This window comes from Amycolatopsis sp. M39, from assembly GCF_001651785.1.
Lineage (GTDB): Bacteria > Actinomycetota > Actinomycetes > Mycobacteriales > Pseudonocardiaceae > Amycolatopsis > Amycolatopsis rubida.
In genome coordinates this window covers 671,390-729,060 of the sequence record NZ_LWSF01000002.1, presented here as the reverse complement: position 1 = coordinate 729,060, position 57,671 = coordinate 671,390, and the positions used below count along the sequence as shown (strand labels likewise).

At 69.7% G+C, this 57,671-nt stretch carries 46 protein-coding genes and 2 pseudogenes; 27 read left to right on the top strand and 21 right to left on the bottom strand.

Going from position 1 to position 57,671, the window contains the following annotated elements; translation table 11 throughout:
• Positions 1-886 precede the first annotated feature (886 nt).
• Positions 887-1,228 carry a hypothetical protein gene (locus tag A4R44_RS08165; RefSeq protein WP_067577813.1) on the bottom strand — a complete coding sequence of 114 codons (342 nt, stop codon included), beginning with the start codon at positions 1,226-1,228 and terminating at the stop codon, positions 887-889.
• Between the two features lie 398 nt (positions 1,229-1,626).
• Between A4R44_RS08165 and gltB the strand changes: the two genes are divergently transcribed.
• The 3 genes from gltB (at position 1,627) to A4R44_RS08150 (ending at position 8,104) form a co-directional block, all read left to right on the top strand.
• On the top strand, positions 1,627-6,168 hold the full coding sequence (gene gltB / locus A4R44_RS08160) for a glutamate synthase large subunit (protein ID WP_067577811.1): 4,542 nt from the start codon (positions 1,627-1,629) through the stop codon (positions 6,166-6,168).
• The gene (locus A4R44_RS08155) at positions 6,161-7,669 is read left to right on the top strand and encodes a glutamate synthase subunit beta (protein ID WP_067577809.1); all 1,509 of its coding nucleotides are present in this window, start codon (positions 6,161-6,163) and stop codon (positions 7,667-7,669) included. Before gltB ends, A4R44_RS08155 begins: the two co-directional genes overlap by 8 nt.
• A gap of 63 nt (positions 7,670-7,732) precedes the next feature.
• A complete protein-coding gene (locus tag A4R44_RS08150) occupies positions 7,733-8,104 on the top strand; it encodes a MerR family transcriptional regulator (RefSeq protein ID WP_067577807.1) in 372 nt (123 codons plus the stop codon).
• Here A4R44_RS08150 and A4R44_RS08145 read toward each other — a convergent pair.
• A complete protein-coding gene (locus tag A4R44_RS08145) occupies positions 8,101-8,997 on the bottom strand; it encodes an NADP-dependent oxidoreductase (RefSeq protein WP_067577805.1) in 897 nt (298 codons plus the stop codon). The genes A4R44_RS08150 and A4R44_RS08145 overlap by 4 nt on opposite strands.
• Positions 8,998-9,131: 134 nt before the next feature.
• On the opposite strand from A4R44_RS08145, the gene A4R44_RS08140 reads away from it, so the two are divergent.
• A complete protein-coding gene (locus A4R44_RS08140; protein ID WP_067577803.1) occupies positions 9,132-12,302 on the top strand; it encodes an ATP-binding protein in 3,171 nt (1,056 codons plus the stop codon).
• A 52-nt stretch (positions 12,303-12,354) separates the two neighbouring features.
• The gene (locus tag A4R44_RS08135; RefSeq protein WP_067577801.1) at positions 12,355-13,746 is read left to right on the top strand and encodes a class II 3-deoxy-7-phosphoheptulonate synthase; all 1,392 of its coding nucleotides are present in this window, start codon (positions 12,355-12,357) and stop codon (positions 13,744-13,746) included.
• Between the two features lie 45 nt (positions 13,747-13,791).
• On the opposite strand, the gene A4R44_RS08130 is transcribed toward A4R44_RS08135, so the two are convergent.
• From A4R44_RS08130 to pknB, 5 genes and pseudogenes are all read right to left on the bottom strand, one after another.
• A complete protein-coding gene (locus tag A4R44_RS08130) occupies positions 13,792-15,072 on the bottom strand; it encodes a wax ester/triacylglycerol synthase domain-containing protein (RefSeq protein ID WP_095213231.1) in 1,281 nt (426 codons plus the stop codon).
• A gap of 117 nt (positions 15,073-15,189) precedes the next feature.
• Positions 15,190-15,873, bottom strand: a complete 684-nt coding sequence (locus A4R44_RS08125; RefSeq protein WP_067577799.1) for a hypothetical protein — start codon at positions 15,871-15,873, stop codon at positions 15,190-15,192.
• Entirely contained in the window at positions 15,873-17,348 is a 1,476-nt protein-coding gene (locus A4R44_RS08120; protein ID WP_067577797.1) for a flotillin family protein, read from the bottom strand. Before A4R44_RS08120 ends, A4R44_RS08125 begins: the two co-directional genes overlap by 1 nt.
• A 47-nt stretch (positions 17,349-17,395) precedes the next feature.
• Positions 17,396-17,605 carry a hypothetical protein gene (locus tag A4R44_RS08115; protein ID WP_067577795.1) on the bottom strand — a complete coding sequence of 70 codons (210 nt, stop codon included), beginning with the start codon at positions 17,603-17,605 and terminating at the stop codon, positions 17,396-17,398.
• Positions 17,602-19,571, bottom strand: a pseudogene (pknB, locus tag A4R44_RS08110) (Stk1 family PASTA domain-containing Ser/Thr kinase). The gene A4R44_RS08115 and the pseudogene pknB overlap by 4 nt, the downstream one beginning before the upstream one ends.
• Positions 19,572-19,663: 92 nt before the next feature.
• Between pknB and A4R44_RS08105 the strand changes: the two are divergent.
• Positions 19,664-20,032: an Rv2175c family DNA-binding protein gene (locus A4R44_RS08105; protein WP_067577793.1), complete on the top strand. Its 369-nt coding sequence runs from the start codon at positions 19,664-19,666 to the stop codon at positions 20,030-20,032.
• Positions 20,033-20,098: 66 nt separating this feature from the next.
• On the opposite strand, the gene A4R44_RS08100 is transcribed toward A4R44_RS08105, so the two are convergent.
• Complete coding sequence (locus A4R44_RS08100; RefSeq protein WP_232791527.1) at positions 20,099-21,268, bottom strand: MFS transporter; 1,170 nt, start codon at positions 21,266-21,268, stop codon at positions 20,099-20,101.
• Between the two features lie 22 nt (positions 21,269-21,290).
• On the opposite strand from A4R44_RS08100, the gene A4R44_RS08095 reads away from it, so the two are divergent.
• Positions 21,291-21,839, top strand: a complete 549-nt coding sequence (locus A4R44_RS08095; protein ID WP_067577790.1) for a CGNR zinc finger domain-containing protein — start codon at positions 21,291-21,293, stop codon at positions 21,837-21,839.
• A gap of 19 nt (positions 21,840-21,858) precedes the next feature.
• Positions 21,859-22,242 (top strand): annotated as a pseudogene (locus A4R44_RS08090) (pyridoxamine 5'-phosphate oxidase family protein); the annotation flags it as partial.
• Here A4R44_RS08090 and A4R44_RS08085 read toward each other — a convergent pair.
• The 4 genes from A4R44_RS08085 to merB form a co-directional block, all read right to left on the bottom strand.
• On the bottom strand, positions 22,154-23,140 hold the full coding sequence (locus A4R44_RS08085) for a phytoene/squalene synthase family protein (RefSeq protein WP_067577788.1): 987 nt from the start codon (positions 23,138-23,140) through the stop codon (positions 22,154-22,156). The pseudogene A4R44_RS08090 and the gene A4R44_RS08085 overlap by 89 nt on opposite strands.
• Positions 23,137-24,612 (bottom strand): phytoene desaturase family protein, encoded by a 1,476-nt coding sequence (crtI, locus tag A4R44_RS08080; protein WP_067577786.1) that lies wholly within the window; start codon positions 24,610-24,612, stop codon positions 23,137-23,139. The genes A4R44_RS08085 and crtI overlap by 4 nt, the downstream gene beginning before the upstream one ends.
• Positions 24,612-25,703 (bottom strand): polyprenyl synthetase family protein, encoded by a 1,092-nt coding sequence (locus tag A4R44_RS08075; protein ID WP_067577784.1) that lies wholly within the window; start codon positions 25,701-25,703, stop codon positions 24,612-24,614. The genes crtI and A4R44_RS08075 overlap by 1 nt, the downstream gene beginning before the upstream one ends.
• Before the next feature lie 71 nt (positions 25,704-25,774).
• A complete protein-coding gene (merB, locus tag A4R44_RS08070; RefSeq protein WP_067577783.1) occupies positions 25,775-26,419 on the bottom strand; it encodes an organomercurial lyase in 645 nt (214 codons plus the stop codon).
• A 101-nt stretch (positions 26,420-26,520) separates the two neighbouring features.
• Between merB and A4R44_RS08065 the strand changes: the two genes are divergently transcribed.
• The 5 genes from A4R44_RS08065 to A4R44_RS51695 all read left to right on the top strand — a co-directional run bounded on the left by A4R44_RS08065 (position 26,521) and on the right by A4R44_RS51695 (position 31,188).
• The gene (locus A4R44_RS08065) at positions 26,521-27,405 is read left to right on the top strand and encodes a methylenetetrahydrofolate reductase (protein WP_067577781.1); all 885 of its coding nucleotides are present in this window, start codon (positions 26,521-26,523) and stop codon (positions 27,403-27,405) included.
• Positions 27,406-27,447: 42 nt separating this feature from the next.
• Entirely contained in the window at positions 27,448-29,127 is a 1,680-nt protein-coding gene (locus A4R44_RS08060; RefSeq protein WP_067577779.1) for a DUF885 domain-containing protein, read from the top strand.
• A 330-nt stretch (positions 29,128-29,457) separates the two neighbouring features.
• A complete protein-coding gene (locus A4R44_RS48880; RefSeq protein WP_198545201.1) occupies positions 29,458-29,652 on the top strand; it encodes a GNAT family N-acetyltransferase in 195 nt (64 codons plus the stop codon).
• Positions 29,653-29,874: 222 nt separating this feature from the next.
• Positions 29,875-30,771, top strand: a complete 897-nt coding sequence (locus tag A4R44_RS08050; protein WP_067577777.1) for a DMT family transporter — start codon at positions 29,875-29,877, stop codon at positions 30,769-30,771.
• Between the two features lie 285 nt (positions 30,772-31,056).
• Positions 31,057-31,188 carry a hypothetical protein gene (locus tag A4R44_RS51695; RefSeq protein ID WP_255366060.1) on the top strand — a complete coding sequence of 44 codons (132 nt, stop codon included), beginning with the start codon at positions 31,057-31,059 and terminating at the stop codon, positions 31,186-31,188.
• Positions 31,189-31,240: 52 nt separating this feature from the next.
• Here A4R44_RS51695 and A4R44_RS08045 read toward each other — a convergent pair whose 3' ends face one another.
• The 3 genes from A4R44_RS08045 to A4R44_RS50075 all read right to left on the bottom strand — a co-directional run bounded on the left by A4R44_RS08045 (position 31,241) and on the right by A4R44_RS50075 (position 33,212).
• Complete coding sequence (locus tag A4R44_RS08045) at positions 31,241-31,816, bottom strand: GNAT family N-acetyltransferase (RefSeq protein WP_067577775.1); 576 nt, start codon at positions 31,814-31,816, stop codon at positions 31,241-31,243.
• Positions 31,813-32,337, bottom strand: a complete 525-nt coding sequence (locus tag A4R44_RS08040) for a YbaK/EbsC family protein (RefSeq protein WP_067577773.1) — start codon at positions 32,335-32,337, stop codon at positions 31,813-31,815. The genes A4R44_RS08045 and A4R44_RS08040 overlap by 4 nt, the downstream gene beginning before the upstream one ends.
• Before the next feature lie 614 nt (positions 32,338-32,951).
• The gene (locus tag A4R44_RS50075; RefSeq protein ID WP_067577772.1) at positions 32,952-33,212 is read right to left on the bottom strand and encodes a hypothetical protein; all 261 of its coding nucleotides are present in this window, start codon (positions 33,210-33,212) and stop codon (positions 32,952-32,954) included.
• Positions 33,213-33,255: 43 nt separating this feature from the next.
• Here A4R44_RS50075 and A4R44_RS50070 point away from each other — a divergent pair, with 43 nt between their 5' ends.
• The 3 genes from A4R44_RS50070 (at position 33,256) to A4R44_RS08020 (ending at position 35,464) form a co-directional block, all read left to right on the top strand.
• Complete coding sequence (locus A4R44_RS50070) at positions 33,256-33,807, top strand: SAV_6107 family HEPN domain-containing protein (RefSeq protein ID WP_067577771.1); 552 nt, start codon at positions 33,256-33,258, stop codon at positions 33,805-33,807.
• Complete coding sequence (locus A4R44_RS08025) at positions 33,797-34,561, top strand: maleylpyruvate isomerase family mycothiol-dependent enzyme (RefSeq protein WP_067577770.1); 765 nt, start codon at positions 33,797-33,799, stop codon at positions 34,559-34,561. The genes A4R44_RS50070 and A4R44_RS08025 overlap by 11 nt, the downstream gene beginning before the upstream one ends.
• A 186-nt stretch (positions 34,562-34,747) precedes the next feature.
• Positions 34,748-35,464 (top strand): VOC family protein, encoded by a 717-nt coding sequence (locus tag A4R44_RS08020; RefSeq protein WP_067577769.1) that lies wholly within the window; start codon positions 34,748-34,750, stop codon positions 35,462-35,464.
• Between the two features lie 170 nt (positions 35,465-35,634).
• On the opposite strand, the gene A4R44_RS48870 is transcribed toward A4R44_RS08020, so the two are convergent.
• Positions 35,635-35,844 (bottom strand): hypothetical protein, encoded by a 210-nt coding sequence (locus A4R44_RS48870; RefSeq protein ID WP_067577767.1) that lies wholly within the window; start codon positions 35,842-35,844, stop codon positions 35,635-35,637.
• 714 nt (positions 35,845-36,558) lie between these two features.
• On the opposite strand from A4R44_RS48870, the gene A4R44_RS08010 reads away from it, so the two are divergent.
• Complete coding sequence (locus tag A4R44_RS08010) at positions 36,559-37,329, top strand: GNAT family N-acetyltransferase (protein WP_232791526.1); 771 nt, start codon at positions 36,559-36,561, stop codon at positions 37,327-37,329.
• Here A4R44_RS08010 and def read toward each other — a convergent pair.
• From def to A4R44_RS07995, 3 genes are all read right to left on the bottom strand, one after another.
• Positions 37,262-37,762 (bottom strand): peptide deformylase, encoded by a 501-nt coding sequence (gene def / locus A4R44_RS08005; protein ID WP_067577763.1) that lies wholly within the window; start codon positions 37,760-37,762, stop codon positions 37,262-37,264. The genes A4R44_RS08010 and def overlap by 68 nt on opposite strands.
• 157 nt (positions 37,763-37,919) lie before the next feature.
• On the bottom strand, positions 37,920-42,578 hold the full coding sequence (locus tag A4R44_RS08000) for an ATP-dependent helicase (RefSeq protein ID WP_232791540.1): 4,659 nt from the start codon (positions 42,576-42,578) through the stop codon (positions 37,920-37,922).
• Between the two features lie 82 nt (positions 42,579-42,660).
• Positions 42,661-43,848: a hypothetical protein gene (locus tag A4R44_RS07995; RefSeq protein WP_067577759.1), complete on the bottom strand. Its 1,188-nt coding sequence runs from the start codon at positions 43,846-43,848 to the stop codon at positions 42,661-42,663.
• Positions 43,849-43,989: 141 nt separating this feature from the next.
• Here A4R44_RS07995 and A4R44_RS07990 point away from each other — a divergent pair, with 141 nt between their 5' ends.
• The 4 genes from A4R44_RS07990 (at position 43,990) to A4R44_RS07975 (ending at position 48,353) form a co-directional block, all read left to right on the top strand.
• Positions 43,990-45,816: an Hsp70 family protein gene (locus A4R44_RS07990; protein WP_067577757.1), complete on the top strand. Its 1,827-nt coding sequence runs from the start codon at positions 43,990-43,992 to the stop codon at positions 45,814-45,816.
• Positions 45,817-45,851: 35 nt separating this feature from the next.
• Positions 45,852-46,046 (top strand): DUF3046 domain-containing protein, encoded by a 195-nt coding sequence (locus A4R44_RS07985; RefSeq protein ID WP_067577755.1) that lies wholly within the window; start codon positions 45,852-45,854, stop codon positions 46,044-46,046.
• A 250-nt stretch (positions 46,047-46,296) separates the two neighbouring features.
• Positions 46,297-47,340, top strand: coding sequence for a recombinase RecA (gene recA, locus A4R44_RS07980; protein ID WP_067577753.1), 1,044 nt, complete (start codon positions 46,297-46,299; stop codon positions 47,338-47,340).
• Positions 47,341-47,834: 494 nt separating this feature from the next.
• A complete protein-coding gene (locus A4R44_RS07975; RefSeq protein ID WP_067578141.1) occupies positions 47,835-48,353 on the top strand; it encodes a regulatory protein RecX in 519 nt (172 codons plus the stop codon).
• A 63-nt stretch (positions 48,354-48,416) separates the two neighbouring features.
• Here A4R44_RS07975 and eda read toward each other — a convergent pair whose 3' ends face one another.
• The gene (gene eda, locus A4R44_RS07970; RefSeq protein WP_067577751.1) at positions 48,417-49,040 is read right to left on the bottom strand and encodes a bifunctional 4-hydroxy-2-oxoglutarate aldolase/2-dehydro-3-deoxy-phosphogluconate aldolase; all 624 of its coding nucleotides are present in this window, start codon (positions 49,038-49,040) and stop codon (positions 48,417-48,419) included.
• Complete coding sequence (edd, locus tag A4R44_RS07965) at positions 49,037-50,977, bottom strand: phosphogluconate dehydratase (protein WP_067577749.1); 1,941 nt, start codon at positions 50,975-50,977, stop codon at positions 49,037-49,039. The genes eda and edd overlap by 4 nt, the downstream gene beginning before the upstream one ends.
• 228 nt (positions 50,978-51,205) lie before the next feature.
• On the opposite strand from edd, the gene A4R44_RS07960 reads away from it, so the two are divergent.
• The 6 genes from A4R44_RS07960 to A4R44_RS07945 all read left to right on the top strand — a co-directional run bounded on the left by A4R44_RS07960 (position 51,206) and on the right by A4R44_RS07945 (position 57,443).
• Complete coding sequence (locus A4R44_RS07960; RefSeq protein WP_067577747.1) at positions 51,206-52,102, top strand: Scr1 family TA system antitoxin-like transcriptional regulator; 897 nt, start codon at positions 51,206-51,208, stop codon at positions 52,100-52,102.
• A 1,039-nt stretch (positions 52,103-53,141) separates the two neighbouring features.
• Complete coding sequence (locus tag A4R44_RS45405) at positions 53,142-54,473, top strand: ATP/GTP-binding protein (protein ID WP_095213230.1); 1,332 nt, start codon at positions 53,142-53,144, stop codon at positions 54,471-54,473.
• Positions 54,474-55,076: an RloB family protein gene (locus tag A4R44_RS45400; protein WP_095213229.1), complete on the top strand. Its 603-nt coding sequence runs from the start codon at positions 54,474-54,476 to the stop codon at positions 55,074-55,076.
• Positions 55,077-55,253: 177 nt separating this feature from the next.
• Entirely contained in the window at positions 55,254-56,492 is a 1,239-nt protein-coding gene (locus A4R44_RS07955; protein WP_067577745.1) for a helix-turn-helix domain-containing protein, read from the top strand.
• Between the two features lie 4 nt (positions 56,493-56,496).
• Entirely contained in the window at positions 56,497-57,057 is a 561-nt protein-coding gene (locus A4R44_RS07950; RefSeq protein WP_067577744.1) for a flavoprotein, read from the top strand.
• A gap of 113 nt (positions 57,058-57,170) precedes the next feature.
• Positions 57,171-57,443, top strand: a complete 273-nt coding sequence (locus A4R44_RS07945) for a hypothetical protein (RefSeq protein ID WP_202506781.1) — start codon at positions 57,171-57,173, stop codon at positions 57,441-57,443.
• Positions 57,444-57,671 lie beyond the last annotated feature (228 nt).

Here is a 57,671-nt window from a genome sequence, read left to right as displayed (position 1 = left end):
CTGCACGTAGGCCTTGTGCTCCAAGGAAGCCATGCCGTGCCAGGAATCGCTGACGGTCTTCTCGTTGGCGACCATCACCTCGGAGAACGCCTTCATCGCCTCGGAGATGTTGCGCCACGCCTCGGCGTCGGCCGACATCTTCGAGAAGTCGCCGGTGAGCGGTTCGATGAACTGCTGGGTGAGCGTGGTGCCGGTGAACTTCTGGTACACCCACTCGACGGCCATCACCTCGACGCCCGCGTCCTTCACCAGCGCCTGGACGTCCTCGCCGGAGGTGTCTTCCGGCGGCTGCAGCAATTCGACGATCGAGTCGCCCCGGTCGAAGTCGCCGGTGCCGCCGGGAACTCCGCCGGGCTCGCCGCCCGAACCCCCGGTGCCGCCCTCTCCGCCGTTGCCGCCGCCTTCGCCGCNNNNCCCTCGCTGCCGGAGCCGCCTTCGCCGCCCCCGTCTTCGCCGCGGTCGCGGCCCCGGCCGTCGCCGCCTTCTTCGCCGCCGTCCTGGCCGTCGCGGCCATCCCGGCCGTCTCGACCATCCCGGCCGTCGCGGCCATCCCGGCTGTTGCCGTTGTCGTCGCCGGAGTTTCCCCCGGTGCCGCTCGGATGCGTCCGGTCGTCCCCGCCGGACGGACTGCGTCCGTCCGGGCCGGTGCCGGGATGCTGGTTTCCGCCCGGATGGCCGGGCTGCTGGCCGCCCGGAGGCGGCTGGTTGCCGGGATGCGGCTGGTTTCCCGGATGCGGCTGGGTGCCGGGGTGCGGTGGGGCGCCCCCGGAACGGGACGGCGGATGCGTCGTCCCCGTACCCCCGGAGTGGTGGCTGCCGCCATGCCCTCCGCCGTGCCGTGCCATGTCTGTTCCCCCTAGTCAGAACTGTGTGGTGTGGATGCGCATCAGGCCGCGCCGCGACCGGAGTCGACGCCGTCGAACTGGTCGATGAACTGCTGGAGCAGCTGCGCGGAATTGGCGTCGTGGTGCGCGTAGGCCTGCGCCGCCTGCTTGACCCCGTCAGACAGCGAGGTCAGCCGCGAGTGGCCGAAGTCGAGCGTTCCGCCGTAGAGGTTCGCGACCAGCTGCACCACCGGCTGCAGCACCACGAACAGGCCGGTGAACCCGGACGTGTCGCACGCGGTGGAGCGCATGTAGTCGTTGATCTTGCTGATCTTCTCGTGGAGGCTGTCGAGCACCTCGGCGTACTGGTTCATCGTCTCGACGTCGACTTCTATGCCGGACATGAAAGAAACCGCCCTCCCCGTGAGCTATTCGGTTGCCGAACACTATGGCAACCGACGATCACCGAGTGTGGGCGGTTCCCGGAAATTCGTGCGATTTCCTGGGAGGATCGGGCGAAGGGGACGAAGCGGGCGCATCGACTTCGTCACGTGCCGGGTGCGTGCGGCGGCTCCGGGGCTTATGCTTCGCGGACCGAAGCATCTCAGGACCCATCCGGAACTATGTCGTTCCGCGCTGCCGGATCGTTACCGTTCTTCCCCGTCCGGGGAGCTCCGAGGCGCTGCTGGGGTGTTTCCCAGGTGTTAAAGTCGCGCTAACAAGCGGGCCATCGTCGTCCCGTGCGCTCCCCGCGGCCGGTTCGCCGGCCACCGCACGAAACGACGAAGGAGGTCCCTTTTCCATGATCTTCTCCGCCATCCCCGGCAAGCAGGGTCTGTACGACCCGGACACCGAGCAGGATTCCTGCGGCGTCGCCATGGTCGCCGACGTCCAGGGCCGCCGTACGCACGGGATCGTCACCGACGGTCTCGCCGCGCTCACGAATCTCGACCACCGCGGCGCCGCGGGAGCCGAGCCGACGAGTGGCGACGGCGCCGGGATCCTGCTGCAGCTGCCCGACGAACTGCTGCGCGCCGAGGCGGGCTTCCCGTTGCCCGCCGGCGGCGCGTATGCCGCCGGAATCGCGTTCCTGCCCGCCGACGACGAGCAGCGCCGCAAGGCGATCGGGCTCACCGAACGGATCGCGGCCGAAGAAGGGCTCGCCGTCCTTGGCTGGCGCGAGGTTCCGGTCGACGCCGACGGCGCGGACATCGGCCCCACCGCGCGTTCGGTGATGCCGCATTTCGCGATGCTGTTCGTGTCGTCCCCGCACGGCGAAACCGGCCTCGAACTGGACCGGCTGGCCTTCTGCCTGCGCAAGCGCGTCGAGCACGAGAGCCTCGCGTCCGGCTGCGGCACGTACTTCCCGTCGCTGTCCGCGCGCACGATCGTCTACAAAGGCATGCTCACGCCCGAGCAGCTGCCGCGCTTCTTCCCCGACCTGCGCGATGCCCGGCTCGCCAGCGCGATCGCGCTCGTGCACTCCCGGTTCTCCACCAACACTTTCCCGTCGTGGCCGCTCGCGCACCCGTTCCGGTTTGTCGCGCACAACGGCGAGATCAACACGATCCGCGGCAACCGCAACCGCATGCGCGCCCGCGAGGCGCTGCTCGAATCCGATCTCCTCCCGGGCGATCTCTCCCGGCTGTACCCGATCTGCTCGGCCGGCGCGTCGGACTCGGCCTCCTTCGACGAGGTGCTGGAGCTGCTGCACCTCGCGGGCCGTTCCCTGCCGCACGCGGTGCTGATGATGATCCCGGAGGCGTGGGAAAACCACACCGCGATGGATCCGGAACGGCGCGCTTTCTACCAGTTCCACGCCAGTCTGATGGAGCCGTGGGACGGTCCGGCGTGCGTCACCTTCACCGACGGCACGCTCGTCGGCGCGGTGCTCGACCGCAACGGACTGCGCCCGGCGCGCTGGTGGCGCACCGCCGACGACCGCGTGGTGCTGGCCAGCGAGGCCGGAGTCCTCGACGTGGCACCGGAAAACGTCGTCGCGAAGGGCAGGCTGCAGCCGGGCCGGATGTTCCTCGTGGACACCGCGGCGGGCCGGATCGTGGACGACGAAGAGGTCAAGTCCGCGCTGGCGCGCAAGCAGCAGTACAGCGACTGGCTGCACGCCGGGCTGCTGAAGATCGCCGAGCTGCCCGACCGCGACCACGTGGTGCAGAGCCACGATTCGGTGCTGCGCCGCCAGCTCGCTTTCGGCTACACCGAAGAAGAACTGAAGATCCTGCTCGCGCCGATGGCCGCCAACGGGGCTGAGCCGATCGGGTCGATGGGGTCGGACACCCCGGTCGCCGTGCTGTCCAAGCGGTCCCGGCTGCTGTACGACTATTTCACGCAGAACTTCGCGCAGGTGACCAACCCGCCGCTGGACGCGATCCGCGAAGAGCTGGTCACGTCGATGAGCCGGATCATGGGGCCGGAGCGCAATCTGCTCGCGCCGGGGCCCGCGTCGTGCCGGCACCTGAACCTGCCGTACCCGGTGATCGACAACGACGAGCTGGCCAAGCTCATCCACATCAACGACGACGGGGACCTGCCCGGGTTCTCCTGCAGCGTCCTTTCCGGACTGTACGAAGTGGACGGCGGGGCGGACGCGCTGGCGGCAGCGATCGAGCGGGTGCGGCGCGACGCGTCCGAGGCGATCGCGGCGGGCGCGCGCACGCTCGTGCTGTCCGACCGCGACTCCGACCACCGGATGGCTCCGATCCCGTCGCTGCTGCTGGTTTCCGCGGTGCACCACCATCTCGTGCGCACCAAGGAACGGCTGCGCGTCGCGCTGGTCGTGGAGACCGGCGACGCCCGCGAGGTGCACCACATCGCTCTGCTGCTGGGCTACGGCGCGGCGGCGGTGAACCCGTATCTGGCCTTCGAAACCATCGAAGACATGATCAGCCAGGGCGCGATCACCGGCATCGAGTCGGCGAAGGCGGTCCGCAGCTACGTGCAGGCGCTCGTCAAGGGCGTCCTGAAGATCATGTCCAAGATGGGCATTTCGACGGTCGGCGCGTACACCGCGGCGCAGGTCTTCGAATCCCTTGGCCTGAGCCAGGAACTGCTCGACGAGTACTTCACCGGTACGTCGTCGAAGCTCGGCGGCGTCGGAATGGACGTGCTCGCCGAAGAGGTCGCGGTGCGGCACCGCCGGGCGTACCCGGACAACCCGACCGACCGCGTCCACCGCGGCCTTGAGACCGGCGGCGAGTACGCCTACCGCCGCGAGGGCGAGCTGCACCTGTTCACGCCGGAGACGGTGTTCCTGCTGCAGCACGCGTCGAAGACCGGGCGCGACGAGGTGTACCGCGAGTACACCGAAGAGGTGCACCGGCTCTATCGCGAAGGCGGCACGCTGCGCGGGCTGTTCAAGTTCCGCGACGGCGCGCGCGAGCCGATCCCGCTGGACGAGGTCGAGCCCGCGTCGGCGATCCTGCGCCGGTTCAACACCGGGGCGATGTCGTACGGCTCGATTTCGGCCGAGGCGCACGAAACCCTCGCCATCGCGATGAACCGCATCGGCGGCCGGTCGAACACCGGCGAGGGCGGCGAGGACCCGGAGCGGCTGTACGACCCGCAGCGGCGCAGCGCGATCAAGCAGGTCGCGTCGGGCCGGTTCGGCGTCACGAGCGAGTATCTCGTCAATGCCGACGACATCCAGATCAAGATGGCGCAGGGCGCGAAGCCGGGCGAAGGCGGGCAGCTGCCGCCGAACAAGGTGTACCCGTGGATCGCCCGCACGCGGCATTCGACGCCGGGTGTCGGCCTGATCTCCCCGCCGCCGCACCACGACATCTATTCCATCGAGGACCTGGCGCAGCTGATCCACGACCTCAAGAACGCCAACGAGCGGGCCCGCGTCCACGTGAAGCTGGTGTCCTCGCTGGGCGTCGGCACGGTCGCGGCGGGCGTGTCCAAGGCGCACGCCGACGTCGTGCTGATTTCCGGGCACGACGGCGGCACCGGCGCGTCCCCGATGAACTCGCTCAAGCACGCCGGGACGCCGTGGGAGATCGGGCTCGCCGAAACGCAGCAGACGTTGCTGCTCAACGGTTTGCGCGACCGGATCACGGTCCAGGTGGACGGTGCGATGAAGACCGGCCGCGACGTCGTGATCGCCGCTCTCCTCGGCGCCGAGGAGTACGGCTTCGCGACCGCGCCGCTGGTCGTCGCGGGCTGCGTCATGATGCGCGTCTGTCACCTCGACACATGCCCGGTCGGCGTCGCCACGCAGAGCCCCGAACTGCGCAAGCGCTATACCGGACAGGCCGACCACGTGGTGCGGTACTTCGAGTTCGTCGCCGAAGAAGTGCGGGAAACCCTGGCGCGGCTGGGATTCCGCACGCTCGACGAGGCGATCGGGCACGCCGACATGCTCGACACCGACGAGGCCGTGCGGCACTGGAAGTCCTCCGGGCTCGACCTCGGCCCGGTCTTCGAGATGCCCGCGGAGACGCCGTACGGCGGTGCGAAGCGGCGCGTGCGCGAGCAGGACCACGGCCTGGCGCACGCGCTGGACCGCACGCTCATCCAGCTCGCCGAGGCGGCGCTGGAAGACGCGCATCCGGTGCGTTTGGAACTGCCGGTGCGCAACGTGAACCGCACCGTCGGCACCCTGCTGGGCTCGGAGGTCACCCGCCGCTACGGCGGCGAGGGCCTGCCGGACGGCACGATCCACGTGCTGCTCACCGGTTCGGCCGGGCAGTCGCTCGGCGCGTTCCTGCCGCGCGGCATCACGCTGGACATGGTCGGCGACGCCAACGACTACGTCGGCAAGGGCATCTCCGGCGGCCGGATCGTGGTCCGCCCGCATCCGGACGCGAGCTTCGCCGCAGAACAGCAGACGATCGCGGGCAACACGCTGGCCTACGGTGCGACGTCCGGCGAGCTGTTCCTGCGCGGTCAGGTCGGCGAGCGGTTCTGCGTCCGCAACTCCGGCGCGACGGTCGTGGCCGAGGGCGTGGGCGACCACGCGTTCGAGTACATGACCGGCGGCCGCGCGGTCGTGCTCGGCCCGACCGGGCGGAACCTGGCGGCCGGGATGTCCGGCGGCAGCGCGTACGTGCTCGACCTGGACCGCGCGAAGGTCAACCAGGAGATGGTGGACCTGCAACCGCTGGACGCGGAAGATCTGGCCTGGCTCAAGCAGATCGTGCAGCAGCACCACGACCTCACCCGCTCGGCCGTGGCCGCGTCGCTCCTGGGCGACTGGACCCGGCGCGCGGCGGCGTTCACCAAGGTGATGCCGCGCGACTACCAGCGGGTCCTCGATGCGGCGAAGGCGGCGCGCGCCGCCGGCCGCGATGTCGACGAAGCGATCATGGAGGCGGCTCGTGGCTGACCCCAACGGTTTTCTCAAGCACGAACGGCAAGAACCGAAGAAGAAGTCCTACGAGGAACGGCTTTCCTCGTGGGGCGAGGTCTACGCGGACGTTGCGCCGGACGAGCGCGACGAGCAGGTGCGCACGCAGGCGTCGCGGTGCATGGACTGCGGCATCCCGTTCTGCCATTCCGGCGGTTCCGGCTGTCCGCTGGGCAATCTGATCCCGGAATGGAACGACCTCGTCCGCCGCGGCGACTGGGCGGCGGCCAGCGATCGCCTGCACGCCACCAACAATTTCCCGGAGTTCACCGGGAAGCTGTGCCCCGCGCCGTGCGAGGCGGGCTGCGTGCTGTCGATCTCGCCGCTGTCCGGCGGGCCGGTGGCGATCAAGCGCGTCGAGGAGACGATCGCGGCGCGGTCGTGGGAAGCCGGATACGTGCAGCCGCAGCCGGCCGAGGTGTCCTCGGGCCGCAAGGTGGCCGTCGTCGGCTCCGGTCCGGCCGGGCTCGCCGCGGCGCAGCAGCTGACCCGCGCGGGCCACGAGGTCACCGTGTTCGAACGGGACGACCGGCTCGGCGGCCTGCTGCGGTACGGGATTCCCGAGTTCAAAATGGAGAAGAAGGTCCTCGACCGGCGGCTCGCGCAGCTGCGCAAAGAGGGCACGAAGTTCGTCACCGGCTGCGAGGTCGGCGTCGATCTGACGGTGGAAGACCTGCGCGCGCAGTACGACGCGGTCGTGCTCGCCGTGGGCGCTCTGCGCGGCCGTGACGACCGCACCACGCCGGGCCGCTCGCTGGAGGGCATCCACCTGGCGATGGAACACCTGGTGCCCGCCAACAAGTTCGTGGAGGGCGACGGCCCGTCCCCGGTCGACGCGGACGGCAAGCACGTCGTGATCATCGGCGGCGGCGACACCGGCGCGGACTCCTACGGCACCGCCACCCGCCAAGGCGCGCTGTCGGTCACCCAGCTCGACCAGTACCCGACGCCGCCGGAAATCCGCGACGACGAGCGTTCGCCGTGGCCGACCTGGCCCTACATCCTGCGCACCTATCCCGCGCACGAGGAAGCGGGCGAGCGGAAGTTCGCCGTGGCCGTCAAGCAGTTCGTCGACGACGGCGACGGGCACGTCAAAGCCGTTGAGCTGCAGGAAGTCCGCGTGCAGAAGGACCAGGAGACCGGCCGCCGCGAGGTCGTCCCGGTGAACGGCGAGGTCGAAACGCTGCCCGCGGACCTGGTCCTGCTGGCGATCGGCTTCGAAGGCGTCGAGGAAATGCCGCTGCTGGAAGGCCTCGGCCTGACCTTGAGCCGCCGCGGCACCCTGTCGTGTGGTTCGGACTGGCAGACCGAAACCCCCGGGGTCTTCGTCTGCGGCGACGCCCACCGCGGTGCGTCGCTGGTCGTGTGGGCCATCGCGGAAGGCCGCTCGGTGGCGGCCGCGGTGGACACGTTCCTGACCGGTGCTTCGGACCTTCCCGCTCCCGTGCACCCGACCGCATTGCCGCTCGCGGTGGTGTGATTCCCCCTGGCTCGGGCCCCGGCGCAACGGCGCGCCGGGGCCCGTTTCTTTACGCTGGAGGGCGTGCGGATCGGCGAACTAGCCCAGCGAACCGGCGTCAGCGCCCGCTCGTTGCGGTACTACGAGCAGCAGGGCCTGGTGCGGAGCACTCGGTCCGAGGGCGGGCAGCGGCACTACCTGGCGGCGGAGGTCGAACGAGTCGAGCTGATCCGCCAGTTGTTCGACGCGGGACTGAACAGCAAGGTGATCGCCCGGCTGCTGCCGTGTGTGCACAGCGACGACGCGGCCGTCATCGAAGACGCTTTCACCACCATGGTTTCCGAACGCGACCGGCTGACCGCCGGCATCGCCCGCCTCGCCGACGCCCGCGACGCTCTGGACGTGCTGATCGAGGCGAACACCCGCTACCGGCGGGGTGCGGGCAGTTCGTGCTAGATGCTGATGACCAGCTTGCCCGAGGCGTGCCGGGACTCGACGAGCGCCAGCGCTTCCTGCGCCCGGGCGAGCGGATAGGTCCCGGTGATGTGCGGATCGAGCCGCCCTCCGGCCATCAGCTCGGCGACCCGTTCCAGACCCGCCCTGTCGAGGCGCCGCTGGACGAACACTCCGCCGAGTTCGGTCACGGACGGATCCCCGACCGCGATGAGCTTCTCCGCCAACGGAGCCACCCTGCGCAGGGATTCTCCTCCGACCGTGTCGACCACGGCGTCGAAACGGCCTAGCTGGTCCGCGACGTTTCCCGCGGTGTAGTCGACGAAGGCCGCGCCGTGCTTTGCCGCGAGTTCCCGCTTGGCCGTGCTGCCCGTACCCGTCACGGCGAGCCCACGGTCCCGCGCGAGCTGTGCCACCGCGATGCCGACTCCGCCGCCGATCCCGTTCACCAGCAACGACGCGCCCTTCGACAGGTCAAGCTGGTCGAGCACGTCCAGCGCGGTGGTGCCCGCGACGGGGATGGTCGCCGCCCAGGCCCACGGCAGCGTGTCGGGGATGCGGGCGGTGGACTCGCCGAGCAGCAGCGTCGTTTCCGCGTACGTGCCCGCACCGGTCAACGCGAACCCGGTGACCCGGTCGCCGACCTGGAGCCCCGTCACGTCTCCGCCCGCGGCGAGCACTGTTCCCGCCGCTTCCATCCCGATGACCTGGGGAAACGGCAGATGCCCGTTGAGGTCGGGAACGTGCCCGGACCGCAGCAGATGATCGAGCGGATTCACCCCCGCGGCCGCCACGCGGACGAGAACCTCAGCGGGGCCGGGCACCGGGCCGGGCCGGTCGAAGTACTCCTGGACGTCAGCCGCGCCGAACGCCCGGTATCCCAAGACGGTGCTCATTCGCTGATCCCTCCTGCTCGCCGGTCTGGTCGAAACCGACGCTATTCGTTGACACCGGTGTCAACTTCCAGCTGATGTGACCCGGCCGACACGGTTCGTGCGAAGCTGAACCGCGTCGGAGGGGGGACACCCAGGTGGACGAGCGGATCACGAACCAGGTCCTGGGCCCGGTCACGGGCGAGGTCGTGCAGGTGGGCCACGCCGGCTCGGTCGTCGTCCACTCGGCTCCGCCCGCCCGGTCCCGCTACCGGCAATGGGTGCGCCAGGTGGCGCCGGACCAGCTCATCGGCCGCGAAACCGAACTGGCCGAACTGGCCCGGTTCTGCACGGCCCCGGACGACGCGCCCGCGTATGTCTGGTGGCGCGCGGCTCCCTGGACCGGCAAGTCGGCCCTGCTGTCCTCGTTCGTGCTCTCGCCGCCCGACGGAGTGCGAGTGGTGTCGTTCTTCGTCACGGCCCGTTCGCTCGGCGACGACACACGTGAGGCGTTCGTGGACGTCGTCCAGGAGCAACTGGCCGAAGTCCTGGGCGCGGCAAAGGACACTGAGGCCCGAAACCTCAACGCGGTCTTCGCCGAAGCCGCCGCGCACTGCCGAAACCGCGGCGAGCGCTTGGTGCTGGTCGTCGACGGCCTGGACGAGGATCGCGGCGCCAGCTCCGGCGGGCACAGCATCGCCGCGCTGCTGCCGTTCCCCGAAAACGGTCTTCGAGTGATCGTCGCGAGCCGCCTCAACCCCGATGTCCCGCCGGATGTGCGCGGTGACCATCCTTTGCGGGCTCCCGGAATCGAGCGCTCTCTGGCGCCTTCGCCCGCAGCTGTCGCGGCGAAGGCCGACATGGAGCACGAACTGGACGCACTGCTCCACGACCAAGAGGACCTGCTGGGTTTCCTCGTCGCGGCTCGCGGCGGGCTCAGCAGCGACGATCTGGCGCAGTTGACTCAGCGGCGGCCCCGTGCCGTCGAACGGGTCCTGAACAGTGTGGCGAGCCGTTCGTTCACCCGCCGCCCGGCGCATTGGCGTCCGCACGAGGCCCCGGCGGTTTTCCTGCTGGGCCACGAAAGTCTGCACCGCGAGGCCGCCGAAGCCCTCGGCGGCGAACTGTCCCGGTACCGCGCGGCGATCGGGGAATGGGCCGCCGGATACCGGTCGGCGGGCTGGCCGCCGGACACTCCCCAGTTCCTGCTGCGCGGCTACTTCCGGCTGGTCCAGGAAAGCGGCGACGTGACCGCTCTCGCCGACCTGGCCGGAGACCCGGCGAGGCACGAACGCCTGCTGGACGTCTCCGGCGGCGACCTGGCCGCGATGGGGGAGCTGGACACCGCCCGCGCGGCTCTGCTTGAGTCCGCCGAACCCGACCTGGTCCGGTTGATCACGCTCGACACCTACCGGGACAACTTCCGTGACCGCAACAAGATCACGCCGGTGCGGTTGCCCGCGGTGTGGGCCGCGCTGGGGCAGTTCGACCACGCCGTGGCGCTGGCGCAGTCCATGACCGATCCCGGTTCGCGCGCGCGAGCGCTGCTCGAGCTTTCCGGAGAGCTGGTCCGCGCCGGACAGCCGGATCGAGCCGGGCAACTGGCCGAGGACGAGCACGACCCGGAGCTACGCGACTGCCTGCTCGCGGAAACCGCGGTCGCCTTGGTGCACGGCGGGAAGCACGAAGCGGCCGAGCGGATCGCCGACCGGGTCAGCGCGGACCACCGCCGGCGGATCGCCGCCGTCGCCGAACCGGATTTCTCCCGGGCCGGGCAGCTGGCCAGGGAGATTTCCCGCGAAGGACTCCGGGACCGGACGCTCGGGGAACTCGCGGTGCTGGCTGCCGGCGATGTGGACGCGGCCGCGGAACTGGCCGGTGCGGTGGCTCGCGACCTGCACCGGGACAAGACGTTCGCGGAGATAGCGCAGCGGCTCGTCCAGCGGGGCGAAGTCGAGCGGGCGCGCGCCTTCGCCCAGGAGCACGGCGCGTCCGGAGTGCTGTTCCGCCTCGACCTCACCGCCGAATTGGCGGCGTCGGCCGACCCCGCCGGAGCGCTCGGCGCGAGAGCCGGCGAGATTGACCGCGAGCACACCTTCGTGCCTGTCCTGATCGAATTCCTGGCCGCGAAGGGCGGGCTCGCGGACATTCCCGCGGTGCTCGACTCGATGACCAACCCTTTCGCCCGGCGCGAAGCGGTGAACCGGTTCGTTCAGGCGCTCGTGGCCGCGGGTCAGGCCGACCAGGCCTTCCTGTGGGCCGCCCGCTATCCCTCCGTGCACCGGTCGGCCCGCGAACTGCAAGGCGACGCGGATCAATTCGTGCTCCTGGCGGACGCTCTGCTGGCAGCGGGGGATCGCACCCGCGCGCGCCAGGCGGCGGAGCGGGCGGAGGCGATGACCCGCCGCCCGGCGGATGATCCGCGTGCGGCGGCGGCGATCGGGGCGCTGAGCAAAACCGTTGTCGCGGCGGGCGATGTCCGCCGGGCTGAGCTGCTCGCCCCGCTGGTGCGCTCGGAACGGCAGGGGCTGGCCGAGATCAAGTCGCTGGCGTGCCTTCTTGCCGAAAGGGGAGATCCGCGGATCGCCGGGAAATTGATCCGCGGCGTCGAATTCTGGTCGTCGATGCGAGAACCCGTGGCCCTGCTCGCCCGCAGGCTCCGGGCCGAGGGCGACCACGCCGGGCTGGCCCGGCTCGCGGAGTACGTCCGGAGCCGGGTGAAGCAGCCGCTCCCGGACCGGCAGTTCGCCTGGCACGACCGGCGCTCGGCCATCGTGATGCTGGCCGCCGTGGGCGAACCCGCCGAGATCGTCGAGCTGGTGGCCGCCTTCCCGGACGAGGAGAACCTCGGCTTGGCGATCGAGGACGCGATGGCGGACCTGGGAGCACGAGGGGAGGCCGCCGCGGCCGTCGAGCTGTGCGGTTACCTGGACGAGCGCGACGTGACGCACGCCCGGCGGGTCCTGGTCCGGGGCCTGGCCGCGGCCGGGCATCTCGACCAGGCCGAGGCTGTGCTCGAAACCGTCGAAGCCGATCGGGAACGGGAACGGGTCACCCTCGCGTTCCTCCCGGAACTGGCCAAGCACGACCTGCCCCGCGCGCTCGCCCGGACCCGGCTCGTCGAATCCGCCGAGGACCGCGCCCGTCTCCTGGTCGAGATCTCCGCCGCCGCCCCGCCGGACGAACGTCGCCGCCTTCTCGCCGAAGCGGTCGGCCTGGACCACTGGTCGGTCATCGTCCCAGCCCTTGAAACAGACGAACTCGCAGGTCTGCTCGACGTAGCCGACCGATTCGGGGCCCTCTACCGCCAGGACTCCCCGGAGGCGTGACCCTCGCCGCCCACCGGCCCGGGCAAACCCGGCAGACCCTATCCTGAGACGCGTGAACTGGACAGTCGACGTTCCCGTAGACACTCTTCCCGAGCTGCCGCCGTTGCCTCCTGAGCTGCGGGACCGCCTCGACACCGCCTTGTCGCTGCCCGCCGCGCAGCAGCCGGAGTGGCCGGACGCCGCGCTGGCCAAGCGGGTGCGGGGCGTGCTGGAGAGCGTGCCGCCGATCACCGTGCCCGCCGAGATCGACCGGTTGAAGAGCCGGCTCGCCATGGTGGCTCGCGGGGAGGCGTTCCTGCTGCAGGGCGGGGACTGCGCGGAGACGTTCGAGTCCAACACCGAACCGCACATCCGGGCGAATCTGCGCACGCTGCTGCAGATGGCCGTCGTGCTCACCTACGGGGCCAGCCTGCCGGTGGTGAAGGTCGGCCGGATCGCGGGCCAGTACGCGAAGCCGCGCTCGTCCGGCACCGACGCGCTCGGGCTTCCCGTCTACCGCGGCGACATCATCAACTCGCTCGTCGCCAAGCCGGAGCTGCGGGTGCCGGACCCGGGCCGGATGATCCGCGCCTACGCGAACGCGGGCGCGGCGATGAACCTGGTCCGCGCGCTCACCGGGGCAGGCATGGCCGACCTGCACCAGGTGCACGACTGGAACAAGGACTTCGTGTCCTCGTCGCCGGCGGGGGAGCGGTACGAGGCGCTCGCCGCCGAGATCGACCGCGGCCTGCGGTTCATGAACGCCTGCGGCGTCACCGACACCTCGCTGCAGTACACCGAGATCTTCGCCAGCCACGAGGCGCTGCTGCTGGACTACGAGCGCGCGATGCTGCGGCTGGACCAGGCCGACGCGGCGAACCCGAAGCTGTACAACCTGTCCTCGCACTTCCTCTGGATCGGCGAGCGCACCCGGCAGCTCGACGGCGCGCACATCGCGTTCGCCGAACTGCTGTCCAACCCGATCGGGCTCAAGATCGGCCCGACGACCACGCCCGGGCAGGCCCTGGAGTACGTCGAGCGGCTCGACCCGCGCGGCGAGCCGGGCAGGCTCACGCTGATCTCCCGGATGGGCAACGGCAAGGTCCGCGAGGTGCTGCCGGCGATCGTCGAGAAGGTCGAATCGTCCGGGCACAAGGTCATCTGGCAGTGCGACCCGATGCACGGCAACACGCACGAGTCGTCCACCGGCTACAAGACCCGGCACTTCGACCGCATCGTCGACGAGGTCCAGGGCTTCTTCGAGGTGCACCACAAGCTCGGCACCTACCCCGGCGGCATCCACGTCGAGCTGACCGGCGAGGACGTCACCGAATGCCTCGGCGGGGCACAGGAAATCTCCGACGTCGACCTCTCCGGCCGCTACGAGACCGCCTGCGACCCCCGGCTCAACACCCAGCAGTCGCTGGAGCTGGCCTTCCTCGTGGCGGAGATGCTGCGCGGCTGAGACCGGCTCGTGAGTGTCTGTCCCGGCTCTCACCGGCATCGACACTCACGAGCAGTCCAGCAGCTCCGCCGCCGATTTGGCCACCGCGTCGCGCAGCGACCCGAGATCCGCCACCGCGCCCGCGTTCGCCTGCAGTCCGATGTGGACACTGTCGAGACAAGGCGCGACCGCGATGCCCACCGCCTGGCGCGGGGCCAGCGGCACGAACGGGTACACCTGCGTCAACGGCGCACCGTCGAGCGCGTGCCGGGCGCGCGGCACCGGAACGGTCGTCACCACCAGATCGAACAACAGCGGCGCGGCCAGTCCGGCGGTCCGCGTCCCCAGCCGGTGCAGTGCCGCGGGCATCCGGTCGGCCAGCAGCGGAAACGCCCCGGGACCGCGAGAAGGACCAGCGGCTTTGTTGCGGGTCATCGCGGCGCGCACTTCGGTCAGCCGCCGCACCGGATCGTCCATTCCGACCGGCAGATCGCACAAATAGCCGGAAAGCTTGTTCCCGCCCGTCCGCTCGGCAGTCCGCCCGCGCACACTCACGGGAATCAGCGCGCGCAGCGACCGTCCCGTCGCGCGAATGCCGCGATTGACGAGCCATTCGCGCAATGCGCCGGAAAGCACCGCGAGCACCACGTCGTTCGTGGTCCCGCCGTGCGTTCGCCGGATCCGGCGAAGATCGGCCGACGCCAGCCGGGCGAAACCGAGGCGCCGTTCGGCGGTGGCGGGTGCGGCCAGCGGCAGGCATGGCGGACGCGCCGCCCGGACCACCGACGACGCGATTCCCGCTGTCTCCACCGTATCCCGCACCACGCTCATCGGCGAACGCGGCTGCGGAATCGGCGGTGCGGGCTCCGGGATCGGCAATCCGTCCAGGAGCCCTGCCGTCACGGCGTACGCGCCCGCTCCGTCCGTGAGCGCGTGGTGGAGTTTGAGCAGGACCGCGAAGCTTCCGTCCGGAAAACCTGTGACCACAGTGAGTTCCCACAACGGACGGTGCGGGTCGAGAGGTTCGGCGATCCACCTCGCCGCGAACTCCGGCAGCGGGTCCGGGTCGTACAGCGTGGTCAGCCGGTGGTGGCGAAGGTGTTTCACTGCCCGGAAATCCGGGTCGTCCACCCAGGTCGCGGAGCCGGGCGGGAACAGCCCGGCGCGGATTTTCCGGCGCAGCGGCGGAATATTCGCCGCCCGCCGCGCGAGCAGCGCGGTCAGCCGGTCCGGATCGACCGGCCGCTCCGGCGCGAAAACCAGGGCCGCGCCCATCTGCATCGGCGCGGTTTCCCTGGAGAGGCAAAGAAAAGCGACATCGAGCGAGCTGAGCGGGGCAGGCGTCATGGTCCACCTTCCAACGTCCGGCGTCGGGTGCGCATGCCGAGGGCGAAGGTCACGACACTACTCGGGTATGACCGGCGGACGGCCGTGATGTTTCCAGGACGCTAATTCCCCGGAATTTCACTCGCCCGGGGCACGACGCGGCTGCCGCTGCGGCAGACCCGGCCCGGCGGCGTCGTTCGCCTCGGCGGCGATCTGGCGCATCGCGACGCCGTTGCCCGGCCGCTTCGGCAGCCCCGGCCACAGCTCGCTGGCTTCGAGCGCGGCGGCGCGCAGCCGTCCGCCGTCGAGTTTGGTGTGCGTTTCGGCGATCTCGCGGTCGAGCCACTGCACGATCACCTTCAGCGGACCGGCGCTGGGCAGCGGCCACACGAACACCGGATGCTCGTAGCGGAACTCCGACCCGCTGCCTTCCTCGACGCGCAGCACCGGTTCGTGCGGTTCGCCCGCACTCGGCACCGAAACGGTTTCGGAACTGGCCCGGCCGCCGTCCGGGAACAGCACGCCGACCAGCAGCGCGTGGTAGTCCGGGATGCGCCGGTGGCCGATCAGCGGCGCGCCGTCCATGCGGTCGCGCGAATACACCGCGATCCGCAGCGTCATCGCCTCCGGCCACACCTCGACCGCGCGCAGCGCCACGATGGTGCGCTCGGACCGGCCCAGCGGCGTCGCCCAGGGCACCAGCGCGGGCACGATGTGGTCGGCGGGCGGGCCGGTCCACGGACGGCCCTCGTAGCCGAACAGTTCCTGTTCCCGGACCGGGAACAGGGGTCGCTCGCGAGGGCCGTCCGTGAAGAAGCTCATCAGTCCTCGCGAGGGGCGAGGCCGCCGTCGGAATCGGACTGCTTGGGGCCCATGGCGTCCATCAGCTGGCGGGCGAGGCCGAGGCCCGTGCCGCCGAGGGAGAGCGCCTTGGTGAACATGTCCGACATCCCGTCCGCGCCGTTCAGGACCACCATGTGGTCGACGTTGCTGAAAGCCTGCGCACCGGCTTCGACGATCTCCGGCCAGCGCTCGGCCAGCTGTTGTGCTACCACAGCCTCCTGGTTCTCCGCCAGTGCGGCCGCGCGCGCCTTGATCGCCTCGGCCTCGGCGAGCCCCTTCGCTTTCGCCGCTTCGGCTTCGGCCAGACCCTTGGCTTTCGCCGCGTCAGCGTCCGCGAGGCCCTTCGCCTTGGCGGCCGCCGCTTCGGCCTCGCCGGTGGACTTCGTCGCGCTCGCGCTGGCTTCCGCCCGAGCCTTCGTGGCCTGCGCTTCGGCGTCCGCCGCGGTCTTGACCCGGGTCGCGTCCGCGCCCGCCCGCAGTTCGGTTTCCTTGGCCTGTGCCTGCGCACGGGCGATCTGCGCGTCGCGTTCCGCGTCGGCCGTGGTGCGCGTTTCGTAGGCCTTCGCGTCGGCCGGTTTGCGGACCTGCGACTGCAGCCGCTGTTCGGACAGCGCCGCTTCCAGCTCCGCGGCCTTGGTCTCCTGGACCACGACCTCCTGGCGCGCGGTCGCCTCGGCCAGCGGACCGGACTGGCTCGCCTTCGCCTTGGCCTGGTCCACCTCGGCCTGGTAGCCGGCCTGCTGGATCTGGCTTTCCCGGATCGCGCCCGCCTTGCGCGCGGCGGCGACCTGCTCGGCCTCGGTGGCCTCCTGGTCGCGCTGCGCCTCGGCGATCCGCGCGGAGGCGGCGATCGCGGCCGCGTGCGGTTTGCCGAGGTTGACGATGTAGCCGGACTCGTCGTCGATCTCCTGGATCTGCAGCGAGTCCACGATCAGCCCGAGCTTGATCATCTCGGTGGCCGAGGACTGGCGCACCTCGCCGGTCAGCGCGTCGCGGTTGTGGATCATCTCCTCGATGGTCAGCCCGCCCACGATCGAGCGCAGATGGCCGGAGAACAGCTCGTGGATGGTGTCGTTCATGCCCTTCTGCTGGTCGAGGAACCGGCGGGCGGCGTTCGCGATCGAGGCGAAATCGTCGCCGACCTTGTAGATCACGACCGCGCGCACGGTGACCGGCAGCCCCTGCTTGGTCACGCAGGAAACCTGGAGGTTGACCCCCCGGGTGTCCAGCGACAACCTGCGCGCGGTCTGGAAGCCCGGCAGCACGTTCACGCCGCGGCCGGTGACGATCTTGAACCCGAGGCTGTCGGCGGTCTCGGTGCGCTCGACCCGGACGCCCCAGCCGGAGATGATGAGCGCCTCGTTCGGCTCCGCCACTTTGTAGAGGATCCGCAGCAGCCCGAACAGAAGGATCACGGCAACGACCGCGATCACCACGATGATCCAGATTTCCATAGCCCCTCGCAGCAGTATTCAGATGGCAGGACACCACTGCGACGCGGTCAAGCGCGCAGCGGTTGCCACCTTTCCACGTAGACCGTGCGCGGAGGCTCGAAATCGACGACCAGAACGGGGGTCCCCACGGCGAAACTCGTCTCCGGGTCGGCGGGATAGGCGTAGAAGGCCTCGGTGCCGCCGCGGACGCTGAGCAGCACCTCGCCGATCAGTCCGGGCCCGACGGTGCCGGTGACCCGGCCGCGGCTGCCGATCATCCGCCGAACCCCCGGATCTTGACCTTGGTGCCCTTGGGCACGAACGAGCCGGGGGCCGGGTCCTGCTGCAGGACGAAGTCGAAGCCGCCGTGCCCGTGGCCGTCGCCGCCCTTGCGGTCGACCTCGAGCCCGGCCTGCTTGAGCGCGTCCGCGGCCTGGTCGAACGTGCGGTACCGGACGTCCGGGACCTGCACCGCGTTCGAGACGTAGACCTTGACCTTCTTGCTCCCCGGCGAGTTCGCCGGCGGGTCGGTGCGGGTGACCGCCCCCGCGGGCACGCTCTGCGAGAACTCCTCGCCGCCGTCCTGCGGATCGAACCCGGACTGCTTGAGCATCTGGAAGGCCTCGTCCTTGGACCGTCCGGTGACGTCCGGGACCGGCGGAAGCGGCTCGGGGCCCTGGGACAGCACCAGCGTGACCTGGCCGCCCACCTCGACGGGGGTGCCCGCGCCCGGGCTCACGCTCACGACGGTGCCCTTGGGCGCGGTGTCGCTGTACTCCGGAGTGCCCTGGACGACGGTGAGCTTCTGCTCCTGGATCGCCTTCGTCGCCGTGTCGAGCGCGGTGCCGACCTGGATGTCCGGCACCTTCGGCTTGCCCTTCGACACCACCACGGACACGGTGGCGTCCTGGTCGAGCGTGGTGCCCGGGGCCGGATCCACCCTGATGACCTTGTTGGCGTCGACCGTGTTGTCGAACTCCTGGCTGTAGCGCGGGTTCAGCTTCGCCGCGCGCAGCTGGTCGCCCGCCTCGGCCTGGGTCAGCCCGGCGAGCTTCGGCACCGTCGTGGTCGTGACCTTGGAATCGCCGAGGATGAACGCGAACGCGCCGATCAGCCCGCCGAGCACCAGCACCCCGGCGATCGCCAGCGCGATCAGCTTGCGCTTGTCCCGCGGCTTCCGCGGTTCGTCCGGCGCGGCGGCGGGCCCGGCGTGCGGGGATACGGGCGGGGGCGGCGCGGCGGGCACGGCGCGGGTCATGGCGCGCGTGCCGCGAGGCCCGGGGACCGGCATGGTCTGCTGGACGGCCGGGATGTTCGGGAGGGTGCGTTCGACGTCCGACACCCGGTCGCCGTCCGGCGGCGGGGGCACCGGCACCGCGACCGCCTGCAGCCCCAGCTCGGCGCGCGCGGCTTGCACCTGCGTCAGGAACTCGCTTCCGTCGGCTGGGCGCCGCTCCGGATCGCGGCGGGTGGCGCGCAGGATCAGGTCGTCGAGCGCAGGCGGCAGGTCCGGCCGCAGCTCGCTCGGGCGGGGGACGTCGTCGTTCACGTGCCGGTAGGCGACCGAGATCGCGGTGTCGNGAGCATCTCGTACAGCAGGATGCCCGCCGAATAGACGTCGCTGCGGGCCGTGGTGTCGCCGGTGGCGACCTGTTCGGGGGCCAGGTAGCCGACGGTGCCGAGGATGACGCTCGAACTGGTGGTGCCCGCGCTGGCCACCGCGCGGACCAGGCCGAAGTCGCCGACCTTGACCACGCCGCCTGCCAGCTGCCCGCTGCGGCCGATGAGCACGTTCTCGGGCTTGACGTCGCGGTGCACCAGCCCGGCGGCGTGCGCGGCGGCCAGCGCGGCCAGCACCGGCTCCGCGACGCTCAGCGCGAGCGAGACGTCCAGCTGGCCCTGCTCGTCCAGCAGGTCGCGCAGCGTGCCGCCGTTGACCAGCTCCATCACCAGGAAGGCGAGGCCGGTGTCCTGGCCGGCCGGGGTGTCGAAGCCCTGGTCGTGCACGGCGACCACGTTCGGGTGATGCAGCTGGGCGGCCGAACGCGCTTCGCGCACGAACCGGTCGACGAACGACCGGTCGTCAGCGAACCGCGGATCCATGATCTTGATCGCCACCGCCCGGTCGAGGCGGGTGTCGAGGCCCCGGTAGACGGCCGACATCCCGCCCCTGGCCAGCAGCTGGTCAACGCGGTACCGGCGTTCGAGCAGGGTGCCGACGAGGCTGGGCTGGGTGCGCGTCACGGTGGGCAATCGTACGGAAGCCCGCGCGCGCCGGGGCGGGTCACCCGTGCGTAGCAGTGGTCCGGACGGGCGAATGTGGCACAGTGTCACGTGTGAGTGGGATTCCTGTCGCCGACGACATCCTCGACGCCGCGATCGCGGTCAAGCCGTTGCCGGAGGTGGCGGCCGCATTGGGCGTGTCGGCCAACAAGGTGCGCCAGATGCTGCGGGACGGCGAGCTGATCGCTGTCCGGCGCAAGGGCGAACTCTGCGTGCCCGGCGATTTCTTCGTGAAGGACGGCATCGTCAAGGGGCTGGGCGGCACCATCACCGTGCTCGCCGACTCCGGGTTCAGCCGCACCGAGATGCTGCGCTGGCTCTTCACCGCCGACGACACGCTCCCGGGCAGCACGCCGATCAACGCGCTGCGCACCAGCCACGGCACCGAGGTCAAGCGGCGCGCGCAGGCGATGGCGTTCTAGCTCCTTCCCGCACCGCGGGCACCGTCCCGAAACCGGCGGCGACGGCCTCTGCACCGGCATCCCGGGCTACGCCGGTCCGACCGGAACCCGGACTGGCTGCTTTCTGCCCGTCCACCACGGATGCGCGACCGCCGCGACCACCTGCATCCCCGCCGCCGCGGCCAATCCGGCGGCGGGGGAGCAGGCGGCCAGCGGTCCGGCCACCGCGTTCCCCAGCGCTATTCCGGCGATCTTGACACTCGCGGCGGTGGTGAACACCTGCGCCCGCATCTCCGGCGGCGCTTCCCGATGCCGAACCGCGAACAACGACGCCAGTTGCGGCCCTTCGCCAATCCCGGTGAGCGCCACCGCAACCACGAGCAGCACCGCATTCGGTGCCACTGCTGCCCCCGCGAGCCCGATCCCGATAGCGATGGTGCTCAGTTGCACCGCACGGTCCGGCGAATACGACCGTCGCGAAAGGACCGCGTTGGCCAGCAGCGACGTGACTGACAACCCGGCGAGCAACAACGTCCCGTACCCCGCGCTGCCGAGCCGCTGCGCGCCGACCAGCGGATAGCAGACGAACGCCATCCCGATCCCGACGCACGACAACGTCGAGGTCGCGGTCGACTGGCGCAGCGCGGGATTGCGCACGAGAACCGTTGCCGCGGCCAAGAATCGCGGCCGCTGCTTTTCGGCACTCCTGGGAAGCCGCCACGCGAACGGCACCGCGACCAGCGTCAACACGCCCGCGAGGACCACCGCTGCCGGAGCCCCCGCAGTCGTGGCGAGCACTCCGGCCAGTCCCGGCCCGACGAGCGCTGCCGCGGTGAAGGTCATCGCGTCAAGCGTGCTCGCCTTGCCGAGCTTCTCCGCCGGTACGAGCGCGGGCACCTGTGCTGTCCACCCGCCGCCGATCGCTGGCGCCAGCAACCCCGTCACCACCGCAATTCCCACCACCAGCGCAAACGGCACCGCACCGAAAAGCGCGGTGATCGCCGTCAGCCCCGCCGCGTACCCGGCCAGCCCGCCCGCGAGGATCCGGCCAGGCCTGCGCGACCGGTCCAGAACCGCGCCCAGCAACGGCCCGCCCATCGCGGCAGCGATCGTGAGCCCGGCCAGCAAGGTCGATCCCGCGATGGCCCCCGAAGCACCCACGCCCAGCAACAACACCGCCGGACCGGACAGCTCGTCCCCCGTGCGCGCGGCAGTGGCCCCGGTGAGATACGCCGCGAACCTGTAACGGCTTGTCACTGTCGAGATGTTACAGTGGTTCATGCCTGGAACGCAGCCGGATTTCGCGGGCCGCTCCGCCCGCGACGCGGTCCGCCGTGCCGTAGCGCTGCTCGACGTGCTGCTGGCGGAGGACCCTTCGCCGGATTCAGTAGCCGCAGTGTTGGTCGAATACGGAGAACCGCGGCCCCAGCTCTCCGCGCGCGAGGTGGCCGAGCTGCGCGCCGCCGCGCTGGAACTGCGGGAGGTCTTCGCCGCACCAGACGCAGCTTCGGCCGCCGAGGTGCTGAACGCGCTGTTCGCCGCCTACGCCGGGCCCCCGCGCTTGACCGCGCACGACGACAACTTCGGCTGGCACCTGCATGTCGACGCCGCCGACGACGGCCCGTGGGGCACCTGGCTGATCACGTCCTCCACACTGGCCTTGGCCACCCTGCTGGCCGACCGCCAAACCGTCCCGGGCGGCCTGTGCGCGTCGCCGTCGTGCGGGAAACCCTTCGCCCACCTAGGTGGCGGAAGCCCGCGCCGGTACTGCTCTTCCCGTTGTGCCACAAGGGAACGCGTCGCCGCCCACCGTGCCCGGCTAACCTGACGCTCATTTCGTCCGAACCAACCCGCTAGGCGTCGTCGCTACCACTGCGGTTACAGGCCACCCCGAAGCGGCCCTGGTGAGCTTCGCCGTCACCCTGGACGGCTCGCTGCTGTTCAACGCCTACCTCACTTCTCGAAAGGTGGCCAACCTCCGCGCCAAACCGCGCACCGCCGTGGTGATCGGCTGCACTGGCACGATCTCTGTCCAGGTCGAAGGCGAGGCAGTCGTCGAATCCGGCGCTGCCCGCCGCGACGCGGGCCAGGTGTACCTGGAGCAGTTCCCGGGTTCCCGCGCTCTCGGCGAGGACTTCGCCCTCATCCGCCTGACCCCGGATTGGCTGCGCTCCTACGATGCCAGCGTCGAACCGGCCCTAGTGAGCGAGGGCGTCCCGGCCTGGCGCTGAGCGCACGCTGCACCAGCGCAGGCACCGCGACCGCAACCCGCCGCCCCTTGCCCACCACCGCGCGCCGGTTCAGCACGGCGTAGTCCATCGCCTCGATCTCGTCCAAAATGCCTTCGTACAGCGTGATCGCCGTCCGCACGCACGGCCGGGATTCCGGCCGCAGCAACGGAATTCCCGCCTCCGCCCGCCGATAAACCGCACGCGTCCGCGAAACCGCCACTGCGAGCGCCGCCCGCACCCGCGGATCAGAACGGTCTTGGCGACGCGCGTCGGCCAACCTCTCGCGGTCCACCCCGAACGCCGCCAGTTCCTCGGTAGGCAGATACAACCGCCCGCGATCGAGATCCTCGCCGACATCCCGCAGGAAGTTGGTCAGCTGAAACGCTTCCCCCAACGCCGCCGCACTCGGCGCGGCTTCCTCCACCGGCACGACAGTCCCGAACACCGGCAGCATTTGCAGCCCGATCACACAAGCCGAACCGTAGATGTACTCGCCGAGGTCGGCGTAAGTCGAGTACTCCGTAACGGTCAGGTCCATCCGCATGGAATGCAGGAACGCGTCCACGAGAGCACGGCGGATGCCGTAGCGGTGCACGGTATCCGCGAGCGCGGCCAGCACGGGATCGGCCGGGACGCTCCCGTCGTAAACCTCGTCGACCAGCCCGCCGACCTTGTCCAGCGCGACCGCCGGATCGGTACCGGGCTCGGGGTTGTCGACCAGCTCGTCGGCCATCCGCGCGAAGCCGTACAGCGCGTGCGCGGCTGGCCGGGCCCGCGCCGGAAGCAACCGCGTGGCCAGGAAGAACGTGCGGCCGTGGTGGGCGTTGATGCGGCGGCACTCCGTGTAGGCGGCGCGCAGCGCGGGCTCGGCGATGCCGGCCGCGTCGAGCTCGCTCACCGGCCGGTGATCCGTTCCGCGGCGAGCCGCCCGGAGATCAGGACCGGCGGGATACCGACGCCCGGAGTCGTCCCGCATCCGGCGAGCACCACGTTTTCCGCCGCTCGCACCAGGTTCGCGGGCCGGAACGGGCCGGTCTGCGGGAAGGTGTGCGCGAGCGAGAACGGCGTCCCGGCGGCCAGCCCGCGCGCCGCCCAGTCGGCCGGAGTCAGCTGTTCGTCCACAATGTAGGTTTCGCGGAACCCAGTGAGCCCGCGCGAATCCAGCGTACGCAACAGTTCTTCGCGATAAGCCGGTCCGAGGCGCGCCCAATTGATCGGGCCGGTGTTCAAGTTCGGAGCCGGGGCGAGCACCGAAATGATCTCGCCGCCGTCGCCTGCGAGCGTCGGCTCTGTCGCGGTCGGGCGCGTGACCAGCAGCGACGGGTCGCTCATCAGCTTGCCCTCGCGGACGATCTCGGCGAAGGTGCGTTCCCACGCTTGCCCGAAGAAGATCGTGTGGTGGTCCAGTTCCGGCCAAGAACGGTCCGCGTGCCCGTGCAACACGAACGCCGACGGCGAGTACTTCAACGGCAGCACACGTCGCGGCCGCGCGCCAATCAGCCGGTACGCCGCCGAAAGCTCTGTCGCGAGCACCACGGCGTCACACTCAATCCGCTCGCCGGAGCGCGTGCGTACAGCGCGTACGCGGGACGACACTCGCTCAAGCCACGCAGCTTCCGTGCCGAACCGCAGTTCGGCACCAGCGCGCGTCGCAGCATCGGACATCGCGCGGGCGATCGCGCCCATGCCGCCGCGCGGGTAGTACACGCCGCCGACAGTGTCCATGTACGCGATGACGCCGTATGCGCCGAGTGCACGCGTCGGATCGAGACCCGCGTACAACGCCTGGAAGGAGAAGAGCCGTCGTACGCGCTCGTCGCGCAAGAAGCTGGAGACGCGCGGCCCTAACCGCCCGAAGCCGCCCAACGCCGCGAGCTTCACGAGTTCCGGCCGGACGAGATCCAGCGGCGAATCGAAGTTCGCCCCGATGAAGCGTTCCTTCTGCGCCGCGTACAGGTCAGTGAGCCACCGGCGCAGCCGCCGGTAACCGTCCGCCTCCGCCGGACCGGCGAACGACCGGATCTCGGCCTCCATCGCCTCGCCGTCGGTGTGCACGGCGAGCGTGCTGCCGTCGGCGAAACGAGCCCGGTACGCCGGATCGAGCCTGGTCAGCGGCACTGTGCCGGCCAGCGATTCGCCGACCGCGTGCAGTGCTTCGTCCACCAGTTCCGGCATGGTGAGCACGCTGGCCCCGGTGTCGACCGCGTTCGCGCCGAAGTCCTGCTGACCGGCTCGTCCGCCGGGCATCTTCTGCTGCTCCAGCAGCGTCACCCGCCGTCCCGCGCCGAGCAGGTGCAGCGTCGCGGAGAGCCCGGCCAGTCCGGCGCCGACGACCACGACGTGGTCGGCGGGCCCGTTCACCGTCCGCATCAGAACTTCCGCTGGGTAGCCAGCCGGATCAGCTCGGCGAGCGCCGACGGAGCGGGCTCGGCCAAGTGCGCGCGGTCGAGCGCGGCGTTCGCGGAGGCGGTCAGTTCGTCGATCTGACGCTCCACCGCGGCGACCGCGCCGACCGAGGTGAGCGCCTCGCGGACCCGGTCCACGGTGCCGCTGGCCAGGTCGGCGGCCCCGATCGCGTCGGCGATCGCTTTGGCCGCGGCGTGGTCGCCCTTCTCCGCGGCGAGCCGCAGGCCGAGCGCCACGAGCAGAGTGCGCTTGCCTTCGCGCAGGTCGTCGCCGGCGGGCTTGCCGGTCACCGACGGGTCGCCGAACACGCCGAGCAGGTCGTCGCGCAGCTGGAACGCCACGCCGACGTCGCCGCCGAACTCCAGCAGGGTGGCGATCAGCCGCTCGTCCGCCCCGGCGAGCGCGGCGCCGAGGTGCAGCGGCCGCTGGACGGTGTACGCGGCGGTCTTGAGCCGGTCGATCCGCAGCGCGGCCTCGGGCGAAGCGTCGCCGACCGCCTGCGTGCGGACGTCGAGGTACTGCCCGGCGAGCACCTCGGTGCGCATCGCGCGCCAGGCCGGCCGAGCCGCCGCGATCGTCTCCGCGGGCAGCGGGGCCTCGGCGAACATGTCGTCGGCCCAGGCCAGCGCCAGGTCGCCCACCAGCACCGCGCTGGCCAGCCCGAACACCGACGGGGAACCGAGCCAGCCGCGGCTGGCGTGCAGTTTCTCGGCGGCCACGTGCACGGTCGGCCTGCCGCGGCGCGAGTCGGAGGAATCGATGAGGTCGTCGTGGATCAGCGCGCACGCCTGGATCAGCTCCAGGCTCGCCACCGCGCGCAGCGCGCCCTCGGCGAGCGGACCGGACGCCGCGCCGCCCGCGCCGCGCCAGCCCCACCAGGCGAACGTCGGCCGGAGCCGCTTGCCGCCGCCCAGCACGAATCCGGACAGCGCCTCGATCCCGGCCGCGACGCTCGGCTCGGTGCGCAGGATCTCGCTCCCCGCCCGGCCGAGGAAATCGGCCAGCGCACGCTCCACGTGCGCGGGGAGGTCGGCGTCGAATCCGGGCGCGTCCATGTCCTCATCCTCCGGGACGAGCGCGGCCGGGGTCACGCCGGGCGCCCCCGGATGTGGCGCACCAGACGCGTTCAGCCGCTCCGGAACGCGTCCGGGCGCCCGCTCGCCGCGAAGTATTCCGCCGCCTCGGCCGGTCCGCGCGGGCGGTAGCCGGGTTCGAGGCAGCCCGCGTACCAGTCCTTCGCGAGATGCCACAGCGCGTCGAGCCCGAGCAGTTCGCCCGGACTGTCCACACAGGACTCGGCGCAGTACAGCCGCTGCTTCCCCCGCTCGCCCGCGAGCTGCTCGGGCGAGGCCGGGAAGTACGCGACCTGCGCGCCGGCCGGCGGCCGGTCCCGCCGCACGACCAGCGCGGACGGCTCGCCGCAGCCGGGACAGCGCGTCGCCACCAGCACCTCGGGCTCGCCGGAGACGAGGTGCGGGATCGCGAACGAATCCCAGGCGCACCCGCCCCACCACATGGTGTGCTCGCCCATCACCGCGAACCCGAGCGGGACCGCCGCGAACGGCGCGGCCAGCGCCACGTGCTCGCATTCGTCCAGCCACAGCCATCTCGGGTCGGCCATCCGGTGCAGGGCCTGTTTCGCCACCGCGAGCGACCCGCGCGCGGCGTCCGCCAGTTCGGGCGCGGTGGGCGGGCGGCCGCGGGAGGAGAACGCGCGGTAGACCGCCACGCGCACGTCTTCGTCCCAGGCCAGGTCGTCTTCACTGCTCATGGCTCGCCTCCCCGGAGGGTTCGCCCCCGACGGTACGCGCGTGGCCAAGCCCACCCGTCAGCTCTGCCGCGCGTCGAGGCGAGCCACTACCATTTCCCTTCATGACGTCGGTGATCGAAAGGCTGCGGGGGGACGGGCCCGCGTTCTCCGTGGAGTTCTTCCCGCCCCGCGACGAGGCCGACGAGGCCGTCCTGTGGAAGGCCATCCGCGAGCTGGAGCCGCTGGACCCGGCGTACATGTCGATCACCTACGGCGCGGGCGGTTCGAGCCGCGACGGCACCATCCGCAGCATCGCCCGCGTCGCCACCGAAACCACGCTCTGCCCGATGGCCCACCTGACGGCGGTCGACCATTCGGTGTCCGAACTGCGGAACGTGATCGGCTGGTACGCGGCGGTCGGCGTGCGCAACATCCTCGCGCTGCGCGGCGACCCGCCCGGTGACGTCTACGGCGACTGGGTGCCGCACCCCGAAGGCCTCACTTACGCCGAGGAACTGGTCGAGCTGGTCCGCTCGCTCGGCGACTTCTGCGTCGGCGTCTCGGCCTTCCCGTACGGCCACCCGCGTTCGGCGGACCTGGAATCGGACACGAAGCACCTGGTCCGCAAGTTCCGCGCGGGGGCAGATTTCGCGATCGCGCAGCTGTTTTTCGAGGCCGAGGACTTCCTGCGGCTGCGCGACCGGGTCGCCGCCGCGGGCTGCGACGCGCTCGTGCTGCCCGGCATCATGCCGCTGACCACCCTGCGCACGCTGCACACCACGATCAAGCTCTCCGGCGCTCCCGCGTCGCAGCGCCTGCTGGACCGGCTCGAACCGTTCTCCGGCGACCCCAGGGCGTTCCGCGCGGCCGGGATCGACTGGGTCACCGAACTGTGCGAGAAACTGATCGCCGAAGGCGTGCCCGACCTGCACTTCTACACTTTCAACCGGTCCAAGGCGACGCGCGAGGTGGTCACCCGCCTCGGACTGGTGCCCGCCCGCGCGTAACTCCGTGGGCCCGGGGCGCCTGCGGCCGGTAGCGTGCCGGACATGGCTTCCACCGAACAGAGCGTTCCGGAGATCTGCGACCGGTACGTCGACGATTACGTGGCCGTGGACCCGGTCGCGGCCACCATGCTCGGCGTCGCGGGCTACGACGACCAGCTGACCGACTATTCGCCCGCGGGCCACGACGCCCGCGCGGACCTGGCGCGGCGCGCGCTGGCCGCGGTGACCGCCGCGGAACCGGCGGACGCGGGGGAGCGGGTCGCGAAGGCGGTGTTCAGCGAGCGGATCGGTCTTGAGCTGGAGATCCACGACGCGGGCCTCGACGCGGCCTCGCTCAACGTGATCGAGAGCCCGGTGCAGGGCCTGCGCATGGTCTTCGACCTGATGCCGACCGACACCCCGGACGACTGGGCGAACGTCGCGGCCCGGCTGCCGAAGGTGCCCGCGGCGCTGGCCGGGGTCCGCGCGTCGCTGCTGGCCTCGGCCGACCAGGGGCGGGTTTCCGCGCTGCGGCAGGTCTCGAAGGTCGCCGAGCAGTGCGAGACGTGGGCCGGGCTCAAGGACGGCCCCGGTTTCTTCGCCGGCATGGTCGCCGGCGCGGGCGTGGAATCGCTGAAGTCCGACCTGGCCGCGGGCGCGCGGGCCGCGGACGAGGCGTTCGCGGAATTCGCCGGATTCCTGCGCGCCGAACTGGCTCCGAAGGCCCCGGTGAAGGACGCCGTCGGCGAGGACACCTACCGGCTGTGGTCGCGCTACTTCATCGGCGCTGAGCTGGACCTGCGCGAGGCATACGAGTGGGGCTGGCACGAATTTTCGCGGCTGGAAACGGAAATGCGCGCGGTCGCGAACCGCATCAAGCCCGGCTCGACGCCCGCGGAGGCCGCGGCGGTGCTCGACGCCGACCCGCGCTACCGCATCCAGGGCCGCCCGCAGTTCGAGGCGTGGATGCAGCAGCTGTCCGACGACGCGTTGAAGTCGTTGCGCGGCAAGCACTTCGATATCCCGGACCGGCTGATGGCGCTGGAGTGCAAGATCGCCCCGCCCGGCGGCGGCGTCGGCGCGTACTACACCGGGCCGAGCGAGGACTTCAGCCGTCCCGGCCGGATGTGGTGGTCGCTTCCCGCGGACCGCAACGAGTTCACGACGTGGCGCGAGGTTTCGACGGTCTACCACGAGGGCGTCCCGGGCCACCACCTGCAGATCGCGACGGCGGTCAACCAGGCCGAGACCCTCACGAAGTACCAGCGGCTGATGACGTTCATCTCGGCGCACGGCGAAGGCTGGGCGCTGTACGCGGAACGCCTCATGGAGGAGCTGGGTTATCTGTCGGATGACGGCAACCTGCTCGGCATGCTGTCCGAACAGCTGTTCCGCGCCGCCCGCGTCGTGGTCGACCTCGGCATGCACCTGGAACTGGACATCCCGGCGGGCACCGGATTCCACGAGGGTTCGCGCTGGACGCCGGACCTGGGCCTGGAGTTCATGCTGACCCGCACGATCACCGACCAGGCGCACATCCGCGACGAGATCGACCGCTACCTCGGCTGGCCGGGCCAGGCCCCCTCGTACAAGCTGGGCGAACGCCTGTGGCTGGCGGCGCGCGACGACGCCCGCGCGCGGCAGGGTTCGGCGTTCGACATCAAGCAGTTCCACACGAAGGCCCTGCGGATGGGCGGCATGGGACTGGACACCCTGCGCGAGCAGCTGGCGCAACTGGACTGAGACGGTTTTCCCGGGCCAGCGGTTTTTCGCTGGCCCGGGAGTCTCGCCGCTCATGCTGACCGCACAGCCCATCACCGCGGTCCGGCTGGACTTGCTGCCGCTTTCCGTCTCACCCGCCGAAGAAATGGCCGCCGTGCTGTCCGATCCGGCTCTGCACACCTGCATCGGCGGCGCTCCGGACTCGCTGCCCTCCCCTCCGTTCGCGTTACCAGCGAATGACCGCGGGCTCGCCCGATCCGGCGGTTTCCTGGCTGAACTGGGTGATCCAGCCGCGCGATTGCGGCCTGGCCGGCACTGTCCAGGCGACGGTTCGCCGAAATCGCCTGGGCGGTGGGAACTCCGTGGCAGGGCCGGGGCATCGCCGCCGAGGCTGCCCGAGGGCTCGTCGGCTGGTTGCTCCGGCAGCCGGTCGATTCGATCATCGCCCACATCCACCCGGCGCATCGAGCCTCCGCCGGCGTGACGGCCGCCGTCGGGCTGGTCGCTACGGACGAGCAGCGGGACGGCGAAATCCGCACGCGATGAACGCGACAAACCCGTTGGTCAGCGGTCCGGTCTCTGGCTAAGCTCTCGCCCGTGCACCGGATCTTCCTCGTCACCCCACCCCCGCGCGCCTGAGCGGGGTAGTTTCCGCCGCGTGCGCCCGAAACCGGGCCCGCGGCCGCTGGGTGCTGCCGTGAACCGGCCCGCGCACACTGCCCCGCGTCGTCGATTTCCGATTCCTTCGACGCAGGAGCCCACTTCCGAATGTCTGTTGCCCTGCCTTCGCGCGCCCGCTCGTCGGCCGCCCTAGTCGTCGCCGGCGTGCTCTGGGGAACCGGCGGCCTGTCCGGCTCGCTTCTCGCCCAGCACGCCGGCCTGCACCCGCTGGCCGTCGCCGCCTACCGCCTGCTCATCGGCGGCACCGCGAGCGCGGCCTACGTCGCTCTCACCGGCGGACTTCGCCTTCCCGCCAAGGAAACCTGGCGCCGTCTCGTTCTCGTCGGAGCCCTTTTCGCGCTTTTCCAAGCCAGCTACTTCGCTGCCGTCGCACTCAGTTCGGTCAGCGTCGCGACCATGACCACGATCGGCACCGCACCCGTCGTGCTCACTGTGGTCTCCGCGGTACAGCACCGCCGTGCGCCCCGACTGTGGACGCTGGTGTCCGTTGGCGGCTCCGTCGCGGGGCTGGTGCTGTTGCGCTGGTCGCCGGAGACCGCGACGTCACCCGCCCGGCTGGTCGGCGGTCTCGGCTTCGCGCTGCTCGCGGCGACCGGTTTCGCCGTGCTCACGCTCGTCACAGCGGAGCCCGTCAACGGCCTAGATCCATTGGCTACCACGGCATTCGGCTGTCTGACCGGCGGTTTGCTGCTGACGCCCGCCGCCCTGTGGCTCGGCATGAGCCTTCCCGCCCACGCCGATGTGCTGCTGCTGGCCGTGTACTTCGGCGTTGTCCCGACAGCCGTCGCGTACGCCGCGTACTTTCGCGGCCTCGGCGGTGCCCACCCAGTGCTGGGGGCACTGTCCGCGCTGCTGGAACCGCTTACCGGGACGGTGCTTTCGGTCGTTTTCCTGCACGAACGGCTGAGCGGGTTCGCGTGGAGCGGCGCGGTGCTGCTCGTCGTGGCACTCGCGGTCGGCTACTGGCGGCCGGAGCCTCGATGACGATGTCCGCACGCGACCCGCACCGGAGGCGAACAGGTGGCGGATTCCGCTTCTCCCGCCACCAGTGCGAAACCACCCCCCGCGGTACCGGCGGCGGCCCTGCGGACCAGTCGAGCCTTTCCTCCTCCGAGCAGGGAATCCTTTGTGGAGCCTGCGCGAATGCGGCCTCTGGCCCGGCGGCTACTACCCGCAGATGTCGGTGCGCCTGTACCAAGGCCTGCCCGCCGACCTCGGCAGCGGTGTCACGGCCATCCAGAAGAAGGAGGCGAAACCCCGAAGGACGAGGTGCACGGGTACGGCGAGATCTTCTCCGTCCAGTTCAGCGGCGAGCCCACCAACGGCCTCGACACCGCCACCACCTGCGCGAAGGCGGTCGCCGTGGCCAAGACAGCGGCACCGTCGCCGGGCCGCGCCTGATCACTCGCGAGTTGCCGGTGCGCGGGCCTTCCGGGGGCCGTGTCAGGCGGTCCTACCGCGCTTCGAGCGGCAGCGCCCGCCCCAGAATCGCGAACGGCCGCGGATCGCCGGTGAACTGGTAGTCGCGCAGAACGTCGACGAACCCCATGCGCCGGTACAGCTTCCATGCCCGGCTGGTGCCCTCCGGAGTGGAGAGCAGGACGTTCGCGCTGGGCACGCCGTCGAGCAGGCGGCGCAGCAGGTCCTCGCCGATCTGCTTGCCCTGGTTCTCCGGGCGCACGTGGATCTCGGTGAGCTCGAAGTAGTCCGCCAGCCAGCGCTCGGCTTCCTCCGTCCCGGAGTGGCGGGTGAGGCCGTGCCGGACCTGCTCGTGCCACCACTGCCCGGCGCGGCCCTTGTAGCCGTACGCGATGCCGAGCAGGACGCCGTTGTCGTCGAGGGCGGCCATGCAGCGCCAGCCCTCGCGCAACGCGTGCGTGAGCCACATCGGCGCGCGCTGCTCGGCCGTGCCCTCGGGGTAGCGCATGGCGTTCACGTAGATCGCCAGCGCTTCCGGCAGCCGGGACCGGAACTCGTCGGCGGAGAGCTGCACGTACCGGGAGCACCCGGAGGAGGACATCGCGGTCACAGTCGACCATCCTCCCCTTCGCCCGCGAGATCGCCAGGGGTGCCCCCAGTGAGCGTGACGAGCGCGTCGAACGTCGTCGGGAAGACGGACTTCGGATGCCCCGCCGCGGCCCATACCTCGGAGTGCCCGCGCAACGCCGTGTCCACGAGCGTCACGAGCTTCTCCGGATGCCCGACCGGCGCGACGCCCCCGATCGGCTGCCCCGTGTGCTCCCGGACGAACGTCGCGTCCGCCTTGCTGACTTCCGCGACCCCGGCGAGTTCCGCCAGCCGGAACTCCTCGGCCCGATGCGCTCCCGAGGTAAGGGCGAGCAGCGCGGCGTCGGCCCCATCAGCCGTGCGGGCCCGGAAAACCAGGCTGTTCGCGATAGCGCCGACCGGCACGCCGAGCGCCTCCGCGGCCTGCGCGGCAGTGCGCACTTCAGCGGGCAGCACCCGCACTCCCTCAGCGGCGGCGTACAGCCCGGCCTCGCCCAGCGCGGCGGTGACCTTGGCGACAGCGGGATGGTCGTGGGTGCTCACCCGGTTATGAGACCACGCCAGTGCAGCCGTGTCCCGCACCACGTGCCCGGATTCCGCCGGCGGGGTTGAGCGGACTCGCCGGCGCGGCTACTCTGGAAACAGATCGAACAGACGTTCGATACCCGGTGGGAGCGCACCGGCCGGTCCCGGGGTGGGGGAAGCACCTCGGGCCCCGGCCGGGCCCACCCGAGCAGGAGGAGGGTCGCCATGTCCGTCTCGGTCGTGTCCCCCGCGGACCGTGCCGCCGAGGCACACCGACCTGGCGCGGTGGGCGAACAGCTGACGTTCGGCGCGCCGGTGGAACGGCCGGCTGCCGCTTCCGCGGAGGGTGCTGCTGGCGTTTCCGAGGGCATTGCCGCTCAATCGTCAGGTTCGGGAGCTGTCTCTGCCGCCCCGGTGACTGGGGCTGCCCAGCCCGGCCTCGACCTGTGGCCCGAGCCGAAGAACGATGCTGCTTCGGCGGCTGACTCTGCCCGGTCCGGTGCTTCGGAAACTGGCCAAGGACTGTCGCTTGCTCTGGAAAGCATCTCTCCGGCGGCTGGCTCTGCTCAGCTTGCTGATGTGGAGGCCGGCCTCGGTTCGTCGTCCGAGTCGGCGTTCTCCACTTCGGCGGCTCAGCCCGCGCTGCCCGCCGCTTTGGCGGCTCGGCCCGCCCAGCCCGCTACTTCGGCGGCTCGGCCCGCCCAGCCCGCTACTTTGGCGACCCGGCCCGCCCAGCCCGCCGCTTCGGCGACCCAGCCCGCCCAGCCCGCTACCTCGGCGGCCCGGCCCGCCCGGCCCGCCGCTTCGGCAGTCAATCCCGCCCAGCCCGCCACTCCGGTGACCAACCCCGCGCTGCCCTTCACGTCGGAAAACACCTCCACCGCGGCGGCCACCCCGGCACCCCAGCCCGAACGCACCCCAGCCCCCAGGCCAGCCGTGCACCGCGTCCCCGCAGGCCCCCTGCCCAGCGCCCCGCCCCCGAGGCAGGTCGTCCACCGCACCCGAGCCGCGGTCCGGCCCTCCGCCGAACCGCCCGCCCGCCGCTCCGGCGCCAAGGGCCAGCCGCAACTTCCGCTGTCCCTGCGCCCGCCGGCCCCTCCCGAGGCGGTCACCCTCCTCGCCCAGGCCAACCGCGGACTCGACCACGCGGAAAACGAACGCGACCCAGCCGAACGCTTCATCGGCGCCTACCTCGCCGCCCTGCGCGGCGCCGGGGCGGTGCTCGCCGTCCGAGGCCGTCCGCGCCGGGGCCGGGGCCGTCCGGCCAGCGGCTGGGTGCTGCTCGACGCCGTCGCTCCCGAACTGCGCGAGTGGTCAGCGTTCTTCGCCGACCACTCGGAAACCCGGGCCGCCGCCGAAGCGGGCATCAGCGGTCGCGTCACCGCCGAACTGGCCGCGGGCCTGCTGCAGGCGACCGCTCAGTTCCTCGAACTGGTCCGCCGAGTCGTGCACGGCCTGCCGATGACCGGGGAAGCTCATGTCGCGTGAACTCGGCACGGTCGACCACGGCCGGCTGCTCGCAGCGTTCTCCGCGGAGGCGCGATCGCTGGGGGAGGTGGCGCACTCGGCGTCACCCGATTCGCCGGTGCCCACCGCCCCCGGCTGGACATTGAACGAGCTGCTCAAACACGTCGGCTCCGTGTACTGGCAGGTGCTCGGCTGGATCCGCGAAGGCCGCCGCCCCGAACCGTGGCGCGAGCCCCTTCCCGGCCAGCCAGTGGTCGACTTCTACGCCGCGGCCCGCACCGAACTCGAAGTCGCATTGGCCGACCACGACCCGGCCACCCGCGCCGCCACCTGGTGGTCCGCCGATCCGACCCACGGTTTCTGGCGCCGTCGCATGCTCCACGAAACCCTCGTGCACCGAGTGGACGCCGAAAACGCGGCCGGATTCGGCGATTCGACAGTGCCCGACGACCTGGCCGCCGACGGCGTCGACGAGGCTCTCACCCTCTACTTCGGACACAAGCTCACCACCATGGGCATCTCGGGAACCCGAAACGGCACAGTGGGTTTCCACACCGGCGGCCACAGCTGGATCGCGAGAGCGGGCCCCGGCGAGACCGAGGCCTGGCGCTGCTCTCCCCGAGAAGCCGACGCCGCGGACGCGATCGTCACCGGCTCGCCCGCGAACGTGTACCTCTGGCTCTGGGGAAGAGTCCCGGTGACGATGGTCCACACCGACGGAGACCACGAGCTGTCCGCCCAAACCTGGGCCCTGCTGCGACTGGCGACTAGATAGCGTTCGAGAACCGAAAGCGGGGAAGCTTCCCGGTTCTACGCTGTTTCCAGACCGCCGTGGCGATCCGGCTGTGCCGGCAAGCGCGATACCCCCGCGCTTGCCGGCACAGTTTTTGCCCCCGATCCCACAGCTCGCGGCGCTACTGTGACCCGCCGTTTTGTCGGTCCTGCCCGCTACCGTGGCGACATGGCACCACGTCTGGCCAACTTGGTCACCGCCGCCGGACAACCAGCGCGCCTGGCCCGCTTCTGGTCCGACCTCCTAGGCTGGCAATTCGCCACGGAATCCCCAGACGAGGCCACCGTCCAGCCCCCGCCCGCCGACGGCTGCGACCTCACCCTGGCCTTCGCCGCGACCGCTCGCCCGAAGATCACCAAAAACCGGCTCCACCTGGACCTGTCGAGCACCTCCGGCGAGAACCAGCGCGAAACAGTCGCCCGAGCCGTTTCCTTAGGCGCACGCCCGATCGACATCGGTCAGCACAACGTGCCATGGATCGTTCTGGCCGACCCCGAAGACAACGAGTTCTGCGTGCTCGAACCCCGCGAGGAATATGCCAATTCCGGTGCCGTAGCAGCGATCGTCGTCGACGCACAGGCCCCAGCGCGCCTGGCCCGCTTCTGGTCCCCGCTCACCGCATGGCCGATCACCGCGGACGAACCCGCCATCACCACCCTGCGCAACCCCACCGGCCGCGGCCCCACCCTCGAATTCCTGCGCGTGAACACCCCGAAACACGGCGAAAACCGCCTCCGCCTCGACCTGTACGGCGACCACCCCGCCGAAACCGCCCGCATCCAAGCCGCCGGTGCCCGCCTGATCGGCACCACTCAGCCGAACGCCTTTCAGGCCGACTTCACCGACCCGGAAGACAACGAATTCCGTCTCCTGTTCCCACGCTGACCCGCGCCACTGTTTCCCGCAGATCACACATTTCCGGCCACCCTCTGACACACCCGAAACACCACGGGACGCCCCCGGTTACGTACGTCGGCGACGGTACGTCCATGGACATGCCCACCACACCCCGCAGCTTCCTCGCGAACGCCATTTCCGACGAGCAGGCGCACCTGTCAACCCCACGTCACCCCCACGAGAACCTCCCACCGGCCCGAGCCTGGCGAGTACGCGTCCGCTCCGACGACCACCCCGGCACCCTGGCCCGCTTCGCCATCCGGCTGGCCGACCTCGAATGCAGCATCCTCGGCCTGACCAGACACCCCGTTCCCGGCGGTGTCCTGGACGAATTCGTACTGCGCCCAGCAGCCGGGTTGCCCCAGCACCTCCTGATTGACGCCCTTCGCGACGAAGGCGGCGATTGCCTGGGGATGACCGAAACCGCCATCCCGGACGTCCGCGTGCCAGCTGTCGCCACGCTCGCCATCGAGGAGCCGATCGCCGAGGCCGCCGCCCGGGAACTGCTGACCCCAGTCCCGGAAACCTCCACCCCTGACCGGCCGACAACCGCTGATATCAGGAAACTCCCTGCCCCGGTCACACGCGGCGAGCCCTTTTCGCGGCTACCCGATGCTCCGGCGGTCGTTGATCGGGAGGCAACTTCCGGAGCTGATGCCGGGCAACGTGATGCTCCGGCCGCGCCTGCGTCCCCCACCAGCGGGGAGATGTCCGCTGCGGCTCCCGAGCACGAACTCCGTGCTCCTTCAGCAGCGACAACCTCCGGCCGGAAGGCTGCTCCTGGACTTCGTGCCGGAGAACGCCGGGTTCCGGCGACCGCTGCGCTTCCTGTCGCGGGTGAGTTGTGCATCGGCGCTGACATTCGGGAATTGTCCGCTCTGGCAGCAACTTCCTCCATCGCCGAGGGAAAGACGGTCGCCAAAGCCGATGCTAGGGCGGTCTCGGCAGCACCTGCCGATGCCGTCGCGCGAGAGGCGGTTGCCGAAACCACCGTCGGCGGACTTCGCGACTCGGCCGCGACAGCGCTCGTCGCCGCTCGGCGGGCGATTGTTGATCCGGATTGCCGGGCTCCGATGGTGCGGATGGTGCTGTCCGCTGACCTCGTGACGCTCGTCCCGGCAAGCGAGGCCAACCCAGGGCGCACCGAAGGCGGGCACCGGGCGGTTTTCCCCTTCGGGGAAGGGCAGGCGTTCGTCGCCCGGCGGCGATGGGTGGCATTCGCTGAACCCGAGCTCGCCCAGGCCTCGGCCTTCCTGGAACTGCTCGCCGCGGCGGAGCAGAACCTGGCCGGTCCGGCAGTACTCGACCGTCCGGACGGGACGGCGGTCGTTCTGCGGCTCGGTACTCCGCGGGACATGGACGCGATCAGCGCGGTGCATCTTCGCTGTTCGGCGAAGACGTTGTTCAACCGCTACCACACTGGGTTGCGCACGGTTCCCCGGAAATGGCTGCACCGCTTGCTCATGCCACCGCGCGGAACCAGTCTGCTCGCGGTGTGCGGCCGGGACGTGATCGGGTTCGGGCAGTTGATTTCCCAGCGCGACGGCACGGCCGAGGTATCGCTTCTCGTCGAGGATGCCTGGCAGCGCCAGGGAATCGGCACGGCGTTGCTCGCTCGGCTGGCTGCCCTCGCCGAGGCTGGCGGGACCACGGAACTGACCGCGGTCTGCCTTCCGGGCAACAGCGCCATGGTCCGGACTGCTGTTCGCGCCGGACTGCAGGTCGAAACCAGCCCGGACGACGCCACGGTGCTTCGGCTCGTCGCCGCCCGGACGCCGCGGACGGTCAGCGGTTCCAGAACCAGTCTTTGCCCCGCGCCTCGCGCAGCGCCTGCTTCTTCCGGTCGGGAGTGAGCCGGTCGAGGTAGAGCTTGCCGTCGAGGTGGTCGGTTTCGTGCTGGAGACACTGGGCCAGCACGTCGACGCCCTCGACCTCGATCGGCTCGTTGCGCAGGTCGACGCCGCGCACCACGGCGTGCTTCGCGCGGACCGTCGGGAACCACAGTTCCGGCACGGACAGGCAGCCCTCGCCGATTTCGTGCGTTTCCTCGGAGAGGTGGGCGATCTCCGGGTTGATGACGTACCCGGTCAGCCCGCCGACGTCGTAGCTGAACACCCGCAGCCCGACCCCGATCTGCGGCGCGGCGAGCCCCGCCCGGCCCTCCGGCCGCACGCTGTCGAGGAGGTCCTTCACCAGCGCCTCGATCTTGCTGTCGAACGTGGTCACCGGGTCGCACACGGATTTGAGCACCGGGTCACCGAAGTAGCGCAACTCGCGCATCGCCATGATCGAACGTCCTTTTGTCCACCGAGGGGCCACGAGAAGTCTAGTGACATCACCTGCTTCCCCGACGCGGGTCCACCGAGCACCCCGCTTGCCGCCCGGCGGAGCCGACCGGACGCGCTCGCGTTCGTGACTCGGCCGAGCCGCCGCCCCGGCAGCGTCAAGCTCTCAACCGGAGTCCCTTCGGAGTCGCGCGGAAGCCGGCTTCTTGCAGGATCTCGGCCAGTTCAGAGGTCAGCGCGTGCTCTCCGTCCGCGCGCTGAACGGCCAACTGGCCCAGCCAGCCTTCTCGGACAGCGGTCGACAACGCGGCCGCGGCGGCTTGCAGCGAACTGCGTTCCTCGGTGAAGCTCAGCAATGAGCGGCCGCCGCGTTCGACGTACAGGGCTGGGATTCCGTCGACCAGCACCGCCAGTGCTCCGGCTTTGCGCGCCGGGCGGTGTTTCGTGTCGCCTGTCGCGGCAGGCCAGGACAGAGCCGCGCCGTACGGCTGTGCTGGATCCGCGGCGGCGAGCACTACGGCACGCGCGTTGTCGTTTCGGGCCGCTGATGCGGGCGCGGTGCTGGAGAGGGCACGCAGCCGGTCGACCGCGCCCTTCGCAGCGAACTGTGCGGCACCGAGACCTTCGACGACATAGCCGCGGATGACCTGTCCAGTGTCTTCCATGCCGCGCAACACCTTGTAGATCCCGGAAAACCCGCCGGTGACCCGTTCGGTGTCGAGTGCGCCTCGGGTGAGGACGCCGTGCCGTTCCAGGAATGCCTCAGTGCGGGCATGCGCGCGTCGTGTCGGGTCGGCTTCGCGAGGCGGGGTCAGCGCCCAACGACCGGCTGCGGTCGGCGGCCCGGTGCGCGACGGCATCGCCGGACGGCCGGCGCGCATGCGGGCGTATCGGCCGCGTGGCGCTTGCCGCCGCGGTTTGTGTGCGCCGTGTCCCGCGACCTGTGCCCGCAGCGGCGCGAGCGTGTCGCCGGTGACCAGTCCGGCCCACACCAGATCCCACAGCGCGGCCACCACGGCACCGTCGTCCGGCGGTTGCTCCAGCACCGGCGTGACCCGGTCGACGAGCTGGCGGAAGAACAACGCTCCGCCTTCCAGCGCCGTCACGATCGCGTCGTGCAGCGGACTCGCCGGCGGATTCTCCTCGACCTCGGGCAGCAGCAGATCCGCGACGTCGGACGGAGCGAGTGCCAGCCATCCGTCCCCGCCGGAGAGGGAACCGCAGCCTGCCCACGTGACCTCGCCCGCGGTGGTGAGTTCGTCGAGCAGCGCGGGGGAGTAGCCCGGCAATCGGCTCGGCAGGATCAGCGACTCCACCGCGCTCGCCGGCAACGGCGCACCGGCAAGCTGTTCGACCACCGACAGCACGTCGTCGGCCGTCGGCGCGGACCGCAGTCGTGCGCCGATCCCGTGCCACGAAGGCAAGAACCGGCCCAGCGCCGCCGGTTCCACGGGCTCGACCTCTGCCCGCAGCCGGGCGAGCGACGCGCGCCGCAACCGCCGCAGCACGGCCGAGTCGCAGTATTCGACGCCCACGCCATGGGTTTCCGGATGCCCGACCGGACTCAGCTCGCCGCGGACCAGCCTGCCTTCCCCGGTGAGCCGGTCGAGTACGCCGGTGACGACCGCTGAACCCAGCCCGAACCGATCCGCCGCGGCGGTCGCGGAGAACGGACCGCGGGTCCGCGCGTAGCGGCCGAGGAGGTCGCCCAGCGGATCCGCAACCGGCTCGGTGAACGCCTCGGGCACGCCGACCGGAAGCGCGACGCCCAGCGCGTCCCGTACCCGTCCGGCATCCTCGATGGCCAGATACCGCTCCTCGCCGCCGATGCGCACCTGGATCGCACGCCGTGCCGAGGCGAGTTCTTCCAGCCATTCCGGTTGAATCCCGCGTTCCGCGGCTTCCGTGACGGACAGATCGCCGAGGAACCGCAGCAGGTCGGCCGCGTCCTCCGCGGACCGGGCGTGCCGATCTGGATCGAGCCGCTGCAGCGACCGTTCGACCTCGGCCACGGCCTCCGGATCGAGCAGCTCGCGAATCGCTTCCGTGCCCAGCAATTCGGCCAGCAGCGCGGAGTCCAGCGACAGCGCCGCCGCTCGCCGCTCGGCCAGCGGAGCGTCCGTCTCGTACAGGAACATCCCGACGTAACCGAACAACAGGCTTCGGGCGAACGGCGACGCGGCAGGCGTCTCCACCTCGACCAGCCGCACCTTGCGCGCCCGGACGTCCGACATCAGCTCCCGCAGGCCGCCGACGTCGTAGACGTCCTGCAGAACCTCGCGCATGGCCTCCAGCACGACCGGGAACCGCTCGTACTTCGCCGCCACCGACAACAGTTGCGACGCCCGTTGCCGTTGCTGCCACAACGGGGTGCGCCGCCGCGGATCCCGGCGCGGCAGCAGCAGCGAGCGTGCCGCGCACTCCCGGAACCGCGCCGCGAAGACCGCCGAGCCGCCGACCTCCGCCACGATCAGCTGTTCGACCTCCTCCGGATCCAGCAGGACGTCGTCGGCGGTGACGGCGACCTCGCCGCCGTCGGCATCGAGTGCGTCGGGCAGCCGCAGCACGATGCCGTCGTCGGAGTGCGCCACCTGGGCGTCGACGCCGCGGTTTTCCCGCAGCCGCGCGGCGATCGCGAGCGCCCACGGAGCGTTCACCTGCGCGCCGAACGGCGAGTGCAGCACGATCCGCCAGTCGCCCAGTTCGTCGCGGTAGCGTTCGAGCAGGACGACGCGGTCGTTGGGCACGTGCCGGGTCGCCGACTTCTGTTCTTCCAGATATGCCAGCAGGTTGTCGCAGGCGCGCTGGTCGAGCCCGGCCGCGGCGGCCCGGTCCCGCGCCGTCGCGGTGTCCGAAGTGGACAGTTCGCGGACGAACGCGCCGAGCGCCCGCCCCAGTTCCAGCGGCCGTCCGGCGGCGTCGCCCTTCCAGAACGGCATCCGGGCGGGCTGGCCCGGGGCGGGCACGACGATCACCCGGTCATGGGTGATGTCGGTGATCCGCCACGACGAGGTGCCGAGCAGGATCGTGTCGCCGACCCGCGATTCGTACACCATCTCCTCGTCGAACTCGCCCACGCGCGAGCCGGGTTTGCCCTCGTCGCCCGGCGTCATCACGGTGAACAGCCCGCGATCGGGGATGGTGCCGCCGGACGTGACGGCCAGCCGCTGCGAACCCGGTCGTCCGCGCAGTTCGCCGCCGACCCGGTCCCACGTGATCCGCGCCCGCAGCTCGCCGAACTCCTCGCTCGGGTAGCGGCCGGCGAGCATGTCGAGCACCGCGTGCAGCGCGTCGTCCGGGAGCGAGCTGAACGGAGCCGCCCGCCGGACGAGCGCGGCCAGCTCCGGCACCGTCCACGGTTCGAGCGCCACCATCGCGACGACGTGCTGGGCCAGCACGTCGAGCGGGTTGCGCGGGTACCGCACCGCCTCGATCGCCCCGGTCGCCATCCGTTCCGCGACCACCGCGCACGACACCAGATCGCCGCGGAACTTCGGGAACATCACACCGGAGGACACCGCGCCGACCTGGTGCCCGGCCCGGCCGACGCGCTGCAGCCCGGACGCCACCGTCGGCGGAGCCTCGATCTGCACGACCAGATCCACCGCGCCCATGTCGATGCCGAGTTCGAGCGACGACGTGGCCACCACGCACGGCAGCCGCCCGGACTTCAGCTCCTCCTCGACATGGGTGCGCTGCTCGCGGGACATCGACCCGTGGTGCGCCCGCGCGATCACCGGCTCCGCACCCGTCGTGACGCCGGACTGCCCGACCGCCTCGGCTGGGAAGGTGTCGCTCCGAGACAGACCGGTCTGCTCGGACGCGAGTTCGTTGAGCCGCGCGGTGAGCCGTTCGGTGAGCCGCCGCGAGTTGCCGAACACGATGGTGGAGCGGTGCGCACGGATCAGCTCCAGCACCCGTTCCTCGACCGCGGGCCAGATCGACGGCCGCCGCACCGCCGCGCCGGCCACCTCTTCCTGGGTGCCGATCCCGCCCTCCGACGGCAGCTGCGACAGCGACGTGAGGTCGTCGAGCCGCTCCATCGGCGAGGGCGCCGGGCCGTCGAGGTTCGCCATGTCCTCGACGGGCACCTCCACCCGCACCTGGATCGTCTTCGCCAGCTTCGGCTGCACGACGGTGACCGGACGGCCGCCGGCGAGGAACGCGCTCACCTCGTCGACCGGCCGCACGGTGGCCGACAGCCCGATGCGCTGGGCCGGTTTGGGCAGCAGCGCGTCAAGCCGTTCCAGCGACAACGCCAGGTGCGCGCCGCGTTTGCCGCCCGCGACGGCGTGCACCTCGTCGACGATGACCGTCTCGACGCCCTTCAGCGATTCCCGCGCCGAGGACGTGAGGATGAGAAACAGCGACTCCGGCGTAGTGACCAGCACGTCCGGCGGGGTTTTCCCGAACGACCGGCGCTCCGCCGCCGTGGTGTCGCCGGTGCGCATGCCGACCTCGATCTCCGGCGCGGGCAGGCCCAGCCGGTGCGCGGCCTGGGAGATGCCCGCCAGCGGCGCGCGCAGGTTGCGCTGCACGTCGACCGCCAGCGCCTTCAGCGGGGAGACGTACAGGATCCGGCACCGCTCGCGCGGGTTCGCCGGCGGCGGTTCCGCCGCCAGCCGGTCCAGCGCCCACAGGAACGCGGACAGCGTCTTGCCGGACCCGGTGGGCGCCACGACCAGGGCGTGCTGCCCGGCGTGTGCGGCCCGCCAGGCCCCTTCCTGCGCGGCCGTCGGGGCGGCGAAGGCTCCGGCGAACCAGGTGCTGGTCGCCGGGGAGAAGAGGTCGAGGACGTCGTTTGCCACGGGATCCATCATGCGCGGCACCCCCGACAATTTCCGGGGCCTTGGCGGCGGACTCCGTGCCGGATCCCCTCGTGTGGGTGAGGCGATCGGCTTAGATCGCGTACTTCCACACGGTCAGCGAATAGGCCGAATACCAGGCCCCGGCCAGCACGAACACGGTCGCCGCAGCGATCATCGTGGACTTCTTGCGACCGGCCAGCCCCATCGCGACGGGCAGCAGGAGCGCGAAGCCGGGGAGGACGAACCTCGACTTCAGGGCAGGCAGCCCGGCACTGCACAGGACCAGCACCAGGACGCCCACCGCGTACGCGGCCAGCGGCCACGGCATCCGGCGGCCGGTGACGCAGATAACCGCGAGCGCGATCGCCGCGACCATCACCAGCACGACGAGCGTTTCCCACGCGTTGCCCGAGGTGAAAAGCGTCTGCGTGATCCACTGCCAGGCTTCGGCCCCGGCGTCGAAACGCGTGTTCCAGCCGCGAAGCTCGACGTCCTGCCAGCCGGTCACGCTGCCGGTCTGCACCGCGACGAACATCCAGTACCCGAGCAGACCGAGCGGCGCGACGAAGACGCACACGAGTGCGTTCCGCCGCTGTCTGTTCCGCCACACATCGATGGCCGCTGCGATCACCACGACGGCGACCAGCACGCACGCGGTGGACCGGGTGAGCCCGGCGAACAGCGTCGCGGTCGCGGCGAGATACCACCTGCGTTCGAGAACGCCGACCAGCGCCCACGCGGCGAGCGCGGTGAAGAGCGCCTCGGTCATCACCATGCTCTCGGCGATCGCCATCGGCGCGGCGCCCCACAGCACCGCGAGCAGCAACCCCGCCCGCTGGCTGTGGACGAGCCGGCCGATCCGGTACATCGCCGTCGCCGCCGCGATTCCGGCGAGCGTCGACAGCAGGAGACCCGCCCCGAAGTACGTCACCCCGGGCAGCTTCTCGAGCAGCCCGGTCAGTGCCGGATACAACGGGAAGTAGCCGTACGACGCGTCGGGATACGGCAGCCCGGCGGCGTCGAGCGGATTGCTCACGCCGGTGTAGCCGTGCTCCGCGATCTGGAGGTACCACCAGCCGTCCCAGGACTTCAGTCGTTCGCCGAGCGGCAGGTCCCGGGGTGCGGCCATGGCCGCGAGCGCGCCGAGGCCGGCCACTCGCACCACGAGGTACAGCACTGCCGCGCGCACGTAGCCGGAGCGGCTCCATCTGCGCACCGGACTGTCCGCCGCTGCCTGCTCGAACTGTTCCCGGCTGGTCTTGTCCGCTAGCTCTGTCATTGCCTCCCCGTCCTCGGAAGACGAGACGTTCCGTTGTTTCCCGGGGTTGCGCGCGTCGCGAGTTTCGCGGGTCCGCACGCACGGTGACCGGGCACGTGGCAGCATCTCCGCCAGCGCTGCTTGAGTCGAGGGGAAATTACTGTGCGGATCCTGTCGGTGGACCTCGGGACGTCCAACACCGTTGCCGTCCTTTCCGCGCACGGCAGGCCGCCACGCGTCGTAGAGGTCGACGGGTCGGCCAACATGCCCTCCGCGGTGTTCGCCGGGGAAGACGGCACGCTCATGGTCGGCCGGGACGCCGAACGTCGTGCGCGGCTCGACCCGACACGGTTCGAGCCCAACCCTAAACGGCGCATCGACGAGCAGACGCTGCTGCTCGGCACAGACGTCGTGCCGGTCAACGAAGCGCTCGCCGCGATCCTGCGCCGGGTGCTCGACGAGACCACGCGCCAGCTCGGCGGCGAACAGCCGGACGAGGTCCGGCTCACCCACCCCGCGCAGTGGGGTCCGGTGCGCCGCAACGTGCTGCTGAGCGCGGCGCGGCTCGCCGGTATCCGCGGAAACATCGTTCTCGTGCCGGAACCAGTCGCGGCTGCGGCACACTTCGCGTCGTTTCCCGAGCGCGCCTTGGCTCCAGGGCAGGCTCTCGCGGTGTACGACCTGGGCGCGGGCACGTTCGACGTCGCAGTCGTCGGCGCGAACCAGAACGGCTACACAGTGCTCGCCGAGGACGGTCTGCCCGACCTCGGCGGTCTCGACGTCGACCAGGCGCTGATGGTCCACGTAGGACGTGAGGTGTCGCACTCGGACCCGCAGCGCTGGCAGCGGCTGCTTCGTCCCGAGTCCACTGCGGACCGGCGTACGCGACGCGCGCTGCAAGAAGACGTGAAGGCCGCGAAGGAGGCACTGTCTCGNCCGCAGACCGAGGTGCCGATGCCGGAGCCGTTCAAGGACGTGCTCGTTACGCGCGGAGAGCTCGAAGGCTTGGTGCGTCCGGCAATGCTGCGCAGCGTTGAGCTGCTTTCGCGGACCTTGCGTTCGTCCGGGCTGACCTCGGATCGTCTCGTCGGCATCTACCTTGTCGGCGGTTCTAGCCGGCTGCCGCTGGTCGGGTCGATGATCGCGGAGAAGCTCGGCGTCGTCCCCACGAGTCTCGACCAGCCTGAGACGGCCGTCGCGCTGGGTGCACAGCACGTCGCTAAAGACGGACTGTCGATGCGTACGCAGAACGTCGAGGGCCAGGTGGCGTCAGGTGCGCCGTACGCGCCGCCTGCTGTGCCGCAGGGCGGCTACCCAGCGTACTCACCGACGCAGCCACAGCAGATGCCGCCGTTCCAGTCTTCGCCAGCGCCGTCCAACTTCCCGACGTACACGCCCGCTAAGCCGGAGAAGAAGAGCCGCACCAAGCTGTTGATCGGCATCGCGGCAGCTGTGGTGGTCGTGCTCGCTGCGGGGCTGACAGTGTTCCTGACAACACAGGGTTCGTCGGTGAAGACGTACACCGCCGATGAGTGCCGTACGCCGGGCCAAGCCGACTCGTCCGGACTGACCGGCTGCATGCGTCAGCTCGCCGGCAAGGTCGCTGACAACGGCGGCTGTGCTCCCGGCATGGGCAACGGCCCCGCCGCGCCGGCGAAGAGTCTCGGGCCCGCGTCGACGTGTGCCGCGCCGGGGCGCGCGGGCACGCAGGTGACGTACGTGCAGGGACAGTCGGCAGCGGAGCTGAAGCAGTACACAGACGGACTGCTCTCCTCCGCAGGCGGCGACCGCACCGAAGCGGACTGGAAGGGCAACGCGCTCGAAGGGCACTACGCGGCGGCGGCCGGGCAGTCGTCGGCGGTCCTCGTGTTCACCGTGAAGGACCGGCCCCTCGCCGGATTTCTCTATCAGGTGAATTCCGGCGGGCAGGCGGCCACGCCGGGCGCGCTGGCCGACTACTTCGAGCAGAACGTCCAGCCGGGGGAGTGATCCCCGCCGGAGGCGGGAAAGCTAGCATTCGCCCGATGCGTATCACGGTGTTCCGACGGCTGATGGCCGAGGAGTTCGGGTCCGGACGCGCCGAGATGCTCGCCAAGGACCACGTGTTCAGCGGGCTCGGCGGGCGCACGGTCGAAGAAGCGCTGAACTCGGGGACTCCGGCCAAGGAGATCTGGCGAGCGGTCTGCGTCGAGTTCGAGGTGCCGCCGGAACGGCGCTGACCTGCGGGTTCCGGCGTCGGACGCGGGAGCGGGCGAAAACCGCGCCGGATGGGCGTGTCGCGGTAAACCTCGAACACCTGTTCGTCTATGGTGTTGTGCACAACGGGGCCAGCGATCCACAGATCAGTCGCCGCGCCTGGAATTGTCGGTCCCTCCCCGTAGCGTCGGACCGGACAGAGAGCTTGGACCCCGGACAAGCTTGATCTGGACAACCGAACAACACAGGCCCCAACCAGCGAGGTGGACTTCCATGCCAGCAGCACCCGACAAGGACAAGGCGCTCGAGCTCGCCCTTGCGCAGATCGACAAGCAGTACGGCAAGGGCTCGGTGATGCGCCTCGGCGAGGACAACCGTCCGCCCGTCTCCGTGATCCCCACCGGCGCGATCGCCCTCGACGTCGCGCTCGGCATCGGGGGCCTGCCCCGCGGCCGCGTCATCGAGGTCTACGGCCCGGAGTCCTCCGGCAAGACCACGGTCGCCCTGCACGCGGTGGCCAACGCGCAGCGCAACGGCGGCATCGCGGCGTTCATCGACGCGGAGCACGCGCTGGACCCGGAGTACGCCAGGAAACTCGGCGTCGACACCGACGCGCTGCTCGTCTCCCAGCCGGACACCGGCGAGCAAGCGCTGGAGATCGCGGACATGCTGATCCGCTCCGGCGCGCTCGACATCCTGGTCATCGACTCCGTGGCCGCGCTCGTGCCGCGCGCCGAGATCGAGGGCGAGATGGGCGACTCGCACGTCGGCCTCCAGGCTCGCCTGATGAGCCAGGCGCTGCGCAAGATGACCGGTGCGATGAACAACTCCGGCACCACCGCGATCTTCATCAACCAGCTGCGCGAGAAGATCGGCGTCATGTTCGGCTCGCCGGAGACCACCACCGGCGGCAAGGCGCTCAAGTTCTACGCCTCGGTCCGGCTCGACGTGCGCCGCATCGAAACGCTCAAGGACGGCGGGGAGCCGGTCGGCAACCGCACCCGGGTCAAGGTCGTCAAGAACAAGATGGCCCCGCCCTTCAAGCAGGCCGAGTTCGACATCCTCTACGGCGTGGGCGTCTCCCGCGAGGGCTCGCTCATCGACATGGGCGTCGAACAGGGCATTCTGCGCAAGTCGGGTGCCTGGTACACGTACGAGGGCGACCAGCTCGGCCAGGGCAAGGAGAACGCGCGGAAGTTCCTGCGCGACAATCCGGACATCGCCAACGAGATCGAGAAGCGCATCAAGGAGAAGCTCAACATCGGCCCGCAGGTCGACGCCGAAGTCGAGACAGTGCCCGCGCCGGTCGACTTCTGATCCGGGGAGGGGAGGGGATCGGCAGGTTCCCTCCCCGGTGCTCGGGCCTGGCACCGGGCCCGCCGAGGCATGAGTCTCACGCGGTTTCGCCGCGACGGGATCTCCGGGTGCGGCGGTGTTCCGGAGGCGTTGGTCTCCGGTGCCCCGCGAGGACAGGTCCTCCGGCTGGTGCGGGCGGCTGGGCGCGGTGCGAGTCGTGAGCGGAGCGGACAGCCAAGGCGGACGTCGGCGCCGCCGGGGCCCGACTCCGGCGCGGTGTGCCTGACTGGTGTGAAGCGGTGAACGGGTTGGCCGGTGCCGGAATTGCCGATGCGGGCGGGTCCGAGCCGGGCGGGTTTCGCCGGCCGCGGTTCGGTCGGCAGGACTTTGTGCCGGTGCTGGACCAGCGATGGCCGGTGCCGGTGGAAATCGGCGTCGAGAGGGAGGTGCCGTCGTCCGAGGGCGGCATCGGGAACGGGAGTGTGGTCGTGGCCAGGGCACCGAAGGTCGATCCGATGGAGTTGCCTCCGGAGGAGCGGGCCAAGAAGGCCAAGGAGATCTGCTTCGACCTCCTCGCCGCCCGGCCCAGGGCGGTCGAGGAGCTGCGACAGACGTTGCAGCGCAAAGGTTTCGACAGCGAGACGGCCGAAACCCTGCTCGGCAAGCTCGACCGCGCCGGTCTCGTCAACGACGCCGAGTTCGCCGAAGCCTGGGTTCGCGACCGGCACGCCAACCAAGGGCTGTCGCGCACAGCGCTCGTCGCGGAACTGCGGCGCAAGGGCGTCGACGACGAGATCGCGGCGCAAGCGGCGGAGGAAGTCGATCGGGAGGCCGAGGAACAACGTGCGCGCGAGCTGGTGCGCAAGCGGCTCAGGTCGCTCGGGAACGTCGACGAGCAGACCGCGATCCGCCGGCTGCTCGGGTTTCTCGCGCGCAAGGGTTATCCGCAAGGACTGGCGTACACGGTGATCCGCGACGAACTGAGCGAGTTCGGCGCGGAATCCAGCATGCTGGACGACGTGACGGTCGACTGATCGCCCTGCGGCACGAAGAAACCCGCCGTCTCCAGCGTGGAGACGACGGGCGTCCGGAACGGCTCAGCGCAGCGTGGCGGCTTCGGCAGCCAGCTTCTCGACAGCGGCGAAGTCCCTGGCCGCCAACAGCTTCGCGGGCGTCAGCCACGAGCCGCCGATGCAGCCGACGTTCGGCAGCGCCAGGTACGACGGGGCCGACGACGCCGTGATCCCGCCGGTCGGGCAGAACTGCAGCTGCGGCAGCGGTCCGGCGATCGACTTCAGGAACGCCGCGCCCCCGCTGGCCTCCGCCGGGAAGAACTTCAGCGCGCTCACCCCGCGTTCGGCCAGCCGCATCGCTTCCGACACCGTGGCCGCGCCCGGCAGGAACGGCAGTCCGGTGGCGAACGCGGCGTCCAGCACCGAGTCCGTGCAGCCCGGCGTCACCAGGAACTTCGCGCCCGCGCCGGCGGCCTGTTTCGCCTGTTCCGGCGACGTCACCGTGCCGGCGCCCACGACGATGTCCGGCACGTCCGCAGCCACCCGCTCGATCGCGGCCAGCGCGACCGGCGTGCGCAGCGTCAGCTCGATCACCCCGATCCCGCCGGCGAGCAGGGCGCGGGCCGTCGGCACCGCGTCGCCGACGTCGTCGATCACCACGACGGGCATCACGGGGGACAGAGCGAGCAGGTCCGTGCCGGTGGTCACTGACCGACCTCCTGGGTCTGGAGAGCGTACGAGGACTCACCCATTGTCCCGCTTCCGAATGGCGGAACGCCCCGGGCGAGGTCCAGCTCCGGAGTGAGCGCCCCGAACACGCTCGCGCCCTGGTCAGCGGGGCCGACCGCGCGCCGCAACGCCCCGAACAGCTCCCGCCCGGTCCCGCTCCACGCGGCTTCCGAGGGCGGGGCGTCCGTCAGATCCCGGCGCGCCAGTTCGTCGTCCGCGATCAGCACGTCCAACGATCCGGACCGCGCGTCGAACCGGACCACGTCGCCGTCGGCGATCCGGGCGATCGGCCCGCCCACCGCGGCCTCCGGCGTCACCTGAATCGCGGCCGGCACCTTGCCCGACGCACCCGACATCCGCCCGTCGGTGAGCAGCGCGACCCGGAACCCCCGGTCCATCAACACTCCCAACGCAGGCGTCAGACCGTGCAGTTCCGGCATGCCGTTCGCCTGCGGACCCTGCTGGCGCAGCACCACGACCACGTCCCGATCCAGCTCCCCAGCCTCGAAGGCAACCCGGAATGCGTCCTGCGACGTGAACACCCGCGCCGGTGCCTCTACGACGCGGTGCTCCGGGGCGACCGCCGACACCTTCGTGACCGCTCGACCCAAGTTGCCTTCCACCATCCGCAGCCCACCGTCCGGCGCGAACGGCCGCCAGGCCGGACGCAGCACCTCTTCGTCAAGGCTGCGCGTCGGCACGTCTCGCCACACCAGCTCGCCGTCCGACAAGATCGGCTCCTGCGTGTACCGGCGCAGACCGCGACCCGCGACGGTGAGCACGTCCTCGTGCAGCAAGCCCGCGTCGAGCAGCGTGCCGACGAGGAACTGGATGCCGCCCGCCGCGTGGAAGTGATTGATGTCCGCGCTGCCGTTCGGATACACGCGCGCCAGCAGCGGCACGATCGCGGACAGGTCCGAGAAATCGTCCCAGCTCAGCTGAATCCCGGCCGCCGCGGCGATCGCCACCAGGTGCATCGTGTGGTTGGTCGACCCGCCGGTGGCCAGCAGCGCCACGATGCCGTTCACGAACGCTTTTTCGTCCAGCACCTGCGAAATCGGCGTGTACGCCTCGCCGCGGGACAGTTCGACGACGCGTCGGCCAGCCTCTTCGGTGAGCACCTGGCGCAACGGCGTGTTCGGCGGCACAAAGCTCGCACCCGGCAAGTGCAGGCCCATCACCTCGACGACCATCTGGTTCGAGTTGGCAGTGCCGTAGAACGTGCACGTGCCGGCTGAGTGATACGACGCGGCTTCCGCGTCGAGCAGGTCCTCCCGCGTCGCGAGCCCCTCCGCGTACAGCTGCCGCACCCGGGCTTTTTCCTTGTTCGGCAAGCCTGAATTCATCGGACCGGCAGGCACGAGCACCGCGGGCAGATGCCCGAACGACAGAGCGCCGATCAACAGCCCCGGCACGATCTTGTCGCACACGCCCAGCAGCAACGCCGCGTCGAACATGTCGTGGGACAACGCGATCGCCGTCGCCATCGCGATCACTTCGCGGCTGAACAGCGACAACTCCATGCCCGGACGCCCCTGCGTGATGCCGTCGCACATCGCAGGCACCCCGCCCGCGAACTGCGCGACACCGCCGGCTTCGCGAACCGATTTCTTCAGCCACGCCGGGTATTCCTGCATCGGCTGGTGCGCGGAGAGCATGTCGTTGTACGAGGACACGATGGCCACCCCCGGCGCGCGCAGCTGACGCAGCGCCTGCTTGTCGACGCCGTCCATGGCGGCGAATCCGTGCGCGAGGTTGCTGCAAGCGAGGCCGCGGCGGACCGGCCCCTCCTCGAAAGCGGCCGCGCTGCGGGCGAGGTATGCCGCCCGCGTGCCCGCACTGCGCTCGGCGATCCGGTCGGTGACGTCGGCAAGCACGCGGTGCACCGCGGCGGTCGGGTTCGGGCTGCTGCTCATCTCAAGCTCCCGGCTCGTGACGGGTTCGCGAGACGGCGGCGCTGGCGTCGCGGGAACGTGACGGTGCACACGGTAACCTGAGAACCCGCCGGAAACAAAATCGATTCAGAAGACCCGGTACGATGCTGGGGTCGGTCCAGTCGCCGAAGTCAGTGTCGGCGCCTGATGCCGATATATGGGTGTTAACGGTTGATGACGGGCACTATCCGCGGCCGGAGGTGACACTTGATGCGAGATTCGAAGATGCCGACTCCGCAGGAGCGTGGTTTGGGTGCGGCGTTGCGGAGCGTCCGGATCGAGGCGAGTTTCGACCTGACTGAGCTGAGCCGGTGGGTCGGCGTGGATCCGGCGTTGCTGTCGAGCTGGGAGCGGGGCGAGCGGGTTCCGACGCCGGAGGACGTCGCGGGTGTGCTGGGCGCGCTCGGGGTGGTCGGGGAGCGGAAGGCGCGGATCATGTCGCTGGCGCGCCGTGTGGCGGGGTTGAGCTGGTTCATCCCGGGATCGCAGGCGTGCGCGATGCTGGTCGAGCGTGAACAGGACGCGACGTCGGTGACCGTGTGGGCTCCGCTGCTCATTCCGGATCTGCTGCAGATTCCCGACTACACGCGGCTGGCGGCCGGTCCTGGCCTGCGGGACAAGGACATTTTGGAGCAGATCGTCGAGAACCGCCTGGACCGCAGCAGGAATCTGTTCGGCGCGGAGGCGGTCGGGGCGCAGATGTTCATCGGGCCCGAGGCGCTGAGGAACTATTTCGGCGATCCCGAGGTGATGCTGCGGCAGGTGCGGTACCTCAAGAAACTGGCGGAGTTCTCGCGAACAGTGACGATCCGGGTGGTCCCCGGCCAAGTCGTGACAGAGGACGCGTTCAGCTGGTACCGGCAGCGGGACGCCTCGGAAGTCGTGTTCTGCCCGCACCATCTCGGCGGCGTCTTCCTGACCGGCCAGCAGGCCGCCCCGTACGCGGGAACAGTCGAGCGGCTGGCCGAATCCGCGTTGTCTCCAGCTGATTCGCTGGGTCGATTGTCGGCTGCGGTGGCCGGGTTCGCGAAGGAGGTGAAAGCCCAGCGGCTGGCGACCGATGCCGAGCTGGCAAGGCTTCTTGCGGGTGAGGATCCGGCGGACTAGACGCCTGTAACAATTAGTGATTTTCGGGCAACGCTCTGCTCATCTTGGCCCGCGAAGTGCGCGACTCGTATCCGACTCACGGATACGAGTCGCGACCGAGCGTCCGCGATGATCTGCAGCGTGGTCGGCCCGGAGATCGAACCGGCACTGGCGGCCTGACCTGCGCGACTGGCGGCTCGGAACCCCTCCGGAGACCCCTGATTGAGCCTCGAATCCGAGGTCAGGAGGCAACACGCTGGTAAATGTTGCTACTTCTGCCGAGCGGGTTTCCTGACCTGCGGACCTTCACCCGGATAACGCTCTGGCCTGCGTTTTCAGGTCGGTCGGGACCGGTTGAGTCTGGTCCGGTTTGGACCTCTGACGTCCTGTAGACGTCCTGAGGCCGGTCTGTCTGAGCCCGTTTGCGGCCTGGCGGACCGGCCTCTACCCGTGCCTGTCGGCTGAATACTCAGAGTGGCGAACCGGGGTCCGCGGGAGGCGTCGGGCGGTCTGATCCGTCGTTNTCCGTCGTTCTCGCCCTTGCCAGCTTGAGTGCGGCGGTGCCGGGGTCAAGGGTGAGCGAAGCTCATCGCGAAGCGACGCCGGAGGCGCCCTTGATGCCGGTGGCGCGGCGTTCGATCATCGGGCGCGAGGATGACGGCTCGACGCCGGAGGCGGGCGGCTGAGCTGAGGCTGTGACTGCCTTGTCGTGGCTCTGGGGCCCTCCGCGCCGCCTGCGGCGGGGTGCGCACCCCGCCGCAGGCGGCGCGGAGGGCTCGCCGGGCGGGCCGGCCGGAGCGCTAGCGGAGGCCCGCCTAGCCGACGGCGAGCCTCGTCGTACGGGAGGTAACCGGTTGCGCGCCGCCGCAGGTGGCGCGCCTTGATCCCATAGAGCCAAGTTCGGCACCTATGCACGCAAAGCGATTACTCCAGACGAGTGAAAGCCGCTGGTCGGGGAACGTGTACTCTGTAGTCTAGATGCAGTTAGAGGGCTGATATCGGCAGAGTTTGCGGATATCACCACTTTGGCTGCAAGTAGTCAACCGCCGGGGAGCTAGCAGTGTTGTTACGGTTCAGGGCCGCGAATCATAAGTCTTTGCGAGATCCTGTCGAGTTATCTTTGGTCGCGTCTGCCCTGCGAGGGGCAACTCCCCCTGATGGGGACTGGAAGCGGGCGACGACCAGGGTTGCCGGGATTTACGGAGCTAATGCATCTGGGAAATCAACAATCCTTGATGCTATCGGGTTTATGATTGAAGCGATTTCCAACTCTGCGACATCTTGGAGTGGAAAAAGTAATAGGCTTCGATTTCCATTTCACCCATACCTCTTGGATGAGAATTCTTCCAAGGGTACATCAACATATGATGTTGACTTCGTTTTTGATGATGTCAGGTACAACTACGGCTTCAGGTCTAATGCGAAAGGTATTCATGAAGAGTGGTTGAGTTCGTATCCGCATGGACGCCCTCGGTCGCTTTTTCACCGGAAAGGTTTGACGGCTCCGAAATTTACCTTCGGAAGAACCTTTCCGGGGCGCCATCAGTTGCTAATGGAGATGGTGCGGAGCAATGCGCTGTACCTTTCCGTGGGTGCCAATGCCAATCATCCACTACTTTCTAAGCTGGCTGATGCGATAACTCAGCGCACTTATTATGCCGCATTTAATGAGAATGCTAAGGCTTCTCGCCTTAAGTGGATCATGCATGCTGTCGAGGATCCGCAACTTCTTATGGAAGCGGAGTCTCTGCTGCGCTTGGCGGATCTCGGAATTTCTGGAATAGAACTGCGAGAATCAAGTATTGACGACAGTTTGAAGAAGCGAATTATTAAGGTGTATGAAGCTCTAAATGATGGGATGGATGATCAGATTGATCCTCCGGATCTAGAGGTTCTCCTTCGTGAAATAAGTCGTGAAATTAAGTTTTCTCACGGAACCTCTAGCGAGGGAGAGGCTGGGTTTCTTTCGATTAACCAGGAGAGTTCTGGAACAATTGCTTGGCTGACAATCGGAGTGCCAGCAATCCACTGCTTGAAGAATGGTGACACTCTGATCGTGGACGAAATTGACGCAAGCTTACATCCGCTTCTTTCGTCTGCCTTGATTGGAATGTTCAAGGATGAAGAAATCAATAAACTTGGCGCTCAACTTGTCTTCACTTCGCACGATGTTTCACTTATTGGCAAGTTGACCGAAAACTCGATGAGTGCTGACGAGATCTGGTTTATAGAGAAGGATCGGGATGGAGCGTCGCAGCTCTACTCGTTGCATGAATTTGAGTTCCGCAACGGTGACAACTTTGAAAAACGCTACCTGGAGGGTCGGTACGGGGCCATTCCATCGCTTGGCGTCGAGCGAGTGCGCAGCATCATAGAAAAGGCTGCTCGCTAGATGGGCGGGGGATCCCGCGGAAGTGTCGACCTGCGACGCAAGCGGCAGACTAGACGTGAGAATAAGAGGATTCTCATTGTTGCGGAAGGTGAAAGAACTGAAGTTCAGTACTTCAAAGGTCTCGCTGATTATCTGCGCGCGAGCGCCGTCAATGTAATTGACGTAAAGATAAAAGGTGCGGGTGGTGGAAACCCTCTCTCTATTGTCAATCGAGCCATTGAAGAACTTAAGGGTGGGCCTTCTATTGGTGACCGTGATGGGTACGATGCCGTTTGGTGTGTATTCGATGTTGATCAGCATGCTAAGATGCGTGAAGCTATTGTTGCGGCTAAGCGCGAGAAATTCAAATTGGCGATCAGCAATCCATGCTTCGAGATATGGCTCCTTTGGCACTTCTGCTCATGTGAAAAGCATGTGGATTCTACATATCTAAGGAGGGAGCTTAGGAAGCATGGAATTCGTTCCAAGAAGATTCCGCAAGATTTCGATTTCTCCTTGGCTAATGCTGCCATTGTTCGCGTGAAGAACACCTCATCGGAGATGCCCGCTAATCCTGGAACTGGCGTAGTTGGCCTAGTCTCTCTTCTGCTTGAAAAGCAGTGATGGTTTGCCGGTGATGCGAGTGTGCGCAATGGTGGTAAGCAATCCCTTTTGGCTGCTATCTCCGTTATTGAGGCGGGAGGTGCTAAGGTTCGTGTATATCCTGAATTTCAGGCGAGGCTTGTCGGAGCGTGCTTGATGGTCGATGAAATGCTGAACACCGGCTGCTAGCCTGGTCGTATGCGCGGTGCAGGTGACCAGCTCAGCATTGGCGAACGAATCGCTTTCTATCGGCGGCGGCGTGGGTTGTCGCAGGCGGTGCTTGCTGACCTGGTGGGCCGCACTGAGGACTGGTTGAGCAAGATCGAGCGCGGTGAGCGGGATATCCGCCGGTTGGACGTGCTGGCGGAGGTCGCGCAGGCACTGCGGGTGACGCTGGGTGACTTGCTCGGTGAGCCGGTCCTGCTGGAGGACCAGGAGAAGAACGACGATGTCCCGGCGATCCGGGATGCGCTGATGGCTCCGCGTCGGCTCTCCCGGACCTTGTTTTCCTCGGCGATGTCGCCGGAGTACATCGACCCCGCGCCGGTCGCACAGCTGGTGGAAGGTGCCTGGTCCAGTTACCAGAACGGCGAACTCGGCCGGGTCGTCGCGGCGCTGCCCGGGCTGATCAAGACCAGCCAGGCGATGGAAGCCGCCTCCTCGGATGACGCGACGTACAAGCGGGCGTGCGCGGCGGTGTCGGCCCGGGTCCACCACCTGGCCGCGACCACGCTGAGCAAGATCGGCGAGGCTGACCTCGCGTGGATCGCGGCTGAACGTGCGATGCAGGCCGCTGATGACGCGGATGATCCGCTGGTGCTGGCGTCGGCTGCGCGGTCGGGGACGCATGCGCTGCTGGCGGTGGGCCGGTTCGATGACGCGCTGGAGCTGGGCGATGTCGCGGCCAAGTGGCTGCTGCCGCGTATGGCCGAAGGTGATCCGGCGGCGCTGAGCCTCTACGGGATGCTCTATCTCCGGACCGCGGTGGCTGCGGCTCGGCATCAGGATCGGTCGACGGCGAATGACCTGCTTGGCTACGCGGGGCGGGCGGCTGATCAGCTCGGGGTGGATGCGAACTACTGGCAGACCGGGTTCGGACCGGCGAACGTCGAGCTGCACCGGCTGTCGGCGGCGCTGGATCTCGGCGACGTCGGGCAGGTGATCGAGTCCGCGCCCCAGATCAACGTCGACCACTTGCCGGTGGAGCGCCAGGTCACGCACCTGATCGACTTTGCGCGGGCGTTGAGCCTGGTCGCGAAGGACGACGAAGCGCTCGACGCGTTGCTGGAAGCGGAGACGAAGGCACCGACCGTGGTCCGGCACAACACGATGGTCCGTGAGGTCGTGCGGTCGATGTACCGGCGTGCCCCGGCGTCGGCGGGCAAGAAGTCCTCGGCGCTGCTGGCGCTGGCTGAGCGCTGCGGCGCGGTGAGGTAGGCGGATGACGTCGCGTGTTCTCGGCCTGGTCGGTTCCGGTGCCGGCGGGGTGGAAGATCTGCTTCCGAAGCTGATCCGCCCTGCGCAGGCTGCGGGGTGGACGGTCGTGGTGACGTTGACGCCTACGGCGGGGCGCTGGCTGGCCGAGTCGGGCGCGCTGGCAGAGATCGAGGAGGCCACGGGCTACCCGGTGCGGGTCGAGCCGCGGTCGCCGTCGGAGCGCAGTCCGCATCCTGCGCCGGACTGCTATCTGGTCGCGCCGGCCTCGGCGAACGTGGTTGCGAAGATGTCGCTGGGCATCGCGGACAATCAGGCGTTGACGCAGGTCAACGAGGCCATCGGCACGCGCAACATGCCGGTTGTGGTCTTCCCGCGCGTGAACGCGGCGCATGCGCGTCAGCCGTTCTGGGAGATGCATATCGAGAACCTGCGGCGCGTCGGCGTCGAGCTGCTTTACGGTGACGACGTCTGGCCGCTGCACGAACCGCGCAGCGCTCCCGGTCGGGATTTGCCCTGGTCGGCGATGCTCGACGCGATCGAGAAGGCCGTTCCGTCCGGACGCTAGCCCCTGCTCGAATGGACCCGGACAGTTTGTCCGGGTGATCTGCCTTACCCGGGTGTCTCCTGATCCCAGCGCGCCAAATCGGGCGTGCGGAAGCCGAGACATCGGGAGAGCACATGGGCATTCACGTGGTGATTCAGCCCCTCGTCGGATACGGCGCTGCCGTCGTGTCGCCTTCCCCTGGGGTTCGCCAGCTGGTGGCCGGGGGCGATGAGACCGCGATCGTGATCCAGGTACCGGCTCGCATTGGCGGCTTGATGGACACCGCGCGATTTGCGCGGAGTCTCTCAGCGGCCGCTGGCGAGTTCGGCGAGTGGTGCGAGACGCAGAACCGCACTCGCACCTACTCCTCCCCTCTCGGCGACCAGTGGCCGGAAGAGCGCGACTGAGCGCACAAAAACCTAGAGCAGCAAAGGGAATTCAGCATGGCTATCGAAAAGGGACACCGGTTTGCGATCGACTTTGACGACGCGTTCCCGCAGGGACTGGTGGTGGGGGGGTGTCCTTATGTGGTTGTCAAGCCGCGGTGGGCATGATCGAGGGTTCGGGGTGTCGGTAGTGGGTGCCGGTGCGGAGCATGGCGTAGAGGACGTCGCAGCGTCGTCGGGCGAGGCAGA

What these genes read in the sequence shown, in the direction of transcription:
- A4R44_RS08165 (WP_067577813.1), bottom strand. Translation starts at nt 1,228, where the DNA reads ATGTCCGGCATAGAAGTCGACGTCGAGACGATGAACCAGTACGCCGAG.
- gltB (WP_067577811.1), top strand. Translation starts at nt 1,627, where the DNA reads ATGATCTTCTCCGCCATCCCCGGCAAGCAGGGTCTGTACGACCCGGAC.
- A4R44_RS08145 (WP_067577805.1), bottom strand. Translation starts at nt 8,997, where the DNA reads ATGAGCACCGTCTTGGGATACCGGGCGTTCGGCGCGGCTGACGTCCAG.
- A4R44_RS08130 (WP_095213231.1), bottom strand. Translation starts at nt 15,072, where the DNA reads ATGACGCCTGCCCCGCTCAGCTCGCTCGATGTCGCTTTTCTTTGCCTC.
- A4R44_RS08125 (WP_067577799.1), bottom strand. Translation starts at nt 15,873, where the DNA reads ATGAGCTTCTTCACGGACGGCCCTCGCGAGCGACCCCTGTTCCCGGTC.
- A4R44_RS08120 (WP_067577797.1), bottom strand. Translation starts at nt 17,348, where the DNA reads ATGGAAATCTGGATCATCGTGGTGATCGCGGTCGTTGCCGTGATCCTT.
- A4R44_RS08115 (WP_067577795.1), bottom strand. Translation starts at nt 17,605, where the DNA reads ATGATCGGCAGCCGCGGCCGGGTCACCGGCACCGTCGGGCCCGGACTG.
- A4R44_RS08095 (WP_067577790.1), top strand. Translation starts at nt 21,291, where the DNA reads ATGCCTGGAACGCAGCCGGATTTCGCGGGCCGCTCCGCCCGCGACGCG.
- crtI (WP_067577786.1), bottom strand. Translation starts at nt 24,612, where the DNA reads ATGCGGACGGTGAACGGGCCCGCCGACCACGTCGTGGTCGTCGGCGCC.
- A4R44_RS08075 (WP_067577784.1), bottom strand. Translation starts at nt 25,703, where the DNA reads ATGGACGCGCCCGGATTCGACGCCGACCTCCCCGCGCACGTGGAGCGT.
- merB (WP_067577783.1), bottom strand. Translation starts at nt 26,419, where the DNA reads ATGAGCAGTGAAGACGACCTGGCCTGGGACGAAGACGTGCGCGTGGCG.
- A4R44_RS08065 (WP_067577781.1), top strand. Translation starts at nt 26,521, where the DNA reads ATGACGTCGGTGATCGAAAGGCTGCGGGGGGACGGGCCCGCGTTCTCC.
- A4R44_RS08060 (WP_067577779.1), top strand. Translation starts at nt 27,448, where the DNA reads ATGGCTTCCACCGAACAGAGCGTTCCGGAGATCTGCGACCGGTACGTC.
- A4R44_RS08050 (WP_067577777.1), top strand. Translation starts at nt 29,875, where the DNA reads ATGTCTGTTGCCCTGCCTTCGCGCGCCCGCTCGTCGGCCGCCCTAGTC.
- A4R44_RS08025 (WP_067577770.1), top strand. Translation starts at nt 33,797, where the DNA reads ATGTCGCGTGAACTCGGCACGGTCGACCACGGCCGGCTGCTCGCAGCG.
- A4R44_RS08020 (WP_067577769.1), top strand. Translation starts at nt 34,748, where the DNA reads ATGGCACCACGTCTGGCCAACTTGGTCACCGCCGCCGGACAACCAGCG.
- A4R44_RS08010 (WP_232791526.1), top strand. Translation starts at nt 36,559, where the DNA reads ATGGTGCTGTCCGCTGACCTCGTGACGCTCGTCCCGGCAAGCGAGGCC.
- def (WP_067577763.1), bottom strand. Translation starts at nt 37,762, where the DNA reads ATGGCGATGCGCGAGTTGCGCTACTTCGGTGACCCGGTGCTCAAATCC.
- A4R44_RS08000 (WP_232791540.1), bottom strand. Translation starts at nt 42,578, where the DNA reads ATGGATCCCGTGGCAAACGACGTCCTCGACCTCTTCTCCCCGGCGACC.
- A4R44_RS07995 (WP_067577759.1), bottom strand. Translation starts at nt 43,848, where the DNA reads ATGACAGAGCTAGCGGACAAGACCAGCCGGGAACAGTTCGAGCAGGCA.
- A4R44_RS07985 (WP_067577755.1), top strand. Translation starts at nt 45,852, where the DNA reads ATGCGTATCACGGTGTTCCGACGGCTGATGGCCGAGGAGTTCGGGTCC.
- recA (WP_067577753.1), top strand. Translation starts at nt 46,297, where the DNA reads ATGCCAGCAGCACCCGACAAGGACAAGGCGCTCGAGCTCGCCCTTGCG.
- A4R44_RS07975 (WP_067578141.1), top strand. Translation starts at nt 47,835, where the DNA reads ATGGAGTTGCCTCCGGAGGAGCGGGCCAAGAAGGCCAAGGAGATCTGC.
- edd (WP_067577749.1), bottom strand. Translation starts at nt 50,977, where the DNA reads ATGAGCAGCAGCCCGAACCCGACCGCCGCGGTGCACCGCGTGCTTGCC.
- A4R44_RS07960 (WP_067577747.1), top strand. Translation starts at nt 51,206, where the DNA reads ATGCGAGATTCGAAGATGCCGACTCCGCAGGAGCGTGGTTTGGGTGCG.
- A4R44_RS45400 (WP_095213229.1), top strand. Translation starts at nt 54,474, where the DNA reads ATGGGCGGGGGATCCCGCGGAAGTGTCGACCTGCGACGCAAGCGGCAG.
- A4R44_RS07955 (WP_067577745.1), top strand. Translation starts at nt 55,254, where the DNA reads ATGCGCGGTGCAGGTGACCAGCTCAGCATTGGCGAACGAATCGCTTTC.
- A4R44_RS07950 (WP_067577744.1), top strand. Translation starts at nt 56,497, where the DNA reads ATGACGTCGCGTGTTCTCGGCCTGGTCGGTTCCGGTGCCGGCGGGGTG.
- A4R44_RS07945 (WP_202506781.1), top strand. Translation starts at nt 57,171, where the DNA reads ATGGGCATTCACGTGGTGATTCAGCCCCTCGTCGGATACGGCGCTGCC.